At 43.2% G+C, this 57,671-nt stretch carries 34 protein-coding genes, 1 tRNA gene and 3 pseudogenes (1 of these 38 running past the window's edge); 11 read left to right on the forward strand and 27 right to left on the reverse strand.

Annotated features, from left to right (window positions below; genetic code table 11):
* Positions 1-353: 353 nt before the first annotated feature.
* Complete coding sequence (locus H524_RS0102825; protein ID WP_044121343.1) at positions 354-863, reverse strand: chemotaxis protein CheW; 510 nt, start codon at positions 861-863, stop codon at positions 354-356.
* Between the two features lie 823 nt (positions 864-1,686).
* On the opposite strand from H524_RS0102825, the gene H524_RS17560 reads away from it, so the two are divergent.
* From H524_RS17560 to H524_RS17565, 3 genes are all read left to right on the forward strand, one after another.
* Entirely contained in the window at positions 1,687-1,944 is a 258-nt protein-coding gene (locus tag H524_RS17560; protein WP_084281622.1) for a hypothetical protein, read from the forward strand.
* Between the two features lie 46 nt (positions 1,945-1,990).
* Positions 1,991-2,236 carry a hypothetical protein gene (locus H524_RS0102835; protein WP_052338875.1) on the forward strand — a complete coding sequence of 82 codons (246 nt, stop codon included), beginning with the start codon at positions 1,991-1,993 and terminating at the stop codon, positions 2,234-2,236.
* A 236-nt stretch (positions 2,237-2,472) separates the two neighbouring features.
* Positions 2,473-2,826 carry a hypothetical protein gene (locus tag H524_RS17565; protein WP_211232149.1) on the forward strand — a complete coding sequence of 118 codons (354 nt, stop codon included), beginning with the start codon at positions 2,473-2,475 and terminating at the stop codon, positions 2,824-2,826.
* Positions 2,827-3,061: 235 nt separating this feature from the next.
* On the opposite strand, the gene H524_RS16275 is transcribed toward H524_RS17565, so the two are convergent.
* The 5 genes and pseudogenes from H524_RS16275 to H524_RS0102860 all read right to left on the reverse strand — a co-directional run bounded on the left by H524_RS16275 (position 3,062) and on the right by H524_RS0102860 (position 9,872).
* The gene (locus H524_RS16275) at positions 3,062-5,656 is read right to left on the reverse strand and encodes a chemotaxis protein CheW (protein WP_052338870.1); all 2,595 of its coding nucleotides are present in this window, start codon (positions 5,654-5,656) and stop codon (positions 3,062-3,064) included.
* A gap of 466 nt (positions 5,657-6,122) precedes the next feature.
* Complete coding sequence (locus tag H524_RS13925; RefSeq protein ID WP_084281623.1) at positions 6,123-6,968, reverse strand: ParA family protein; 846 nt, start codon at positions 6,966-6,968, stop codon at positions 6,123-6,125.
* Positions 6,969-7,594: 626 nt separating this feature from the next.
* Entirely contained in the window at positions 7,595-8,740 is a 1,146-nt protein-coding gene (locus tag H524_RS16280) for an OmpA family protein (protein ID WP_425387372.1), read from the reverse strand.
* Positions 8,728-8,854 (reverse strand): annotated as a pseudogene (locus H524_RS17970) (flagellar motor protein MotB); the annotation flags it as partial. The gene H524_RS16280 and the pseudogene H524_RS17970, both read right to left, overlap by 13 nt.
* A gap of 271 nt (positions 8,855-9,125) precedes the next feature.
* Complete coding sequence (locus tag H524_RS0102860) at positions 9,126-9,872, reverse strand: flagellar motor protein (RefSeq protein ID WP_027939141.1); 747 nt, start codon at positions 9,870-9,872, stop codon at positions 9,126-9,128.
* A gap of 945 nt (positions 9,873-10,817) precedes the next feature.
* Here H524_RS0102860 and H524_RS0102865 point away from each other — a divergent pair.
* The gene (locus H524_RS0102865; protein ID WP_027939142.1) at positions 10,818-11,021 is read left to right on the forward strand and encodes a hypothetical protein; all 204 of its coding nucleotides are present in this window, start codon (positions 10,818-10,820) and stop codon (positions 11,019-11,021) included.
* A gap of 33 nt (positions 11,022-11,054) precedes the next feature.
* Here the strand turns inward: H524_RS0102865 and H524_RS0102870 are convergent, their stop codons facing one another.
* The 10 genes and pseudogenes from H524_RS0102870 to H524_RS0102920 all read right to left on the reverse strand — a co-directional run bounded on the left by H524_RS0102870 (position 11,055) and on the right by H524_RS0102920 (position 35,008).
* Positions 11,055-12,407, reverse strand: a complete 1,353-nt coding sequence (locus tag H524_RS0102870; protein ID WP_027939143.1) for a protein-glutamate methylesterase/protein-glutamine glutaminase — start codon at positions 12,405-12,407, stop codon at positions 11,055-11,057.
* Positions 12,408-14,191: 1,784 nt separating this feature from the next.
* Complete coding sequence (locus H524_RS0102875) at positions 14,192-16,198, reverse strand: chemotaxis protein CheA (protein WP_027939144.1); 2,007 nt, start codon at positions 16,196-16,198, stop codon at positions 14,192-14,194.
* Positions 16,199-16,207: 9 nt separating this feature from the next.
* Positions 16,208-16,978 carry a protein phosphatase CheZ gene (locus tag H524_RS0102880; protein WP_211232150.1) on the reverse strand — a complete coding sequence of 257 codons (771 nt, stop codon included), beginning with the start codon at positions 16,976-16,978 and terminating at the stop codon, positions 16,208-16,210.
* A 21-nt stretch (positions 16,979-16,999) separates the two neighbouring features.
* Entirely contained in the window at positions 17,000-17,395 is a 396-nt protein-coding gene (locus tag H524_RS0102885) for a chemotaxis response regulator CheY (RefSeq protein ID WP_027939146.1), read from the reverse strand.
* 1,761 nt (positions 17,396-19,156) lie between these two features.
* Entirely contained in the window at positions 19,157-21,820 is a 2,664-nt protein-coding gene (gene fliA, locus H524_RS16285; RefSeq protein WP_052338871.1) for an RNA polymerase sigma factor FliA, read from the reverse strand.
* Positions 21,821-22,758: 938 nt separating this feature from the next.
* Positions 22,759-23,580, reverse strand: a pseudogene (locus tag H524_RS13940) (MinD/ParA family ATP-binding protein); the annotation flags it as partial.
* A gap of 1,313 nt (positions 23,581-24,893) precedes the next feature.
* Positions 24,894-26,534, reverse strand: a complete 1,641-nt coding sequence (gene flhF / locus H524_RS13945) for a flagellar biosynthesis GTPase FlhF (protein ID WP_044121345.1) — start codon at positions 26,532-26,534, stop codon at positions 24,894-24,896.
* A 1,159-nt stretch (positions 26,535-27,693) separates the two neighbouring features.
* Positions 27,694-29,766 (reverse strand): flagellar biosynthesis protein FlhA, encoded by a 2,073-nt coding sequence (gene flhA / locus H524_RS0102910; RefSeq protein ID WP_245580435.1) that lies wholly within the window; start codon positions 29,764-29,766, stop codon positions 27,694-27,696.
* Between the two features lie 677 nt (positions 29,767-30,443).
* A complete protein-coding gene (locus H524_RS16290) occupies positions 30,444-32,792 on the reverse strand; it encodes a P-loop NTPase family protein (RefSeq protein ID WP_027939148.1) in 2,349 nt (782 codons plus the stop codon).
* A gap of 365 nt (positions 32,793-33,157) precedes the next feature.
* Complete coding sequence (locus H524_RS0102920) at positions 33,158-35,008, reverse strand: hypothetical protein (protein ID WP_156907521.1); 1,851 nt, start codon at positions 35,006-35,008, stop codon at positions 33,158-33,160.
* Positions 35,009-35,367: 359 nt separating this feature from the next.
* On the opposite strand from H524_RS0102920, the gene H524_RS0102925 reads away from it, so the two are divergent.
* A complete protein-coding gene (locus H524_RS0102925) occupies positions 35,368-36,000 on the forward strand; it encodes an RpiB/LacA/LacB family sugar-phosphate isomerase (protein WP_027939150.1) in 633 nt (210 codons plus the stop codon).
* 279 nt (positions 36,001-36,279) lie between these two features.
* Positions 36,280-36,357: transfer RNA gene (locus tag H524_RS0102930), tRNA-Val, on the forward strand.
* A gap of 383 nt (positions 36,358-36,740) precedes the next feature.
* On the opposite strand, the gene pyk is transcribed toward H524_RS0102930, so the two are convergent.
* Entirely contained in the window at positions 36,741-38,183 is a 1,443-nt protein-coding gene (pyk, locus tag H524_RS0102935; RefSeq protein ID WP_027939151.1) for a pyruvate kinase, read from the reverse strand.
* 503 nt (positions 38,184-38,686) lie between these two features.
* Positions 38,687-38,842: pseudogene (locus tag H524_RS17975) on the reverse strand (DapH/DapD/GlmU-related protein); the annotation flags it as partial.
* Positions 38,843-39,602: 760 nt separating this feature from the next.
* Here H524_RS17975 and H524_RS0102950 point away from each other — a divergent pair.
* The 4 genes from H524_RS0102950 to H524_RS0102965 all read left to right on the forward strand — a co-directional run bounded on the left by H524_RS0102950 (position 39,603) and on the right by H524_RS0102965 (position 45,675).
* On the forward strand, positions 39,603-40,883 hold the full coding sequence (locus H524_RS0102950; RefSeq protein ID WP_156907522.1) for an ATP-grasp domain-containing protein: 1,281 nt from the start codon (positions 39,603-39,605) through the stop codon (positions 40,881-40,883).
* Between the two features lie 557 nt (positions 40,884-41,440).
* Entirely contained in the window at positions 41,441-42,712 is a 1,272-nt protein-coding gene (locus H524_RS0102955) for an ATP-grasp domain-containing protein (protein WP_027939155.1), read from the forward strand.
* Between the two features lie 137 nt (positions 42,713-42,849).
* Positions 42,850-44,154: a methyltransferase domain-containing protein gene (locus H524_RS0102960; RefSeq protein ID WP_084281626.1), complete on the forward strand. Its 1,305-nt coding sequence runs from the start codon at positions 42,850-42,852 to the stop codon at positions 44,152-44,154.
* A 210-nt stretch (positions 44,155-44,364) separates the two neighbouring features.
* Positions 44,365-45,675, forward strand: a complete 1,311-nt coding sequence (locus H524_RS0102965; protein ID WP_027939157.1) for a methyltransferase domain-containing protein — start codon at positions 44,365-44,367, stop codon at positions 45,673-45,675.
* A 235-nt stretch (positions 45,676-45,910) separates the two neighbouring features.
* On the opposite strand, the gene purC is transcribed toward H524_RS0102965, so the two are convergent.
* The 4 genes from purC to glnS form a co-directional block, all read right to left on the reverse strand.
* On the reverse strand, positions 45,911-46,621 hold the full coding sequence (purC, locus tag H524_RS0102970; protein WP_027939158.1) for a phosphoribosylaminoimidazolesuccinocarboxamide synthase: 711 nt from the start codon (positions 46,619-46,621) through the stop codon (positions 45,911-45,913).
* 296 nt (positions 46,622-46,917) lie between these two features.
* The gene (gene bamC, locus H524_RS0102975) at positions 46,918-48,096 is read right to left on the reverse strand and encodes an NlpB/DapX family lipoprotein (protein WP_027939159.1); all 1,179 of its coding nucleotides are present in this window, start codon (positions 48,094-48,096) and stop codon (positions 46,918-46,920) included.
* A 651-nt stretch (positions 48,097-48,747) separates the two neighbouring features.
* The gene (locus tag H524_RS0102985; protein ID WP_027939161.1) at positions 48,748-49,209 is read right to left on the reverse strand and encodes a hypothetical protein; all 462 of its coding nucleotides are present in this window, start codon (positions 49,207-49,209) and stop codon (positions 48,748-48,750) included.
* A 16-nt stretch (positions 49,210-49,225) separates the two neighbouring features.
* The gene (gene glnS, locus H524_RS0102990; protein ID WP_027939162.1) at positions 49,226-50,896 is read right to left on the reverse strand and encodes a glutamine--tRNA ligase; all 1,671 of its coding nucleotides are present in this window, start codon (positions 50,894-50,896) and stop codon (positions 49,226-49,228) included.
* 1,107 nt (positions 50,897-52,003) lie between these two features.
* Here glnS and H524_RS0102995 point away from each other — a divergent pair.
* Positions 52,004-52,357: a MaoP family protein gene (locus H524_RS0102995; protein WP_027939163.1), complete on the forward strand. Its 354-nt coding sequence runs from the start codon at positions 52,004-52,006 to the stop codon at positions 52,355-52,357.
* Between the two features lie 531 nt (positions 52,358-52,888).
* Here H524_RS0102995 and fliR read toward each other — a convergent pair.
* The 5 genes from fliR to fliN all read right to left on the reverse strand — a co-directional run.
* Positions 52,889-53,689, reverse strand: coding sequence for a flagellar biosynthetic protein FliR (gene fliR, locus H524_RS0103005; protein ID WP_245580434.1), 801 nt, complete (start codon positions 53,687-53,689; stop codon positions 52,889-52,891).
* A gap of 114 nt (positions 53,690-53,803) precedes the next feature.
* Complete coding sequence (locus H524_RS0103010) at positions 53,804-54,073, reverse strand: flagellar biosynthetic protein FliQ (RefSeq protein WP_027939165.1); 270 nt, start codon at positions 54,071-54,073, stop codon at positions 53,804-53,806.
* Positions 54,074-54,318: 245 nt separating this feature from the next.
* The gene (gene fliP / locus H524_RS0103015) at positions 54,319-55,077 is read right to left on the reverse strand and encodes a flagellar type III secretion system pore protein FliP (RefSeq protein ID WP_044121357.1); all 759 of its coding nucleotides are present in this window, start codon (positions 55,075-55,077) and stop codon (positions 54,319-54,321) included.
* A gap of 168 nt (positions 55,078-55,245) precedes the next feature.
* Positions 55,246-57,186 carry a flagellar biosynthetic protein FliO gene (gene fliO, locus H524_RS16295; RefSeq protein WP_052338872.1) on the reverse strand — a complete coding sequence of 647 codons (1,941 nt, stop codon included), beginning with the start codon at positions 57,184-57,186 and terminating at the stop codon, positions 55,246-55,248.
* Between the two features lie 209 nt (positions 57,187-57,395).
* On the reverse strand, positions 57,396-57,671 hold the 3' portion of the coding sequence (gene fliN, locus H524_RS0103025; RefSeq protein WP_027939167.1) for a flagellar motor switch protein FliN. It continues 117 nt past the right edge of the window; only the last 276 of its 393 coding nucleotides appear in the window; its start codon lies off the right edge, out of view; its stop codon occupies positions 57,396-57,398.

Here is a 57,671-nt window from a genome sequence, read left to right on the forward strand (position 1 = left end):
TAAAAAAGTTGATAATTGCACGATAAGACGCAATTGTTATTACAAGCAAAGCAAAATGGCTATGGTCAAGCTACATATTACGGGCGCACATCACCATCTAACACCATAATGATGTCAGATCACTTTAGGCACGCCACTTCTAGTGAAATTCTGAGAGGCAAATTATATCACGTTATCTAAAAGGCACAGCTTTAAGGCTACATCTAACGTATGTTTAACTGTCACAATTTGCGCATTTGAACAAACAGATTATGACCTGTTGTAAGTTTGATTTTACTTGCCTTAGAAAAACAAAAGCCTCGCAATGCGAGGCCTCTGTAAACTCATGCAACGCAGCTTACGCTGCCTTAACATTAGTTTGAAATGTTGGCGATGTCCTGCCACTCTTCTTCAGTAAGAAGCTTGTACAGGTCGATGAGGATGAGCAGATCATCTTCACGATTGCAAACACCGCAAATGAACTTAGCGCTCTCTTCGGTACCTACGTTAGGGGTATCGTCGATCTCATTAGTGTTGAGGTCAACTACTTCAGCAACAGAGTCAACTAAAATACCAACAACCTGACGCTCAGACTCGATGATCATGATACGGGTGTTATCAGTAATCTCTGATGGTGGCAGACCGAAACGCATACGGGTATCAATAACAGATACTACGTTACCACGCAGGTTGATAATACCTAATACGTAAGCTGGTGCACCAGGAACTGGAGCGATGTCAGAGTAACGTAATACTTCACGAACCTGCATTACGTTAACACCGTACATTTCACGGTCGAGCTGGAAAGTTACCCAACGTAAAACCTCACCCTGGCTGCTATCTGGATCGTAAATTGAGGTTGAAGTTGTCTCTTCATTAGCCATTTGTATAAAGTCCTCTGAACTCAATCTCCAACTCTACAACATTATGTTGGAGAATCCCCGACAAGCTAAAGGTATTAAACCTAATGCATCCTTATGCTCTGATGATCAAAGCAGGAGTACTGCCTTATGACAGTAGCATAACAATGCTAGCAGCATGATAGCAAAACAAGCTGTTACACAAAAGTAACACTTAATGCTTAAGCTGCTCTGTCTATAAGTTCAGTATACCCTTATCGGTCTACGCTGATTGCACGAACGTGCTCAATTCATGCCTAAACTACACTAGATTGACCTTGATGTGACTAATAGACTTATCATCAAGTCTTAAGTCGCATTTTGAGCCACTATTTTAGTTTATAGGCGGTATATATAAGCTGCATGGCAATTAAAAACAATCACCTGCGCCTTATGTATTGCTCATAGCACCGTCAAAATAACTCACACTTTGTGTAAGTCATGTATAGTGCTATCCTCATGATTATAGCCTAGAAAATCGTTTGCTTACATGATCAAAGGCAAAATATTGAATACAAGTGCGCCTAAAGTGCCGATTGCAACAAGCTTTTTGACAAAAACCTAGTTCCAACATGCCCAACGAGTGATCATAAAGGCAAACTCGACTAATCAATAAGCGAACAAGCAATTTAGCTATGTGCTGCTTTTGTAAAACATTTCAGTACAACTGCACCAATAACATACCAAAAATATATCTACCATGGACAGTAAAGTACGCCAAATGACCTAAGACAGCAAGGGCCGCTAAATGGCCATGGACAGTAAAGTCCGCTAAGTGGACTAAGACGGCAATGGCCGCTAAAATGCCATGGACAGTAAAGACCGCGAGCGGATGATTACTGTTCAGCGTTATAAAGAATTTTACGTTGGTGCTCGATGTGAAATCGTGAGTGTGCATCATCCGGTGTTTGCTAAAAATATTGGCACTATTGTAAAAATCGTTACGATATACGATTCAGGATGTGTGGAGTTTCCTTGTACTGGCTACTCTCACTTACATTATGGCAACATGGAAACCCAAAGTGTCATAGATAGAATGAATGCGTTGGCATTTCTGATTGTATAATGTCAGTTAATTTCTAATTGTAAATTATAGAGGGTTGAATATGAGTATGGATCTATCTCATCTGGCCGAAATGACACCTTCTGATGAAGCACGATTTTTTACCGTTTTTGATAGACAACTTGGATATGATGCAGGTGAAGAAGCCCGTGCTAATCTTCTTAGTGGCGTACCTATTTATTACGCTGAACGAAATACACCAGAAGGGTGTGTTATAAAAGAATATCCAGATGGTCGTAAGGAACTGGTGAGTTTCATGACTGGTACAGAAAAAGTAGTTGAGGTTAAGCCCTGATGCGTCCTCAACTCTAGGTTATTGCAGGGCCTAATGGTGCAGGAAAATCTACCCTAGTTAAGCGACATATCCTTGGTAAAATAGAGGTTGTTAACCCTGATGATATTGCGCGGGAACAAGGTATAAGCAATCGAAAGGCAGGAGAGCAGGCACTTTTTCTGCGCACGGAAAATCTCAAAAATAGATGTACTTTCGCTGTATAAACGACACTCACAGGAATGGGGGAGATTAAGTTAATGCAGCTTGCTGCGACTGCAGGTTACAAAATTAATTTAATCTATATGGGGGTAAAAGATGTAGGAATGTCAGTAGCTCGCGTTAACCAGCGTGTAAGCCTTGGTGGTCATAATGTGCCTGTTGATGATCTTTTCAGACGATACGAGCGTTCTGTAACCAACCTACCTAAAGCTATGGCCGTGGCTGACCGGGTATGGGTATTTGATAACAGTTATAACAGACGGCGATTACTTTTCCGCACAGAACAAGATAAAACAAAGTTCATTTCTAATGATTTGCCTGATTGGTTTAAAAAAGTCGCTGGGACAGAGATTGAGCAGGCCAGAATGAAAAAGAAGAAATTAAGTCGTTAGTTAAATGTCTAAGGATAAACCGGCTATAAGCCGGTTTTTTTTGATAATCTCTTTTACACACACTTGTGTTTAGCTAAATATTTTATTTAACTAAACGGGGTTCCGTGGGAATTTCTGCGATAACACCCGCTAAGCGATTTCTCCCTGACGGAAATCACTTAAAGGACATAAGGCAGCAAGGGCCGCTAATGCGGCCCTTGGCAATCATATTCTTTTGTATCAGTGCCTATAAGAACTAGGCGTTCTTAGTGCCTTTAGTGCCATTGTCACCTTTTTCTTCGCTGATATTACGCACTAAGTCTTCGATATCTGCACCGGCCTCAAATAAAGCGATTAAAGCCTTAACATGCAGTAAGGCGCACTTCTCGGCAGTTACGATACCAGCAAGCCATGGACGGTTACCAGGAATCTCACGCCACTTGATCTGAGAGCTAGTTAAAGTACGGTTACCCTCTAAGACGTCACAACCAATAGACCATGGAGACATGCCTAAGGAGATTAAGTAAGGGTACTTCTCTGGGCTTTGCTTAATATCTGGCTTAACCCAACGTAAGGTATCAACGATATTAATCTTATCGCCACGAACATCAGTAATACCCATGAACCATGAAGGCTTACCAAAGAGGTTGGTAATCTTATCGCACTCGAAGATACCACCAAGGTCGATAAGAGGCACAGCAAAGCGTACGCCCTGAACTAAGAAGAACAGTACCTGGAATTGCTCGCCAAGATCAACGTTCTTCCAATCCTTGTTAATAGCGTGCAGCTTATCAGCCATACGCTGTTCAGCAGTCTGAGGAGGAGCCTTGGTAACCTGCTCAATCTTCTGAACTTGCTCAACCTTGACCTCAGGCTCTGCAACCTTAGTCTCAACCTTGACCTCAGGCTCAGAAACCTTAGTCTCAACCTTAACCTCAGGCTCTGCAACCTTGGTCTCAACCTTAACCTCAGGCTTTGCAACCTTGGTCTCAACCTTAACCTCAGGCTCTGCAACCTTAGTCTCAGTAGCAGTCTGAGGAACAATGGTATTAAGCAGACGCTGCAGGCTTTCGCTATCACCTGGATCGGCAAACTCAAGCTCTTTAGCAGTTTCAGTCTTAGTTGCGGTCTGCAGCTGTGGCTCATAGCTTACAGCTGAAGACACTGATGAAGAACTCTCTTCGTCAGCAGAACTTTGTGCAGCAGCGATCATGGCTGCATCGGCTGCGCTTTCAGCAGCGGCAGCATCAGCCTTGTCCTTATCAGACTGCTCAGCTGCGGCAATCATGGCAGCATCGGCAGCACTCTCGGCTGCAGCAGCATCTGCCTTGTCCTTATCAGCCTGCTCGGCTGCGGCGATCATGGCAGCATCGGCAGCGCTCTCGGCTGCAGCAGCATCGGCCTTGTCCTTATCAGACTGCTCAGCTGCAGCGATCATGGCTGCATCGGCTGCGCTTTCAGCAGCGGCAGCATCTGCCTTGTCCTTATCAGACTGCTCAGCTGCAGCGATCATGGCTGCATCGGCTGCGCTCTCGGCTGCTGCAGCATCTGCCTTGTCCTTATCAGACTGCTCAGCTGCAGCGATCATGGCAGCATCAGCAGCGCTCTCGGCTGCAGCAGCATCTGCCTTGTCCTTATCAGACTGCTCAGCTGCGGCGATCATGGCTGCATCGGCTGCGCTTTCAGCAGCGGCAGCATCTGCCTTGTCCTTTTCAGATTGCTCGGCTGCAGCGATCATGGCAGCATCAGCAGCGCTCTCGGCATCAACAGTATCTGCCTTGTCCTTTTCAGATTGCTCGGCTGCGGCGATCATGGCTGCATCAGCAGCGCTCTCAGCAGCGACAGCATCTGCCTTGTCCTTATCAGCCTGCTCGGCTGCAGAAATCATGGCTGCATCAGCTGCGCTCTCAGCATCAACAGGGATCTCATTGGCGCTTTCAGATGCGCTATCCTTGCCACTTTCAGATGCGCTTTGCTCAGCATCTTCCTGAGCGGAGCTTTGTGCTACGCTTGGCTGTGCAATGCTATCAGATGATGTAGTTGATGACTCTGAGCTCTGTGCTTCCTTATCATCAGCAACATGCTCTGCATCTTCAACACTAGTACCAGAGACCACCTTCTCGATAACGATCGCGTCATCGGTAGTATGGGTATGAATAACCTCAGTGCTATCAGGTGTGGTGGTAACAACTGTTTGAGTCTGAACATCTGCTGTTGAAGAAGAGGTCGTTACGCTGCTGGTAACAGCCTTTGGCTGAATGCCGATTTGCACAAACTCGCTAGTGCTTGGCTCTTCTTCATCAATAGAGATGAATGGCTCTTTAGAGATCGCATCATAGGCACGATCGACTGATGAACCTGTAGCAACTTCTTGCTCTTGAGCTTGGGTTGCAGATACAGTCTCATCAGCAGCTGAAGAAATAACGATACCCTCAGTTGAAGCCTTGGCACTTTCTAAGTTAGAAGGCTCTGTCTTAAGAGGTGCAGACTGCTCATTAAGCCCCTTAGAGACAACACTCTGAGTAACAACTGCAGCGTTAGTAGCGCTGACTGTTAATGAGTCGCTGTCTGCAATAGTCTTAGAGGATACTTCACCTTGAGCACTCACAATAGTGCTTGAAGCGCCAGTTGATGCTAAAGCTGCATGGTTAGCGTCAATAGCGGCATTGGCACTCGTAAGTACACTTTCATTGGCTTCTTTTGAGTAGGAGGATTCGTCGGCAGGTGCAGCCTGCATGTCCCCTTGTTCTTGGAGCTCACCGTCAAACTCCTCATCATCTACTTCAGCAAGCATTTGCTGGAAGTAGGCAATGAGAGTTTCCTCTTCACGGTCGTGATGACTTGGAGCCATTACAAATTCTCCTTGAGCAGCTTATTAGCGTGCCTACTAAAAGACCTGACCTTAATCTTGGCAATTTAAAGATCATCAGTCTTAATACAAACCTGCACTTTCACTAACTGCAGGTTTGCCAAATGTAATTGTCTTTAAGCTTGCTCTGCGTAGCCTCATGCACTGCATGAGCAAAACTCATAATTCTTTTAGTAAGAAAAAAGCATTTAATGATCAACTGTAATCTAACTACAACTCTGAGCTCTTAACTATCCACGCTACTGAGAGTGGCAAGTAACGTAAATTTAGGCATATTTAGCTGTCTATTTGTAGATTACTAGTGCTCTATTGACTTCATATGCGCTTGATGCGCAAGAGTAAAACTATGAAATCGTTTATATCTTTTGCTTTTCTTACTGATGCAAGCTGCACTATTAAGTTTGTTAACTTATGTGGCAGTCAAACACCTTAAAACTGTACCTTTAAGCTAGATCATCTCAAGCTTAATGGCGTCGCCTACATCCTTGAGATTTTCTGATACACGATCAGGATGACGCTCTAACTCGCTCTCGATGAGAGATTTGAGTAAGTTACGGTAGGCAACAGAACCCTGACGGGAATCATCCATAAGTGGCAGAGGTAATCTACGTGCAGATGACTCTCTAAAGGAGATATCAATCGGAATACTGCCACGCCAAATATGATCGCGATAGTGAGTCTTTAAATAGCTAAGGCTCTGTACTGAGGCCTTGGTGCGACGGTCATACATGGTTGGGATGATGATGTAATCAAAATGTACGCTCTTGTTAGCACGCTGCATCACAGTAAAGGTACGCACCATACCCTCAAGGCCCTTAAGAGCTAAGAACTCGGTTTGGGTTGGAACAATAATAGTAGTTGCGGCTACTAAAGCATTAACCATCAGAGCGCCTAAGACAGGAGGACAGTCGATGAGGACTACATCGTAGCAATCTTCGATGAGGCTTAAAGAGCGAGATAAAATACGACCTACACCCTGACGACCGGATAAATGACGGTCAATGGTAGCTAAGGTCATAGAGGCTGAGATCAGATCTAAGCCCTCATGAGCGGTCTTGGTAATACAGCGCAAGATACCCTCACGAGTTGGGGTCTTCATTGCGTATAAGTCGAACAGATTGTTTTGATCGATCCTTTCGTCATCTATACCTAAATATGAGGTAAGAGAAGCATGCGGATCTGTGTCGACCACCAATACGCGGAGGTTTTCTTTTTGTAACCAGCCAGCAATTGAGGCGACTGTTGTGGTCTTACCCACACCGCCTTTCTGGCTTGCAACGGCCCATACTAACACTGCCCACTCCCGATAAAATAAATGAAACCGGTAAAGCTTATATCCTAAAGCTGCATACAAAAGTGTCTATTGACGCTGCATAAGGTACTAATGTGCTTGATAGAACACACTGCACACAAGTAAAAGCTTAAATATGTATTTTAGCAAGATACATCATCGATGTGAGTATCTTATGACGTGATTCTCAACTCTAAAAGCAAAAAAGATAACTCTATCCAACTCAAGCTTTACAGCATCGCAAAACTTCATGTGCCCATATGCACTCATAACTATCACAAAATAGCTTTAAGAAAAGCACAAGCAAGTTATTTTTAATTGCTCCTTTTGTTTGCTTAAAGTGCCAGATGTGGCATTGAGATTGGCAGAAACGTCATAAAACCTGCCAAAGAAAAGTGCTCAAAGGAATACTGCTTTTTAATGCACACGTAGATTCTGCAGTGCTCGTTTGAGAACTCTTGTAAAAGAGTGTCAAAGCTATGGCCTATCTTGAGGAGATGAAAGCCCCAGCCAGAGTGCCATGAGGCTTTGTCTGTGTTTTTGCTTTGCAAATTTTTGCGGCCATAAAAACACAAACAGGCGCTGCCTTGCGACAGCGCCTTTAATCAAACTAATGATCAATGTGTATATTAGTTCTGAGAACCAAAGTTTGGCAGCTCTACTCTGCCGGCACCTGCATCGCCCTCAGCAGGAGGAGCTTCCTCCTCCATAACACCAACATCTTGATCGATTGGCTCAGCCTTGAAGCTTACAGAACCATCAGGGTTTGCTTCGAAGTTAAAGCCACCACTACCTGCTCTACGTGTAGGGATCATGTTCTCAGAGCTACCTGGAACAACCTGTAGATTCTGATTCTTCAGAGCCTCACGAGAGATAGCGATTACTACACGTCTATTCTGTGCACGACCAGCGCGGGTTGCATTTGAGTAGAACGGTGAGTACTGGCCATATGCCTCAGCTGCTAAACGCTGTGGATCAATACCGTTAGCCTCAAGCTCCTGCAGCACGTTAATAGCACGGCGAGAAGAAAGCTCCCAGTTATTGCCGTAAATAGCGCTTGGCACGAAAGAGTTATCAGTATAACCGCGTACACGGATATAGTTGTTAACGTTCTTGAGCGTATTGGCAATAGAAGCGATCACTGGACGTGAGCGTGTCAGGATTGATGAAGAGTTAGGAGCAAACAGCATGGTTGAAGAAATGTTGATGGTAATCCAGTTTGGATCGTGCTCAACAATCACTTCATTGCTTAAGCCTTGCTCTGAAATGGTCTCAGAGATGGAACGCATCAGAGTATCGAATGGCTGACCAGATGGGTTCTCACCTTCAAACTCGCTTTCAGCAGGACCAACACCGCCTTCTGAAACCTCATCAAGCTTACCGCCTTCGGTCATACCAGAAGACTTATCAGTCTGAGAGTCTGGGGTTACATTAGTTAAGGTACCCTGAGTTGGCTCAATAACCTCGGAGGCCTCTAAGTTACCCTGAGTTACAGCCTCAGCGTTCTCATCGGAGTTTGCAGTCTGCTCCATAGCACCTGCATCTTCTAAGCTCTGCTGAGTAACACCGAAGTCCATAACACCGCCGCCACCAGGGGCCTCAGTCTGAACTTCGCCCTTTTGAGCTGCAGCAGATGCTAAAGAAGCATCAGCCATCAGATTGGCAACTGGACCTGGCAGTGCAATAACACCTGGTACTGCTGACACCATGCCCATTTCGCTGAATGATGCCATCAGACCTTTAATCATGGACTGAGCATCAACAGACTTAGCCATAGCAAACGAATACAGCACCACAAACACCGCGAACATCAGTGTCATGAAGTCAGCATAAGAAACCAGCCAACGCTCTAGGTTCTCATGGCCTGCATGTTTTTTCTTTCTTGCCATTGTTAAATCCCTTACAGGTCTAGCTACTAGCTAAGAGCAACTAGACCGTCAAAAGCACGTGGCTCGCAGGAAAATCCTGTGCTCTTGCTAAACCGCCGCAACGTGCGACGATGCGGCCTGTGCTTTTGTTCAATGCACTGACTACTTTCATAGTCCTTGCATGATTAAGATGAGTCATTAACTCTTAAGAACATTAGGTCATGCACTAAGCTTAAAACTAAGATCTTTTTACAAGGCTCATCTAAATGTTTAATCAGGAGACGAGTAGAAACTAATCACCATTGAGGTTGCCAGTGTAAACACCGATACGACGCTTGAGCATAAGGGTGTTCTCAGAGCTGGCGATAGATACGAGACCTTCTAAGGTCATGTACTTATACAGGGCGATTTCAGCATTTAAGGTACGAATACGGTTAGCAGCTGGAATCAAGAATACGTTAGCACCTGCCACACCGTAAATGGTTGCAACGAATGCCACAGCAATGGAAGGACCTAACAGGTCAGGACGGTCTAACAGGGACATAGCGTGAATCAGACCCATAACCGCACCAATAATACCCATACATGGGAAGTAACCACCTAAGGACTCATAGAACTTAGCGTTTGGCTCAAGCTTCTGCTGCTCAAGCTCAATTGCGTTCTCAAGCAGAGCATAAAGAGCATCTTTATCTACACCGTCCACAATCATCTGAATGCCAGTGCGGGTAAAGTCGTCATTAGCGGAAGCTACGGAGTTTTCCAAAGCCAGAGGACCCTGCTGACGAGCAATGGTGGACATACCAGCAAGCAGTTCACCTTGGGACTGGAAGTTTAAGCGTGGAGGTGAAATGAGCCATAAGAAGTGCTTGAAAGCGGTGAGAATTTCTTTTGGAGAGAACTGCACGAAACCGGCACCAAGACCAGCACCGCACACGATCAGGAATGCTGGGGCATTCAACAGCGCTGAAGGGTGAGTACCTTCAATCAGCATGGTCGCAATCATACAGGCGATTGCGATAACAAGACCAAAAACGTTCATACTTATATACACAGAACCAAGTTATAGGCCTATAGCTATATAAGCTTTCTTAAAGAGAAGCATAAAAACATGCCACCTTGAAGAACTCTCAATAAGCTAAAGAGCACATCAGTTTCTTAAGTTTTACTTAAGCAACTTTGAACCTAGTTCCTGGTGTCTCCTTAGTCAACCTAACTAAATGACTTGAAAAAACTGGCCTAAGATCCTGCATACGATAGCAAGAGCGCTCCGTATACCGCCACTAAAGCCATGTCACTGCTGTGACTTTTGTGTCCTTAGACACGTATGCAGAGCATTCCCTCTGCAATTCTGCTCACGACAACCTTAGATCATACTTAGAGCAACTTAGGACTACTCTATAGAGTGGTTGTCATTACAAGGCATCATTTGATGCTTTGCAATTGTTTTTAACGAGACTCATAAGTTAAAGGCAATGCATGCTTAAACTTTTTCTAAGCATCGTTAAAAACAATCGCAACTACGCCTAATTATGCATGCTATTTAGTCGCATGCAAAAGTAAACAGTTCAAGTTTGAGTCTAAGACCACAAAGATCCTGACTACAATACTTTAGTACATAGACATAAAGTTCTCATGTACTATGAAACAAGGTTGTGATGAACACGAGATTATTGCACTGCAAATCAGCAAAGATCATGTGATTTGATGGCCTCAAGGCCCAAATACATTAGTGCTTGTGCATTTATGCTAGCTTTATGCCAATAGATGAGCCAAAAAACCGCCAGATCTCAGTACTGACGGGCTTTATAAAAAAAACTAGTTACAATCAAAGCTGTAAGTACCCTAATATTTTTCATCTTTATTGGCCACAATGCACCATATTAACTCGCAAAAAGCTCAAGGACCTACGTCTCTAGCATCCTAACTCTTGCCATAGTCAAAACTACAACTACTAAAAAAACAACCACGGTCCAAGCATTTAGCCGTGGCCTTGCTGCCGCAAATTAAAGGTGATGTGGGCGTTTACTTGCTGCTGCAAATTAAAGGTGATGTGGGCGTGACCTTGCTGCTGCAAAGCAAAGATTATGTGGGCGTGACCTTGCTGCTGCAAAGTAAAGATGATGTGGCCATTAAAAGCAAAAAAGCTCCGCATCTTAATTTAGATGTGGAGCTTTTTTTATCAAGTTAAGCTTTTGATATTAGCTTTACTTTTGATATTAGCTTACTTACGCATCTCTTGAATGATGCAGTCAGCAAACTTATCTAAAGGTAAGATCTGATCTGCTAAACCTGCATTAACAACAGCCTGTGGCATGCCGTAAACAACGCAAGTATCCTCATTCTGAGCCCAAACTACAGAGCCCTTAGAACGTAACATGCGGCAGCCTTCGCAACCATCTGAGCCCATGCCAGTTAAGATCATGGAAAGAACAGAACCGCCATAGATATTGGCAATAGAGGCAAAAGTTACGTCAACGCAAGGGTGGTAAACCACACGAGGATCAGCTGGAAGAACACGGGTACGAACACGACCTGCAGCCTTCTCAAGGAGCATCTGACGACCACCAGGAGCAATATAAACATGTCCTGGCTCTAATACCATGCCATCAGCTGCCTCTAATACTTCGTTCTGGCTTAAGCCATTTAAACGCTGCGCAAAGGTAGTGGTGAATGATGCTGGCATGTGCTGCACGATAACAACAGGTACGTTCATACGTGGCAGCTTAGGAATAATGTTCTGCAGAGCAATTGGTCCGCCAGTTGATGAGCCGATCGCAATAAGATCGTGAGACTTACCAGATACTTTAAATGCAGTTGAAACGCCCTTAGCGTTACCAAAAGTAAACTGCATAGCTGCAGCAGGACGACCTTGGTTTACACTACCTAATGAGTTGTAAATCTTATCGAAGTCCTGACGTATAGTACCAGTCATTGGTGCAGTAGCAGCACCTGCTGTAGCGGCTGTGCTCTCAGTCGGACGTACAGTGCTAGTAGTACGGCTTAAAGTAGAGCTAGTAGCAGTAGTACGGCCAAGTGGGCTAGTGCTTGAAGTTACAGTGGTTGTACGTGAAGTTGCTAAAGTAGAGGTACGAGCGCCAAGTGTAGAAGTAGCTGGAGTTGAAGTTGCAGCTGGGCGTGAGCTTAAAGCGCTTGGACGTGCAGGTGTTCTACGAATGTGTGAACGAGCAACAGCCTTAATTGAAGAACGTAACTCATTTAAGGCTTCCTCACGCTTGTGAGCAATATCCTCAAAGTTCTTTGGCATGAAGTCGACGGCACCGGCTTCAAGTGCCTTAAAGGTTGAGTTGGCACCTTCAAAAGTTAAGGAGGAGAACATTAAGATCGGAGTAGGACACTTGCTCATGATCTCCTGAACAGCAGTAATACCGTCCATGACAGGCATTTCCACGTCCATAGTAATCACGTCAGGCTTTAAAGACATAGTCTTTTCTACGCCTTCTTTACCATCCTTAGCCTCACCAACAACCTCTAGGCTAGGATCGCCGGAGATGATCTCAGTAAGTCTCTTTCTAAAGAAGGTAGAGTCGTCTACTATGAGTACCTTAGTTGCCATAAGAACCTCTTACGTTTGTTCTTCCGTACTCGTTTGTATGGCATTGTACGGAAGCCTCTCAATCTGTTCACTCAGTCGCGTAACCTATCTTGTTTCGGCTACTTGACAGTCTGACTCGTCTCAAACACTAACTTGGCAACTTGTCTTAAATATGACAAGTACTTGAATGCTTGCCTTTTCGTTACGTTGTTTGTGACTACAGCAAGATCATTACACTTGAAACAAAAGTCAAGCTAAGTATTGCTGTAAGCAATCTATTGGATAATCCTAAGTCACACCATTATTCATCTATGAGCTCTAGTGAAAATTACCAGCATAAGCTCTTAAGTTAATTATATTAATGCACCTTTTATCAAAGATCACTTGGAAAAGCAGGTACATTGAGCTTTTTACTTAAGTAGACAAAATCACTTAATGACTTTTAAAGCCTAGCTTCGATTTTATCTTATACATACTGGCAAAAGCTTGGCATGCACAATGGAGTCAATGACTTTTCATTTTACGACAACAGGAGGTAAAACCCTTATGTTTGCGCCGAAAATGCTGACAAATGCACACTTTACAACCAATTAATTTGAATCGCAATGCTAGTTGTAACTCAATAGCGCATCATAGCTTACAGAATAACTATGCTGTGTGCGCAAACCTCGATACCGCCATGTTACTAAAAACCTTAGTGCACTCAATGTAAGGCTTATAAGTACTGCTTTAATAAAGCTACTAACATAGCAACACGCTTAAAGCACTAAGAATAATTAAGCTCGCTTACAAGTCGCTTAAAGGCTTATTCTGGCGATCTTGTATCAGTGGAGCGGTATGTTTAGCTTGAGCCTATAAGTACAAAACGGTAGCACGATTAGGTATTTGAATCTTGCTTACTTATAAGCTTTTTCTTAGGCCTAATTAATGAGCATTTAGTCAGTGACTATAACTCTTTTATGATTGTGACTAACTAGGCAAGTAAACAATGTACCTTATTACACTTATTCGCTTACAAGGCGGCTAGATAGTGGCATTTGCATGTGTATCCTAGATACTACGAAAGCGTAGTTTATCCCCCAAAGTGTAAACAAAGCAATAGATAAGTTAACACTTATGTACTTGCCTTTTTAAAGTGCATGCCACTCTCAAGACAACAAGATTCCCACTGAGAACGCAATGTAAACTTAACCACTTGCGAGGCTCTTATTTAAAAGTCGATAAATAAGCTATATGTAAGCACAGAGTTGTTAAAAATTAGGAAACTACTCTCTAAGTTTTGTTCAATATAGCCAAAGTTATAAACATTAAAATTTGCAAAAGTTGCAACTTTCTATCAATTCTTGTGAAAACTCAAAACTAACATAACTTTCGTAAACTGCACCAATGCGAATATAGTCTTGTATTACAGTATCTTTAGCTGCTCTCATGACTAGCCCCATGAGTCATTAAGCTTAGTACTAAGATCATTCATCAATAATGGATCTAGAGCTTGCGATGTGCAAAGAGCTTGAGTTTTTTGGGAGAAGAAAGAGTCTAAGAGTTGGCGGGAATAAAAATTGAGGTATGAAAAAAACAAAAGAGAGGAAGTCTATGACCACCTCTCTTTTAGGCATGGCGTATTAGGCCATGCATTAATTGCAGTTAAGTCTGTTTTAAAGCACCTGTGACTAGCTGGTGATGTGCAAAGCTAGATCATAGCTTAGACAACTGAATCCATGGCCATGTACAAGTACTTTTTAGGCTCAGCGCAATAACTAATTAGCTACTCTATGCATTTGTACTGCGCTGCACTTGTTAATTGATTAGTAGCGATTGCCGCCCTTACGAGCGTAGGCACGGATTAATCCAGGAATATCGAGGATTAATGCGATACCACCATCAGAGGTGATGGTTGCACCGGACATACCTGGGGTATGACGGAGCAAGCTATCTAAAGGCTTAATCACAACTTCTTCCTGACCAACTAACTCATCAACTACAAAGCCAACGAGGTTAGATGCAGGAACTTGAACTAAGACGATGTGCGCCTTGCCCTTCAAGTATTCGTTGATAGAGCAGTTCTCGAACCACTGCTTTAAGAAGAACAGTGGAACTGCCTTATCACGAATAATGACAGTGTTCTGGCCATCAACATTACGCATAGTAGAGAGATCAATGTAGAAGATCTCAGATACTGAGGTAAGAGGCAGAGCAAAGGTACGACCTGAGATCTGAACCATCAGGGTAGGTAAAATTGCTAAGGTTAATGGAACCTTAATTTCAATAGTAGTACCTACGCCGACTTCAGATATAACGCGTACAGATCCGTTGAGCTTGGAGATGTTGGTCTTAACAACGTCCATGCCCACACCACGACCTGAAATATCGGTAATCTCAGTGTTAGTTGAGAAACCTGGAGCGAAAATCAGGTTGTAGGCTTCTTCATCAGAAATCCTAGCAGCAGCTTCCTCATCAAGCACGCCCTTGCGAACAGCAACTTGACGTAACTTGTTAGGATCCATACCTGCACCGTCGTCAATAATACGGAGCAGAATGTGATCACCTTGCTGAGCAGCTGACAGAGTAACAGTACCAGTTGCAGGCTTGCCAAAGGCAGTACGCTCTGATGGTAACTCAATACCGTGGTCACAGCAGTTACGAACCATGTGAATCATTGGATCAGCCAATGCATCAACGAGGTTCTTATCAAGCTCGGTGTCTTCACCAGCCATCTCGAGGTTAATCTGCTTATTGAGCTTACGTGCAAGGTCACGAACTAAGCGAGGGAAGCGACCAAATACCTTCTTGATTGGCTGCAGACGGGTCTTCATTACAGAGCCCTGTAAGTCTGCGGTTACCACATCAAGGTTAGCTATTACCTTGTTCATCTCCTGATCGGAACGATGTGCGGCAATAGAAACAAGACGGTTACGAACAAGTACGAGCTCACCTACCATGTTCATGATGTCATCGAGAACCTTGCTATCAACACGCATGGTGGTCTCAACATCAGGAGCGGCGGCAGCTTGAGTCTTTTGTACTGGTGGCTTAGCTGCAGCAATAGCAGCAGCGCCCTTAACTGGAGCCTTCTTTTGCTCAACTACCTTAGCAGCGGCTGGAGCTGGAGCTGGAGCAGGAGCTGCAGCAGGCTTTGCTACAGGAGCTGGGGCAGGAGCTGCCTTATCTGAGTCATGACCTGCATCGTGCAGCATCTTGTCAAACTCAGCATCAGTAGCATCAACTGACTTATTGTTTTGCTCATCGTTCTCTGCACCAGGAGCATGACCCTTACCATGAAGCTGATCAAGCAGAGCCTCGAACTCATCTTCAGTGATGTCATCAACACTGCGATTTTCATCAGCAGGTGCTGGCTCTGGCTCTGGCTCTGGCTCAGGTTCTGGCTCTGGCTCAGGTTCTGGAGCTGCCGCAGCAGCAGCATCACCACCTACGCTCTTACCATCAGCAATATCATGCAGACGGGTAATGAGCTCAGCAGGAACTGGATCTAAAGGCTCTCGATTCTGCACAGCAGTGAACAGACGAGTAATCTCGTCATAAGCCTGTAAAACCGCATCCATGGAGGCTGCATTTAAGGTGATCTTACCGTTACGCAGCATGTCGAATACGTTCTCAGCTGCGTGACAGATATCAACGAGTTCGTTTAATCCAAGGAAGCCTGCACCGCCTTTCACGGTATGGAAGCCGCGGAAGATGGAGTTCAGCAAATCCTTGTCGTCAGGGGCTTTCTCAATTTGGACCAGCTGTTCATCGAGTTGCTCGATAATTTCGCCAGCCTCAACCAAGAAGTCCTGCAAAATCTCCTCATCCATGTCGCACTCCTAAAAGCCGAGACTTGCAAGTAAGTCATCCACTTCGTCTTGTGAAGCGGCGGCTGTGTTGTCTTCGATTTGGCTATCTAGAGCAGGGCCCTGAGCCTCAATTGCTTTCTGCTTGATGCGTTCCTGATCGGCCTCAGGAGTGTACTGACCGAAGAAACGTAAGAACTCAACGAGCTTACCCTCAACCTCAGTAACAAGTCCAATAACACGTTGGATCATCTGACCTGTTAAGTCTTGGAAATCCTGAGCCATCAGAATTTCGTTTAACTGATTAGAAAGATCTGAGGCATCTTCAGCTGTCTTCTTGAGCAGATCGTCAATTCGATGACATAAGAAAACGAATTCAAAACGATCGATACGACCGTTCATAAGATGCTTCCAAATAGGCATCAAGTCATCAATAGAGGACTTTAATGCATATGAAATTGGAGTACATCTATCAACTGCATCAAGAGTACGTGTAGCAGCCTTATCAGTTACAGAAATAATGTAACGTAAACGTTCAGATGCATTTGGGATCTCCTCATCGGTGATCTCACGTAATCTTGGGTCGTAGGCAAACTTCTGAACTGCAGTATGCAGATCACGGGTTAAATAACCCACTTGCTGATAGAAGCTCTCCTCATGTTGCTGAGTAATAGCAATCAGCTTACGATCAGCTTCTTTTTGCATTCCTGCCTCGAGCAGCATGACAAGCTCACGAGCGTCCTCTAAGGTGAGGATTGGCTTATCATTGTCGATCACAGGTGCTACATTCTCTATTTCGGACATGAGCCGCTCCACCTATTGTTGTTATTCACCACCACCATCGATACGCTCGAAGATCTTGTCGAGCTTACCTTTGAGGATGTCAGCGGTAAAAGGCTTAACGACATAGCCGTTAACGCCAGCCTGTGCTGCTGTAACAATCTGCTCACGCTTAGCTTCAGCGGTAACCATAAGCACAGGAATTGACTTTAGCTTTGGATTGGAGCGAATAGCCTTGAGAAGGTCAATGCCCTGCATAATAGGCATATTCCAGTCGGTGATTACGAATTCAAAATCGCCGCTCTCGAGCATTGGAAGAGCTGTTGCACCATCATCGGCTTCAAAAGTGTTGTTGTAGCCAAGATCGCGCAGCAGATTCTTAATAATGCGTCGCATTGTAGAAAAGTCATCAACGATCAAAATCTTGATATTTTTATCCAAGATCTTCTCCTTAACTGCAAAAAGTCTCAGGCAATGAAAATATGAAAAGAAAAATAAAGCCTGATTTGACTAGGTGGAACATACCACCAGGCCACTTAGTGTGACACTTCATCTGCTTAGAATGTAGCCTAAGCCACATACTACAGATCGTATGTATTTTGACAACCATTGCAAAAGGAGTGCTAGCTATCTTTGTATGTAAGACTCATAGCAAAGCTAGATCTAATCATCACCCTTACATCTGATTGAAAGATTGCTGCATGTTCTTAAGAGTGCCTACATTGCAAGACGAAGTTGCCTTTGCTTGCACACTCATAAGAACTAGCTAATGTTTAACTAGCCTACATCAATCAAGTGGCGGATTATATACACCGCACTCAAAATACAGTGAACTACTAAGCCCAAAGTAGTGACTTAGCTTAGTCACAAAGCTAAACGCATTGTAACAGGAATATTCACCTTCCCTTTTACGTAACAAGCTAAAAGCTTATTACAAGAAATCTGTCTTACCTTTAAAGCTTAATTAAGCTTATACGTAAGTTAGTTTATCAAACAGCTTACTTGCATAGTAGCTTTTGATATTGGCACTAATCATTTTGCCTTAAGCTATAGCTCAGATTAAACGCTTTGATATCGGAGCATAGATTATAGCCTTTTTTGAATGCAAAAGGACTCATGCAAGCAATCGCCTGTGAGTCAAATATGCCTCAGTGATTATACGCGTGCCTGATAAGAACTATGTAGTTGCTCGTCACAAAGTACAAACAACTTCCATGCTTTCTAGCACATACAAACAATATTAACGCCAAATGGCATTGCCTGCAAATAACCAAGCAGCTGTTTTGCCCATAGATAGCACATTTTTGATAGTTTCTTTTACACAATCAAAAACTTAGATGCCATGGACAAACTTAAATTATTGAACATCGATTGGCAAATATATGTGATTGTACGCTGTAGCTAGTTCCATGCCCAAGTAAAACTTTACACTGCAAACTTAACAATGCGGTTGTATGACGAGCTATACGGATACTGAGCAAAAAACTTGATTATTGCACTGACATCGCGCACAGATGACAAGCATGTATTTTCTCATCCTGAACGTTACTTGCTGCTCTTTAATAAAGTCGTAAGAATGACGATCAGATTATTAATGCTAGCAAACGTTGTAATTTGAGTGTGTTATACCACAACCAATGAACAATAACTCATATCTATGCCACACAAAGCGCATAAGGTTAAAGCAAGATCAAAGCATTGTGTGCAATATCATAGTTATTTTATAGCTTATAACTACGCTATATTGCACTTAGTGCATATAACTTTATCCACAAAATTATCTTTTGCAGCATGTGCACAGATATGTAGAGATCATTTAAAAAGATCACGGCTTCAAAAATACTACACTAACTCCTTAAGATCACCACATGATAGATATTAGTTGTATCTACCATTTCTTAATATAAGCATGTTCATGCAAAGCTTACAAAGCGATTATAGTCAGCAATCAAGCCTAAATTAGAAGCACAAAGATCACTCCTTATTTAGCCTATCTGACATCAATATCATAGATCAAAGATCAAAGATCATAAGATCTTAGCTCGCCATAGACCTTGTTATTTGTATCTTGCAATACGCACTTACTATTGTTGTAGCAAAGCTGCTGCTTGTTAGAAGCTGTAGCCTCTACTGATTAAGCTGCAGTTGCTACTTAACTAGGCGTAGAGCAACTACAAATAATCAGATAAGTTTGGAGCTATCCTAGCTATCCTTGTTGCTACGCTCGCGCTCCATAGCAAGGAACTCCTCTAATGAGAGCACAATCGGCTGAGCACGAGGACGGCCACGTTTAGGTGATGTACCATCGTTTCTAGTATCACTTGATGCTTTTGCACTTACCTTGCTTGTAGATGATCTTCTAGTACGTGTGGTTCTATTTGTCTGTCGCTTCTTTAAGCCAACCAAATCAAGATCGCCATTTGTAGCATCTTCGCTCTCATAGCTTGGGCTGCTATACAAATCATCAGCGCTACTTGAATTTAAGGTCTGAGCGTACATAGCCTCATCAGCAATCTCGTTAAGATACTCTTGCGCTGGTCCTTGTTGATAGTTTGGAGCGCAAGCTGCATGAGAAGCTGAGTCAGGCTCTGTCAGATTTGAAACTGCAACAAATTTAGCCACTGCCTTCTTTTGCATGGCAATGAGCTGATTTTCTTTACGTTGCATTTCACTGGCGCGTTGATGCTTGCGAGCCTCAACTACTTCAATAGTCTTAAAGATAAGCTCAGCAAATTCCTTTTGCGCCATGAACTTCTGTCGCTTAGCCTTAGCTAGCTGCACAATCGTAGCAGTACGCATGATAATATCGTTGAACTCTGCCTGAGCCTGCTCTTTAGAGAGCGTTACATCACGCTTAGGAGCCTCAACTTGTGGTAGATCAGCAGAGAAGTCGCTAACAAAAGCTGGCTCAGTCTGATCGCACATAGCATCAATTTCTTCAAGTAAGTGTTCCGGTATGTCAGATGGAATACTACTAAAATTCGGCTTTTTAGCTACAGCAGCTTGATCCTTGCTATCTTGATCCTTGCTATCTTGATTATTGCTATCTTGATCATTTGCCTTGAAGGCTTTATTCGCGCTTTCATCTAGAAGGTTAAGATCAATTAACTCCTGAATATTCTCAGACTGCTGCTTTTCAAAAACCATCTGACCAAATGCAGCTTTAATCGGATCATACTGCGGTGAGGACGGATCAAGCTCAGGAGCAAGTAAGCGATTACGCTTATCAGCATTAGCTGCACTTGAATCGCCTGATGATTTTTTACCGTCAGCAGCCTTAGTTGTCTGCGCCTCAATATCCGCAGCATAATTTTCAGCAAAAGGATTTGGCATATCAGAAAGACCAACATCAGGCAGAGAAATGTCTGACATGCTGATCTTTACTTCGCGCTTAGACTTAACCTTAGAACGTGATGGTACTGTAATTGACGGAAGAGCAATGCCGTTAATTGATTCGCTATCACTCTTAGATGCACTGCTTGAATCTTTGTCCTCAGAGCTATTAGCCTCTACTGCACCAACGAGATCATCTTGAGAGATGTCAAACTCTTCATCAAGCTGCTCCTTTTGAGCTAACTTAGACTGCTTGAGAGCATGCCTCTTACTATCGGCAATCATAGTAGGAGTATCTTCAAGCTCAGGCTTATCATTGGCAAAAGGTCTATTAGCATCACGTTTCTTTAATCGCGCAGTTGGCGCAATAAGAGCTTCTTGACGCTTACGTTTTACCTGGGCAATAGTATAGGCAAGACGCTCTTGTTCTATGCGTCTTTCTTCTTCACGCTCAGCTACAATTCTTCTACCGTGCTCGGTCTTAACATCAATTTCGCCGTCCTCATCAAAGAGCAAGGAAGGCTTCTTTGCTGTCTTTTTAGGAATTGGACGAGCACCTTCAGACATAATGCGATCGATCTTACGCATCTTGTCAGAATCAGCTTCATCCTTAGCATCAACATTGAGTTGATTGTCTGAGCCATAGGCAAATGCAAAGTCATCTGCATAAAGATCTTCAATACTAGATCTACGGAATTTTTTAGGTTTTTCTTCGGCAACTTTGAAGCCGTCGATTACCATTACCTCATCGCTAGGAGCTTGTCCCTCACGGTTCTTGCCCCATAAGTAGAGATCTTTACGAATATGCTTAAAGCCATTAGCCATTAATTGACAGATACGAGAGCTAGACACGCCAAGGATCGCAGATATTTCCTTAACGTTCATATGCTTTTCGTAGTATAGGCCAATGACATAACGCTCTTTATCAGGAAGATTCTTAAGAGCCTTAACTAAATCCTGATTGAACTGTTCAGCAATGATGCCATCGTAGAGGGTGTCATCATGGAATGGAATGTTCTCACTTTGAGATAGTTCGTAAAGAAAGTCTTCAGTACAGCCTGTATCTTCCACAGCCATAACTTGAGACTGATTGGTGTCCACCATAATAAGATGCAGATCGTTAATATCTACGCCTACATCTTTAGCAATTTCATAATCAGATGGTTCACGACCAAGAATCTGACTTAAACGCTCACGAGCCTCGGTAATAATACGAGCATTAACATGAACAGTACGTGGGGCCCAATCACTACGTCGCAAGCCATCAATGATACTGCCACGAATACGCAATGCAGCATAGCTTTTAAATGACGCGCCTTTGCCGTCAACAAAGTTATTCACAGCATCGATTAGACCAAGCATGCCATTTTGAATAAGATCATTGAGATCTATATTCGCAGGCAGACGTCCTTTGATGAATAAGGCAATGCGCTTAACCAGAGGAGCGTACTCAAGCACCATTTGTTGGCGCTCGGACATACTCTTGTTGGAGTAAGCCTTAATTGCTGAATCATTTGGATCTCTTGGTGCCATGATATGCTCTGCTTCCCAATTCGTTCACTGTATCTGCTCTATAGCCACTACATCATCATAAATAAGAAATAAGACCATCCTAGATTGACCTTGCCTAAGCTTATAGCATTGGCATCATCCTTAAAGTGGTTCTGCCTATTCATAAATTAGTAGCGTGTTAGTAGCTTTGCAGATAGTTTAAGACTGTAGCAATAGACACACTAAGCCTTAACTTTGCCTAGAGTCAAGTATGTAATCTTGCTTAATCGATACAGTCTATTGCAGTCTAATGACAGCTTCAATTTTAAGTACTTAATTAGTGCAGCAACCATTGCTCTGTATGAGAACAACAAAAACTAATGGGCGTACACACTAAACACACACCTAAACAAAGACATTTGAGTCTGAAACTTATTAATAATGCCTACTCTTCATACAACAAACAAAGATTGCTGATGTGTGTAGTCAAGCTATCTTGTTCGATTCTATTAGAATTTACGCGCAACGTCCATGATATAAGCAAGTTTGCGAGAACTTAAACCAATATTTGACTTAACTTTCTCAGTTCTGTACCGAATAAAAAATCACCTAAACTCCTTAGATAAGCCAAATATCAGCACTAGACTACTTAGAAAGGATTTTATTTTGCTTTTGCATGATTTTGCAAATTAAACGAGCGATAGTGCCTTTGAGCGAAAATCACCTTCACTTCTGTAAGTAAATGTATTTCGCTAGGCATAAAAAAACCCGCATAAAGCGGGCTTTTTAGAGGATTACTAGAGTTTTTACAGACCTTGAGCTTTAGCCTCAGCTTTAGCTGCTTCTAAACGCTTTTCAAGATCAGCTGGTGATCCCTTACCATCAGGAGAACTCATTCCTAAAAGACTGCCAATTGGCATAGGAGGCTCATCATTACCAGCCTTGATACTAGCGCCAGTATTCTGGTTAGTGCCATCATCTGGACGCTTGATAAGGTTTTCTACGAAGAACTCTAAGTAACCACCTGGAATATCTGGAATTGGCCAGTTAAGCACGCGACGCGCTAAGCTCTTAAAAGCACGTGCAGCAGGTGCTTGCGGGAATGCATCAACTACGCAGGTACGCTGACGAATAGCTTTGCGCATGTTGATATCAATTGGAATACAGCCGCACAGTTCTAAAGCTACATCTAAGAACTTGTCAGTTAAGGTAACAAGCTTCTTGAACATGAACTTGCCTTCTTCAAGTGAGTGCACCTGATTGGCAATAATGCGGAACTTAGAAACGTCGTAATCGTTTGACAGTACCTTCATCTGGGCATAAGCGTCAGCAACAGAAGTAGACTCGTTGCAAACCACCATGATGACGTCTTGCGCAGCACGGCAAAATGACAGAACCATGTCAGAAATACCAGCTGCAGTATCAACGATTAAGAAATCTACTGGCTCTTCTAAAGAGGAGAAAGCACGGATCAGACCTGCATGCTGATCAACACTTAACTCTGCCATCTCCTTGAGACCTGATGAAGCTGGGACAATGCGTAATCCCTGAGGGCCATCTTGAATAATCTCTTGAAGTGAGCACTCGCCACGTAATACGTGAGCTAAGTTCTTGTGAACCTTTAAGCCCAGCATAACGTCGATATTAGCAAGACCCAAGTCAGCGTCAAATAGCATGACGTGCTTGCCCATTTGACACAGAGCTACTGCTAGATTTAAGGAGACTGATGATTTACCTACACCACCTTTACCACCAGTAACGGTGATGACTTTAACTCTTCTCCATTTGTATTTCTGTACCATACAAACGACACCCTAAATAGTAATCTCTTTGTCAAACAAACGAATCTTATACACTTGAACAACACACAGAGTGTAAAAGTTTCGTAAAACAAAACACTTTAGGTAACAGATAGCTTTTGAGCTACCTTAGATGCTAGCTAATGTAATTAGCTAGACACTACCACGATGTTACAACTAAGGAGCACATATTCAATAGTATGTGTACCATAGTGCTTTGCTAACGTATACCTACGAAACAAAGGCTTTATGCATCAAGCTTTCAACTAGAGATACAAACAAGAACTGAAACGCATTGTGCTCTTGTTATTAACTAAAAAGATCTCATTGAGACCAACTCTAGATGCAAGCTTACTTGCTCTAAGAAAATATGTATCTATATATTACATTAAATCGTGATGCGGACTAATTTATTAAGAGCAATGTTAGCAAAAGATGTTGTAACTAGAAAATATTCTTAATAATGATTATTGTCATGCAATCTAGATCACAATCAATTGATCTAATGTAACTAATATGACACTCATCTGACTTAGACAAGTTACTGCGCCTATGCAATGCAAAAATCAGCCCTACTTTGCAAAAACGCACTAAAAAGTTATTAAGCCGTACTTACAAATGGCTAGTGTATCGTATTTAGCTTGCAAATTATACTAAAGTTCATACACATCTCAACTTACATAATTGACTAAGTATATCAACAAAATATCTAATGCCTGCTCTAAGAGCAGTTCTTATGGGCTGCCATGTATAAAAGATTGACACTAGCATTCAGGTAAACACTATACTCGATCCCCATTAGCTGAACCTTAGCACCACCATTTTCTATCACATAATCTTGTTGGTTTTGGCAACATATATGGCATCAATAACAAGGCAGTATTGGCCTAAGCGGCATACATGTTCTCACTGCATTGCACAATCACAAACCAAAAGACCTCTTAGCAGTCTAAATGCATGGCTACAATTGCTCATTATCGATTAGCCAAAGCACTGAGTTTAAGTAGTCATTTAGCAATTAAGACAATAGTAAGCAGGCTCTTCAATGAAGTATAGATTGTCCTTAGATTAGAGTGGCTAGATTAGACAGATGTAGATCAGATCGGTTTTAGCGCGACTTAATAGTCACCCGGTACGGGATTAAATCGGTTTTAGCGCGAGTTATTAGGACTGGAGCAGATCGAATCTGTTTGGGCAGGATTAGAATGATTGTGCGGCCTTGAAATGACAACGCCTCAAAGAGCTATGAGATCGCAGCACTTAAGATGCATGGCGATGCTATTGAGCTTTTTGAGGCGCGATAAAAGTATTGTCTCTTAGACCTTGCTAAGCATGCTGCGAGCAGTATCATCCTCTACAGCAGACAGAGCACGTCTTGCTAAGGCATTTGGATTTGGAATATCTAAATCCTCAGGCACACGCTGACCATCAGTAATGTAGGAGATCGGCAGCTTCATCTCAATACATAAAGATAAAGCATCACCTACGTTCTGGCACTCGTCGATCTTAGTTAAGATGAGACCAACTAAACCGATAGAAGCAAAGTGATCATAAGCATGCTGTAAGACCTTACGCTGAGTGGTGCAAGGCAGCACTAAATAGTGCTTGAGCTGCAGGCTAGATTGCATCTTAAGCTGAGAGAGCTGAGCATTAAAACGCTCATCCTTAAAGCCTACACCAGCAGTATCCACTAAGATGAGGCTCTTATCTGACAGGGTGTATAAAAGCTGTGGTAACTCAGCAATGTTCTTCACTGCAAAGGTGGAGCATCCCATGATACGACCATAGGTCTTGATCTGCTCAACAGCACCAATACGATAGTGATCAGCTGTAACAATCGCCACACGCTGAGGTCCATAACGCATCACAAAGCGGGCAGCCAGCTTAGCTAGAGTAGTCGTCTTTCCGACACCGGCTGGGCCGATTAAGGTAACGATACCACCCTTAGATACGATCTCATCCTCACCAGTGATGATGGAACGCTCTAAAATACTTAAAAGTTCACGCCATGCGCCGTTGAAAGTAATCTCAGCTGGCAGCTGATTTACAAGGTGATCTGAAACCTTATCTGAGAAGCCTACGCTGCACAGAAGCTTAAAGATCATAGCCTTTACAGGCTCATTACGTGAACGGTTATCTTGCATCAGACCTGCAAGTTCAAATTGTAAAAGCTTACGGATGTTTTCAACCTCAGCACGCATCTTCTCTAAATCTTTACGTACTGCAGCATCAGTAACTGTAGACTGGCGGTAAGTATCGATACCAGCCTTGCTCTCATAAGCTTCTTTTTCTTGCTTGGTCTTAGATTTTACAAAGAAATTCTTAAACTCTCGCTGCTGCGCTAAAGGCAGAGGTGGAGTCTTAAAGAGATCAGCATCCTCGTCGAGTGACGGGTCAATGCGTGAAGGACCAGCCTTCTTGTTCTCAATAGCCATATCGTCGTCATCTCCAGGTACAGGGTTGATAATGCGGGAAACACCAGTTCCCTTTAAAGAGTCAGACTGAGGTCTGCGTGATTGGAGGTAGTCATAATCTCTCTCACGAGTTTGTCCACTCTTTGCTGCAATATCATTAAGCAGTTGATCACCCTGCTCTTTGGACATGGCCTTCTGGCGTTCTAAAATCTCGATCAGACTTTGAGCATAAGCCTGACTCTTGCCACCAATAAGACGGCGATCAGGCTGCGCTTTAGGCTCACGTGAGCTCAGCTGCACCTGATCTTCACCTAAGTCACGTCCAGCAGCCGCATTAATAGCACCACCTGCATTAGTTGGTGCAGGGCGCGGACTTGGAGGTGTACTTGGCTTGTTAACTGGCAGACTCTCTACGCCTGCCACAATTTCAACGCCAGCAGCCACGCGCTTATTGGACATGATGATTGCATCATCTCCGAGCTCATCCTTGACTAAGGTAAGAGCCTCTTTCATGTCCTTAGCTACAAAACGTTTTAGTTTCATCAAAACCACCTATGGTCGCTACAGCTTGCCGGATTCGAGACTTTGGCATGAACCATCTAGCTTGAATAAGACCTAACAAACAATGTTTAGGTTAAGCAACAAAAAAGCTTGCCACCAACACATAGCACTACTCATATCTTAATAACTCATGAACAGTCTAAGTTCATGTTTATATCATTGAGCTTAAAGCAGCCATGCTTGAAGGGGCTATACAAACTAGGTCGAAAAACCACATTAAAGTTGCAGACAGTTGCAGTGATGCGTCAAAAACTCATGCAATCATCAAGACAAAACATCTAGATAGCGGCACGGTGACAATAACTGATTGTATTACTCTGAGCATAGCCTGAACTTAGGCTTAGCTTCGTATGCATCCACACTAGATAGCTGTCTCTGCACTTTAAAGATTAAGTGCTTTTAACAGTCTTAGCGTTGTACGTAAATCAGAATTGCCTAGTTAAATGACGAATAATCACTGTTGAACAGGGGCAAAAGCAAGCAAAATTAATGCCCTTGGATGTTTGCCGCGCCTATTTAAAACAACAGGTGCGCAACCATTTAACTACTGAACAACATCTTGCGAAAACGACAAGTTTTCAGCTAAAGCAATAAGCTAATTTTAGCTATGCAATCAGCTGATAGTCTTTGGCTAATTTCTCATAGTTCGGATATTGTATGAAAAAACTACCCCCATTACCACGCATCTAACGCACATCTTCGCAATTTGGGGCGCACTTATGACTAATTCTACCCAGCATACTTAACATTATGGCAAAAAGTGAAAGCAAAATCGCAATTAAACCCTAGTTACAACACGGTTTGTGAGCATTTTAATGAATGGCTTATTCATCATCACTGAACCGCCGCATAAGCTAATTAGCATACAACCTTTTAATTTTTGACAAACAAATATAGATATTTCGTAGGGCATTCAATTAATTTTACTCAAAACCTAGCGTTAAAGCTGTATGACATCTTTGAGCAAAGCTAACGAATATGTATGTTTGATTGAGTGGTTGATTGATTGATTGATTGATTGATTGATTGATTGATTGATTGATTGATTTAGCAACTCTTTCAAATTCAGTTTTTGCTAAGACACATAACAAAAAACCCCGCTAGTGCGAGGTCTTTTGCTTTTAGATATTTATACCTTTAGTTATCCGCGTAACTGAGGCTGTGCGTTGTTGTTACCAACTACTGACACAATCTTAATCTGCTTATCATCAGGAATCTCTTGGTAAGAGAGTACACGCAGACCAGGAATAGTGTTCTTAACAAAGCGTGACAGAGTTGAACGCAAGATACCTGAAGTAAGCAGAATTGCAGGTTCGCCAGCCATTTCTTGGTTGGCAGTTGCTTCGTACAGAGACTTCTGCATTCTGTCTGCAAGACCAGGCTCAATACCAACGCCTTCGGCACCACCAGTCTCAAGAGACTTATGTAATACCTTCTCAAGATCAGGAGATAAGGTAATTACAGGGATGATGAGATCGCCACCAACAATATCCTGAATAATCAGACGGCGCAGACCGATACGGCATGCAGCGGTAAGAACTTCTGGATCCTGACTCTTTGGAGCGTATTCGACTAAAGTCTCTAAGATGGTACGCATATCGCGAACAGGAACACCCTCATGCAGCAAGTTCTGCAGGAGCTTGGTAAGCAGACCAAGGTTGACGATGTTTGGTACCAGACCACCAACGAGCTTTGGCTGAGTCTTGGAAACAATATCCAGAATGTTCTGAACCTCTTCCTGACCGATTAAGGAAGCGCAGTTATTAGCTAAGATCTGTGATAAGTGAGTTGCAACTACGGTAGAGCAGTCAACCACAGTATAGCCAAGACCTAAAGCACGATCGTTATCCTGCTTGGTAATCCATACAGCCTCGAGACCGAAAGCTGGATCCTTAGTAGCAATACCAGGAACACGACCGAATACCTGACCTGGGTTAATCGCCATATCACGATCAGGCTGAATCTCAGCCTCACCGAAGGTAACACCCATGAGAGTAATACGGTAGCTGTTTGGACCTAAGTCGAGGTTATCACGAATATGTACAGGAGGGATAAGGAAGCCCAAGTCCTGAGATAACTTCTTACGTACACCCTTAACACGGTTGAGAAGCTCACCACCTTGAGCCTTATCCACCATAGGAATAAGACGATAGCCCACTTCAAGACCGATGATATCAACTTCAGATACATCGTCCCAAGAAAGTTCACGCTGATCTGGAGCTGGCTCATCAGGCACTGGAGGTGGAGCCATAGCAGCTTCCATATCCAGACGCTGCTTACGCTTGATAAGGAAGCCAATAAGCATGGAGATAAAGGCTAAGCTTAAGAAAGCGATATGTGGCATGCCAGGAACAATACCCATAACAAAGAGTACGCCGGCAACGATGAACATGGTCTTAGACTGGCTAAAGAGTTCTGATACCACCTGCTGACCCATTTCACTTTCTGAACCAGTCTGACGAGTAACAATAATCGCAGCAGCTACAGAGAGTAACAGGGAAGGAATCTGAGCAACCAGACCGTCACCGATGGACAGTAAGGTATAAATACGGGCTGACTCACCAAAGCTTAAGTCGTGGAAAACGGTACCAATGATAATACCGCCAATAACGTTGATGAACAGGATCAAAATACCTGCAATCGCGTCACCTTTAACGAACTTGGACGCACCGTCCATGGAACCATAGAAGTCAGCTTCACGAGCAATTTCACTACGACGCTCACGGGCCTGCTCTTGATTGATGAGGCCAGCGTTAAGGTCGGCGTCAATAGCCATCTGCTTACCAGGCATAGCATCCAAGGTGAAACGTGCAGACACTTCAGAAATACGTCCAGCACCCTTGGTAACTACAACGAAGTTAATGATAACTAAGATGGCGAATACGATTAAACCAACAGTGTACGAACCACCCATTACCACGTGACCGAAGGCCTCAATCACTTTACCGGCAGCGGCGGTACCATCCTGACCATTAATCAGAATTACACGGGTAGATGCAACGTTCAATGCCAAACGTAAGATCGTAGTCAGCAGCAGAACAGACGGGAATGAGCCGAAATCTAGAGGACGCTTGGAGTAGATTGCAACTAAGAGCACCACCATTGACAGGGCAATGTTGAATGAGAACAACATATCCAGAAGCAATGGAGGAATTGGCAAGGTGACCATTGCTAAACATGCAAGCACGAGCAATGGAGTACCAAGCTTAATCACGCGCAGCTTATTAACGGCAGCGCCACCATAAGCGAGACCGGCTGCAACCTTAGGGTTAGCCTGGGCCTTACTTAGAGCACCGTTAATAGGGGTGCTTATCTTAGTACCGAGGTTAGATAAGAAACTCACTGTCAAAAGTCCGTCTGTAATCAAAAAACCATGATTTAATGGCTCTATGCAAGGATTTTGCCACGCATACGGTGCCTCATATAGCTGATAAATATCGCATTGAAAATGCAGCTAGAGATATGTGGCTCTATCCAAGATAGAAAAGAAAAAAGCATCTTGAGCAGGTCAAAACAATATCCTTATCAAGAGAGCTTTTCTAGGTATGGTCATACGCTCAAACAGTGCTAAGACAATAACTTAAAGCACTTTTGAGCATGCAGCAAACAATTTACGGCGGTCATTATAACCGCATAACCTGACTAAACAAAGAAACTAAGCGACATTGCATTACTTGGGTGAAACTATGTGAATAGCGCCACACCAAAACTGCATTGCCCACATAATTTAGCACTTTTTTACTTACATGCGTGAAACAAAAGCATGTACAAAAGGCACTATCCAAACTCAAGCTACACCCATCAAGCAGCAAACAGGCAACAGCAATACGCCATTACCGCCATCCTACGTTCATTGCAGATATTATGGAAAGAGGCTGCGCTAATACCAACCTATGGCAGATATGAGCCATTAAAGCGGATATATGGACGGCGGCTGCGACCAAATAAGCAAGTAGCGGTTACTGAAAAGCTCTTAATGCCCTCATAGCATAAATCACCAATGGCCTTGTGAATGGACTGCAAATTAACTGCAGTGGTTATAACCATTGGCAATCCTTGTGAGCTACGACGACGTAATAACTCGTTAAAGATCTTCTGAGCAAAAGGATCTAAGGCACTGTTGTCAGAGCACAGACCATCTAGAATCAATAAGTCCGTATTGCAAAAAGCATTGAAGCGGCGATTTCGCTCATTTTTGTCTTCAAAGCTTTCATTATTTGAATAAAACCAAGTTTTCTTGATGTCATCAAAGGTGGTGAGCATGCTCAAAGGCACATCAGGATGGCGGCCAATTTCTGTCTTGCTATGGGTACGCAGCTGCATAAACTTGTTACCAATAGCATGACAAAGACAGGTCTTACCTGTACCCATATCACCAAAGACTAAGAGCATTTGTGGGGTAACCTGAGGATAAATATTGCTAATAAAGCGCAGTGATAAGGTAAAGGCATCATTGTTGAACTTATCACGATTTAAAGTCGCAAAGTTATACTTAGAATCGACATTACCAGAGCGCTTCATATCCTTAACGAAACGACGGTAGTAGTCTTCTTTGCGCTTTCTTACCTCAGCTGCTACCTCAATGGTTTCACGACGACGCATAAGCTCAGCATCACCAGGTCTAACTTCAATATCATCGATATTGATACCAGTGTGCTGTTCAATCTTGCGCAGCAGCATCTCAATTGGAGAGCGTGGACGGGATGAGCTATGAGTTGTAGCATCCTCATCTTGGGTAACTGTCTGTCTTAAATCCTGCACAAAGCCACTATCTTGTGCCGGCACTGCACTTTCACTAGTGTCCTTGCTAGTAGCTTCTGAAGTGCCAAAGTCATCATACTCATCATCTGGGTAATCAGGAGTATCAGGATCAGCAAGCAACATCTGGAAGCGAATCTTAAGCTCCATCTCCAAATGCTCAAAGCGTGCACGCTGTGCTTGCAGCCTTTCAATCAGTGCAGCCTGTTGAGGACTCATACCAGGACGAACGGATGGGATTCGATAGAGCTTAGGAACGAGATCATCATAAGGCGTAGTGGTTTGCTCCACAGCAAGACGTGCACCTTCATAGGTTCTTGAAAACGCCATAGCCTTGGCTGCAGGATCATTAACATTTGCCATCTGCTGCGTATTGCCATTAAACACTATCTTGGAGCTCTCTCTTTCAAGCGGGACACTCTTAGTGTTTTGGCCATTTGACTGCATGGCAATGGTACGTAACTCATCAGAATAACCTGCAGCATTCGCATCAGCTTTAGCAGTTGCTGCAGCATATGCCATTGTCTGAGTATAAGACTGACTCATGGCCTCATCCGAAGCTACATTAGCTGCTCTAGCAGATCCTGCACTAGAGCTTGCATTAGAGCCACCAGCCACAACACTGCCCATATCCGGACCACCCGTATTCTTAGATGCCTGTTCAAAGCCGCCAGCATAAGCAGCCACAGGTGTCATAGGAATATTGGCTCTAGCTTCATAAGACTCTGGAGCTAACTTAAGCTTCTCTTGCGGAGTACCGATTGGCTCATCAATGTTTGAGCCTTTGTTATCAGCGCCCGCCCAACCATTAGCACCACCAGCGCCAGTTACCTGGCCTTGACCAAACTGACCGCCCTGTCCTTGACCAAATTGTCCTGGCTGCATCTGGCCTGGACCAAACTGACCGCCCTGTCCTTGGCCAAATTGACCAGGCTGCATCTGGCCTTGACCAAACTGACCAGGCTGCATCTGTCCTTGGCCAAATTGTCCTGGCTGCATCTGACCTTGACCAAACTGACCGCCCTGTCCTTGACCAGGCTGCAACTGTCCTTGAGCAAATTGTCCTGGCTGCATCTGACCTTGACCTTGGCCATACTGATTTTGCTGAGGCTGAGTGAACTGCCCTGGTGATCTTTGAGCAAACTGACCTTGCTGACCGTACTGATTACCTTTGGCTTGCTGATACTGTGCTTGCTGCATCGCTGCATTGGCATTGGCATTTAGATTTGCAGCGGTACTGGCGTTTGGAGACATTGCACCTTGTGCATAAGAAAAATCATCCTGTACGCCTGGAGCCATGATTAAGGATGGGCCAAGCGGGCCAGTAGATATTGGAGCGGCATTAGGCATTGCAGATGGTATTGCTTGCTGATGCGGCGCTTGGCCTACATTGGCATTATCGATCTGACTAGTGCGCTCAACAATCTGTGGGGTAGCATTGGTGTCAACAAAAGATCCTGATGGTTTGTTGTTATAAGACATTCTCTACCCCCACTTCAGCTCGTATAGCCTCTAGAGTTATAACAGTTGCCAAGCACTAGGCCTATTCATTAGACCAATACTATTAATGCACTCTTAGATCATATCATTTGGCATCAAGCAGACCAAACTAAGCGCTACGATGCTACTTATCTAGAGCCGCTTTGATTAACCTAGACTCTACGATGCTGCTCATCTAGAGGCGCTTTGATTAATCTAGATTCTAAGATCGCTTGCTTTATTGATGAGCAGTAAAGACAGCAAGGGCGTCAGCCTTGATGAAGGATGACGCCCGTGTCTAGTATTGCATGGCGTCAGCCTTTAATAAGAGTGACGCCCATGATCAATGAATATTAGTTGCTTTAGTACTAATGCATCAGCGCATTAATATAAACAGCTGCTGCAGCCAGAATGATTAAGGCCACGCCAGCTACTAAGGTCTTGAAACTTACTGGAGGAGGTAGACGGTCTACCTGACGCAATGTAATCTCAACTAAGGTCTGAGTGCTTGGAGATGTATTGTAGTACTTAAAGCTGTTAAGGATTTCCTTAAAGCGATTGCGCTGACGTGCTAGCTTACGCTTGAAGAAAGAGCTACGACGCTTTTGCACTGCAATAATCTTGCGGCGCTCTTCAGCTTGGCGCTTCTTCTCTTCACGTGAAAGCTTTACCTTGGCACTCTTTTGTACACCATCAGCTTGCATCTGTACTTGAGGAGGATTCTGATTGGTCTGTTCAGGAGCAGGGGCCGTATCTTCAACCTTACCAAAGCTCTGACCAAAGGAGCCAAACTTGCTCTCATCAATCTTAAACTCTTGCTCAACTGCTGGCTTAACCTTGATACGGTATGGATGACGTAGAGCTATGTTTACTAATACGAGCATAAAGCTAACGTTGTAACGAACTGCCATATCCTGTAAATGCAAGGAGCAGTCAACATACGCGCCCTTTAAGCCTAAGGTACGATTAAAGGCATCTATGACCTTGTACACTGAGCGATTAAAGGCATAGAAGTTATCTATAAGCTGCTTATCATCAGACAGAAGATAGTACTTCTCAAAGTTTTGCGCAATCTGATAGTAGTAAGGCAGTGCATCTTCAATACGACGCAGTGAGTTAATGAAGTAGTCAATATCATCACTCTTCATTCTAAAATACAGACGCTCAATCTTAGCAATAATGCTTCTGAGCTTTTGTACTAACTCACTTGAGTACATGCGACCAAACTCAGTTGCATATAAATGGAATGCATAGTGAGTGATGGAAGCAAGGTTATAGACATAGTCTAAATATAAAGCACGCTCACGAGCCTCATAACAACGCTGACGGAAAGCCTCCATTAAAGAGTTGTTTACGGCTAAAAAGCGTGAGATCTCATCAATGATGTAGTTAGCTGCAGGATTTGGATTAAGCTCTACCTCAGTAAAGTCATCATCCATACCATACTCACGGTTAATTGCAGCAATGCGGTCGATAAGATCATTGAGCGCCTCATTTAAGTGGCGATCAAAGCTACCTGCTTGCTTCTTTAAGCTCAGATTATTGATGATGGTACTACGGGTTAGTCCTGTGTCAGTGTTTTGTAACTTAGTACGACTTTGCTGAGCTTCCTTGTTTAAAACACCGTGACCAGCGCCTACAAAAGCTCTTGAGTCAAGATTGTCCTCGTTTTCGAGCTTCTCTTTTTCTTGGTTAAGGACGTCAAGCACTTTAGCAAGTAAGAACGCGCCTTTAACCTTAAACTTGTCACCAATGACTACTTGCACAAAGGCCTGTGTCATTTCCTCATCTTGCAGGCAACGACTGTATAAAGTTGCTGCATCATCAAAACGATCTTCCATCAAGGCAAGAACAGCTAAATTGATGTATGAAGAGAAGTTCTGACGGCTTTGCAGAATCTTGACCGCCTTTTCACGTTCTTTGCGTGATAAATAGTACAGAGCAGCCTTATCGGCTTTGTCAGTAACTACAAACCAGAACATGGCATGGTACATACGACCACGAGCAGACATGAGCTTACTCTTAGCTTGCTCAAGACGGCGTGGTGTTCTTAGCGGAGCCTTCAAGTAAGAAGTGATATCTTGCTCCAGCACCACCTCATTGCCTTTTAAAGACTCTTCCATCATCCGCTTGTAGTTTGCAGACAGGGCTTTGGCCTGAGCCTGTACGCCTAGTCCTAAAACTCGGTACGGATTATCGAGTACCAATGACAACGCCATACTTACAATCCTGTTGTATTACTAACTTAACCTTGCATTAGACAAGCAAGAACCATCACTATACAAGTATAGATTAGACCGTTCTTTGACTATATCTAAAGCAAAACGCCATATATTTAAGCACAAGGCAGGATGTCAAAACAACTAAACTTATTTCCTCACTGATTTTGTAAAGCACGCAAGCTAAGGCTAGACACCATGAACATGCACCTTTTCTTGGCAATTACATTGTTGAGAATCTAAAGGTCATGCTATGAGTCGAAGTTGCTCTTTTGTCATTTGCTACAATGAAGAAGCAAAAGTCACAGAACACTTTTCTAACAGGCAAATCAACGTGCTGTATGCATCAAGGAGTACTTATGAAGATCGGTCTTATCATGGAAAACTCTCAGGCAGCTAAGAATGCTCTGGTATACGAAGAGCTATCAAACGTTGCCAAGGCTAATGGTCATGAGGTTATCAATTTTGGCATGTACTCAAGCGAGGACAAACGTTGCTTAACCTACGTTATGAACGGTCTTTTAAGTGCCTTAGTTTTAAATTGCAAGGTTGTAGACTTTGTAGTAACTGGATGTGGTACGGGTGAAGGTGCCTGCCTTGCTTGCAATGCATTCCCTGGCGTGCAATGCGGTCATGTGACTAATCCAGTTGATGCCTATCTGTTCACCCAAGTTAACGGCGGTAATGCTATTGCCCTACCTTATGCACAAAACTTCGGTTGGGGTGGTGAGCTTAACTTACGCTATACCTTTGAAAAGCTCTTTGTGTCTCCATTTGGTGGCGGCTACCCTGTAGAGCGTCGCGAACCTGAGCAAAGAAATGCTCGCATCCTTACCGAGGTCAAGGCCATTACTCATCGCCCGCTCATTGATATTCTCAAAGATCTCGATCGTGATTTCGTCAAAACCACCATCGACGATCCAAAGTTTGCTGAGCTCTTCTATCCAAATTGTGCTGATGATGAGATCGCCGCGTTCTTAAAGAGCCTATAGCCACAAAACAAGGCACCACCTCTTGCAACTGATCTTCACTCCATGCAAAGAAAACTTAGTACCAATGACTTGGGGTGCTAATAAGACACTAATGCCATCACAATGCACCTAGTGATTGTATTGACGCCATTAGCAAACCATGCGTGCGCACGATCAAGATCGCCTTGTTTATAAGGTTTATGCAAATCTACCTAGTCTATATGACACAAAATTTAAAAAATCTTTAACCAAAAGCTTGCCATAGTACGCTCTCGTGCATATAATGAGCGCACTCACTGAGGATGCTTAGCTCAGTCTGGTTAGAGCATCTGCCTTACAAGCAGAGGGTCATAGGTTCGAGTCCTATAGCATCCACCATTACCAAGCCCGCTTTAGCGGGTTTTGTTGTTTCTGGGCCATGCAAAAAAAAAATTGCTACCCCATTTTGGCCATCAAATCGGCCCATGATAGAACAACACCTCATCTCTTTGCCTAAAGCAAGCGCATTATCTCTATAATGATTGTGAAAAATGGCCATCCCTCTCTCTTAGCTAAGAGTTTCCAAAGCCAATCGCCCAACCTCCTTTCCTAATTGATTTAAGCCTAGCGTTCTTGCTAGTTTAATGTTCTCTGTTAAGGCTAAATTTACTTGGTGTTTTTTTCTATTGGCACATACAAAAACACCCCACAACCATAATAGCTGCAGGGTGTTTTGTGTTTAGCGTAGTACTCGCCTTGAGCCCTTGTTGTGGCTTTTTAGCTTATTCTACGGTGATAACACGCATGGAGTCAGTGTGACCTGATGAGCCCATGGATACACCAAAGGCAATTACCATCTTATCACCTGACTTAACCTGACCCTTGTTGATCAGGAACTTCACAACTTCCTTAAGTAACTCGTCACGATCATTGTAGGCAAGGTTGTCAAAGAAGTATGGGGTTACACCACGGTACATACACATTCTGCGTACAGATGGCTCGTTACGGGAGAATGCATAAATTGGCAGACCAGAACGGTAACGGGACATTAACAGAGGTAAGTGACCACTATCGGTAAAGGCAATCAGACCATGAATGCCCTCTAAGTGGTTAGCTGCAAACATGGAAGATACAGCGATGGTCTCTTCTGCGTTAGAGAACATTCTGTCAGCACGGTAGCCAGACTTCTGAACCTGAGACTCAGCACCTTTACATACCTCAGACATGGCACGTACGGTCTCAATTGGATAATCACCCGCTGCAGTCTCAGCTGAGAGCATTACAGCATCGGTACCATCTAACACAGCGTTAGATACGTCCATAACCTCAGCACGAGTAGGCATTGGGCTCTTAATCATGCTTTCCATCATCTGAGTTGCAGTGATAACAGCACGGTCTAAACCACGAGCAAAGTTGATGAGGCGCTTTTGTACAGACATCAGGTTAGCATCGCCGATTTCAACACCAAGATCACCACGAGCAACCATAACTACATCAGATGCCATTACTACATCACGCATAGCCTCTTCAGAAGCTACAGCCTCAGCACGCTCAACCTTAGCAACGATAGCTGCATTAGAGCCTGCCTCACGTAACAGACGACGGGCTTCTTCTAAGTCCTTACCGCAACGTGGGAAAGATACAGCAATGTAATCAACTTCTAACTGAGCTGCATACTTGATGTCCTGCTTGTCCTTAGCAGTAAGAGCTGGAGCAGATAAACCACCGCCCTTCTTGTTGATGCCCTTGTTGTTAGATAAAGGACCAGCCACAATTACAGTAGTAACAATGCGAGTCTCTTCTACCTTGGTAACAGCCAGCTGAATACGACCATCATCGAGTAATAACAGATCGCCAGGTTTAACGTCATTAGGAAGATCGCGATAAGTTAAACCTACGCTCTCCTGAGTACCCTCATCAAGATCTAAAGCAGCATCAAGAACAAAAGTATCGCTTGGCTTTAAGAGGATTGGTCCATTCTTAAACTTACCGATACGGATCTTAGGACCCTGTAAGTCACCCATGATAGCTACTGGCATACCGAGGTCAGCAGAGGCCTTACGGATCATCTCAACGCGCTTTTGGTGATCCTCAAAAGTGCCGTGAGAGAAGTTCAGACGAACTACGTTAGCACCGGCGCGAATAAGCTCCTCAATAACACCAGGACGATCGGTTGCAGGACCTAAGGTAGTTACAATCTTAGTTCTGCGTTTTACTGCTGACATATGAAGATCCTCTTAAATATCGGGTTGATGCCCTGCTTAAGCAACAAACAAATCAAATCTGCTAGCATGCATCGAAAAAGCCGACTATAGCTAGGTAAGGTAGCACCTTACCTTATCTGTAGTAGCAGGAAGTGTGTATCATCCAGTAATGAGTCTCAGCGTTGATAGAAAAAGTCTGCCCTTTATGGACTTACTTAGATACTTTTAGGCTCTAGTACGCTGCGACCCGATAACTTTTCCATTTTAAGAGCGTTGCTAAACTATAGCAAGCACAAGCCTAACAAGCCTGACAGTCTTAGCAATGTCTAAAGGCTAATGGTTATGAATTAACTTGTTGATAGCAACAAGCATCTGTCGCAAAAGCACTCAAAGAAAATGAAAGGCAATGACGTATAGTCTGTCAAGCGTATAAAGGCAACTATAGTCGTATACCACAGTCTAAAGCTGGTAGTACTTGTTTTGGCAAACGGCCTTTGCAACTAGCTTTGTGCATCGTCCACATATTTTAGAAACTTAGCAGGAACACCGCCTACGACTGTATTAGCTGCAACATCTTTTGTGACTACGGCACCTGCAGCAATGATCGCATTGTCACCAATAGTTACACCAGGCAAAATGGTTACATGTGAACCTACCCAAACCTTTTTGCCAATATGGATTGCAGATGGATGATTATCTGCTCGACAATCTGGATTAAGATCATGGTTAATGGTGGCCATCACCACGTTAGAGCCGATTAAACAGCCATCGCCAATATAGACGCCGCCATGATCTTGGAAATGACAGCCGCAATTGATAAAGACGTTTTCGCCTACAAAAATGTTCTTGCCGCACTCAGAATAAAAAGGTGGAAACAGTGTAAAGCTATCAGGTACTTTCTTACCAATTAGCTCAGAAAAGAGCGAGCGCACAGTAGCCTCATCATGATAGCCATTATTTATCTTAGCTGTGATCTTCATGGCCTCTTGAGCTAGCTTATGCATACACTGATGTAATGGCGAACCTGCTTTTGCAACTTCACCATTTCTCAAACTTTCTAAAGCCTCTTGTAAACCCATACACATCTCCTTAGTTCAAGTAGATCCAACATATTACAGATCTTAGTTATATATTGCAGTGCACAGTCTTTTAGATCGCTGCTGTGCTATTATGGTTGTTTTTCAAACATATGTGAGTAAGCTTTACATTGCTATTACATAGTGCTGTCCTCAAAGACACTTGTTGTAGCGCACATAAGCTCATTCAGTTTATAAAATGATTACTGATTACGCTGCACCCTTGCGTCTATCGATCAACGATCCATATAACTACTCAAGCTACAGCTATTCAAACTGAAGACTTTTCAAAGAGCAAGCTCGTTCACTAGTAAGGAACTTAGCCACATTTATCACTTGTCTAGTTAAGTTGTTGTTTTGTTTTATGAAGACTATGTCACCACATTTAATCAATAAAGCCGCAACAGGAAAGAGAATTCTTATTCTTGGGGCCTCACTTGAGAATGCTCCATATATACAATACATGCTAGAACAAGGCTTTAATGTTGTTTGTGCTGACCGCTGCCCTGCTGACTTTAAAGGGCAATTTGATGCATATGGCTCTGCCTTTACGCTCTATGCGGTGGACTTCTCCAATGACGAGCTCATCGATGAGATCATTACTAAAGAGCATATTACTCATACCCTAGCTCTTCCCATTGGTCGTGCCTTAATTTGTCTTGGTCGTATCAATGACAAATTTGGCTTTATTGGCCCTTCATACAAAGCGATAGATACTTTAACTAACAAACTATCCTTTCATCGCTTTTGTGAGCTTAATGAGCTTAGCCATGCTCAATACCTAATCGTACAAGATAACTCAGAGCATGGTTTGCTTGAAGATGCTCATCTGATAGAAGCGCAAGCGCAATACCCCTTTATTATTAAGCCAGCGTTCGGCTCAGGCTCAAGTGGTGTTTGTATCATCAACAACCGTCAAGAGCTGCTTTCTTACAAAGTGCCTGAACGCTTTGTAAATAGCCCTTTATTAGTTGAGCAAATCATTCAAGGAAGTGAGTACTCTTGTAATGTTTTTGTGGATAGCTATAGCAAGCCACACTGTATTGGCATGTTTAAAAAAGGACTCTCTAAACCTCCTTACAGACAAGAGGCATGCTACTTTAGCGATGATTACACTGATGCTTTTGATACTGTGTATGAAAGCATGGCCAAAATTTGTAAGAGCCTAGACTTAAGACAATGCTTTATCAATGCAGATGTCATTATCGACCATAACGCACAGCCATATATTGTAGATATTTCTCCACGCATTGGAGGCAACAGCCTACTTAGACTTCTAAGTTTCAATGGCAATCACCCTCTTAGATTTTTTACTGACTGCGTCCTTGGTGATAAGGATGTATTAGTGCAGGAACAAAAGTGCTCGGTAATGCGCTTTTTTGACTTCCAGAATTCTTTTACTTATGAGGGCGTAACCTCTCTCAAGACAGGTAAAAAATCGGCTCTAGACGGCTCAATTGACTGCTGTTTTAGCCCAGCTGACAAAGCTGACATCATCAGCCTGGTTAATAACCTGCATATTGGCGATCTGCTTGGCCCCATGACGAATGGAAGAGACGTTGCTAGAGGCCATATCTTTGTTCAAAAAGAAGACACAGCTTCAGCCTTTGCTATGACTTCTCAATACCTTGAGGCTTTGACTTAGCGCCCCATTGCCTCAATAGCCATCTGCTCTTTTAGATAAGCCTGCTTAGCGCAAAACCATCTAAGCTGTGGTTTTAGATAAGCCTGCTTAGCGCAACACCATCTAAGCTGTGGTTTTAGATAAGCTTGCTAAGCGCAACACCATCTAAGCTATGGTGCATCCGTTACGCTATGACTGCTGTTGCAAAAACAATAAATCGTGTAATGATCTTTGTTGGATGTGCCGTACATAAAAAGGACTTAAGGCGAGCCTTGTGCTATTATTATAAGAATCACAAATATCAAACATAAGACGTATGCACTAACGAGCTAGTTTTAGATAACAGCTAAAGACTATGCATTTTTTTGCGAGCAACATAGACTCTAGCAACGACTCTAGCGACTAAGGACTTAGTACTTTTACTGAATAGTAATGAGTAGCTAAGTTCATCTGCATTAAAAGATTAAACTTCGGTGTTTATCCAATGGCACAGCAAGGTTAGATGCATTGAGCATCTGTAAAACTCTTGGCTTTAACTATTGTCACGATTAGGCTGTCACTTGCCAATTTAGCTTATTATGATTTCCTCTACTCAAATACATACCACGGCTAAAAAGAAGGTACTCATCTTAGGAGCTTCTCTTGAGAATGAGCCTTTTATCAGATATCTGCTTGAGTCTGGATTTGAGCTAGTATGTGTAGATAAAAATCCAGCTCCTTTGGATAAGACTTTGGCGCAATTTCATGATGCCTTAAAGATCTATGCCCAAGACTTTTCCGACGATGACACGCTCGATGCAATCATTGCCAAAGAAAAGGTTGACTATACCCTAGCCCTGCCAATTGGTCGCGCATTAGTATGCCTTGGCCGCATCAATGACAAGTTTGCATATGCTGGCCCATCTTTTTACGCCATTGACACTCTTACCGATAAGCAAAAGTTTCATCTCTTTTGTGAAGAACATGGCCTCAATCACTGCCATCATATGCAGCTTGCCATAGACAGTGACACCTCTCTTACTCAAGAGTTAGAGCATATTGAAGAAAGCTTTAACTATCCATTTATTATCAAGCCAACCTTTGGCTCAGGATCTAGTGGCGTTGAGATCATTTCTAGTAGAAAAGATCTGCTTGAGTATCAAATGCCAGCTCGTTTTGACAGCGGCTTAGTACTAATCGAAGAGTTAATTAAAGGCACTGAATACTCATGCAGTTTCGTGGTTGATAATGAAGGCATGCCTCATTGCATGGGCATATTTTCAAAGTACATCTCAAAACCGCCATACAGACAGGAGTCTGTATACTTTAGTGACGACTTTTCTGATGAGCTGTCATTGATAGTCCCATCTATAACTACCATCTGTAATGAACTTAAACTAAAGTCTTGCTTTATCAGCTCTGATGTAATCGTTACTAAAGACAAAGAGTCGTTCATTATTGATATTTCACCAAGATTAGGTGGTAATAGTATCTCTACACTGCTCTCTAACAATAACAATCATCCCCTGCGTTTTTTCCAAGAATGCATTATTTATGGCCACAAACCTGTCATCAACAAGCAAAGATGCGCTGTACTAGCCTTTTTTGACTTTGACAAAGAGTCTAGTTATAAGGGGGTAACAGACGTTCTGACAGGTAAGAAAAACACAGATGATTATGGCATTGCCTCATGCTTTAACAAAGACGAGAAAGCTCATATTATTGAGCTTATTAACGACTTGCATATAGGCGATGAAATCGGTCCAATGAAAAACGGTGCGGATGTTTACCGTGGCCACATAGTCATTGAGCATGACTCAATAGACCATGCATATCAGCTTGCTGATAAGTATCTTGCAGCTTTGCAATAGACCATGCATCAATGCATAGCTATGTACTGATGACTAGCCTTAGGCATTGCAATAGCCCTTGGGCTAGCCTCATATACATGAGCTGAAAACTAACTTATATTGTTAATTATTTACTAAAGATTATTGTGAGCTTACATATGTCTAACATTATTAGCTACGAACAGTTCGACTGTTGCCCTGTATGCGGATCAAAGCATTACACCATAGGCTCTGAACACAAAGAAATGCTACAAATGTTGCCAATGAAAGCTCAAGACATTGCGCAACAAGATATCGTAAAGTTTACCCCTGCCTTATGTGAGAACTGCGGTCTGTCATTTAATCTTGAAGGCCTTAGCAATCATTCTCGTGGCATTATCTATAAGAACTATCAGTTCTTGAAACCTAGTACTGGTGTCGGCGCTGCAAATTACGTAACTTTCATCAATGAGGTTCGTAAACACCTTAAATCTAAAGATGATGCTGTAATTGAAATTGGTGGCTATGATGGCTATCTCTTAAGAGAGCTGAGTAAAGATGGTTACCACGATCTAACCTTAATTGATCCTTCTGTACAAACAGATGATGACGATACAGCTTTACAAAAGATTGTCTCTATTAATGGCTTTTTCCCATCTGATGATCCTGTCTATAAGTCACGTCATGCTAATAAAGAGGTGCAAGGATCATGTATAGAGCACAATGCTCTGCGTCGCTACAAAGTAGTTGCTGCTAAAGACGTGCTGCAAATGATTGATGATCCTTTAGGCTTCATCAAGGGCATGAATGACATTATGGAGCTTGGCGGTATTGCCGTTCTAACTTCTGTACCACTGCATACCATGCACTCGTTGCAATGCGTGCACTTAGGCATTAACGCTTACACCTATATTGCACAGCAATGCGGCTTTACCCTTATAGATACTTATAAGCGCCCTGAAAATGGCTATGTAGTTTATGTATTGCGCAAGGATGTTGATCTCATTGAGGATGCAGACAAGGCTAAAGAGTTTGCCAAGATTCCTCAACGCTCTGCTGATGATTTTCAAAAAGAACAACAACTACAGCGCGAGCTTATCAAGACCAACGGCCAATTTGGACAGAAGGCTGCAGCATACCTTAAGTCGGTGGTCAAACCATATGTTGAACAAGGTCAAGAGATTGTTATTTACGGTACAGGCTTCTACTCGTTTTGTATTCTAGATACGCTCAATTTAGATATGAGCAAAACTAAGCTTACCTTAGTAAACTCATCACAAGAGCAGGACGGATTCCTATTCATGTTGCCAAGCAGAGAGACTATTGCAGTCCATTATGCAAAACGTGAACTATCTAACCGCCATATACCTCTGCTTATCTTAGGCATTATGTCACCACTGTTCAAAGCCGAGATTGAAAGCTTCTTAAAAGAGATTAACTGCAGCTGTGACCAAATCATTTATCTGCCAGACCATGATGCCTAAAGGAAATATTAGGCACTTAACATAGCAATATGTATAAGTAATGCCTCATGCGCTTAGTCGCTACGCAAGCGTCACAATAGCTTTGTGATTTATCAAGGCTTACAGACCACTTCGGCTGTAGCCACAATACATCAATATTTATACAGCCACACAAGAGTATTCAGTGCTGAATGCCTATATGCTTAGTGGCTGATAGTTGGCCATATAACAATGCGCTCTGCTTTTTCATCTGCTGAAAGTCCATCGATTATTCAATACGAGCATCTCAACAGCTGCCCTCTGTGCGGTTCACATAACTATACAAAAGGATCCCTACATCGTGAGATCCTGCAACCAGCAGCATTGCCTGCTAATTTAATGCATTTACAAGGCAATGTCTCTTTCGTATCTGCCTTATGTGAAGATTGCGGTGCCTCTTTTAATCTTGAGGGGCTTAGTGATGAAACTAGAATTACTCTAAGCAAGCACTCTTATGCCTTTTTAAAGCCAAGCCAAGGTGTAGGCGTATCTAACTATAATGATTATCTAGATATAATCATGCAGTACCTCCCGCATAAAAACCAGCGTTTTGCCGAGATTGGTGGTTATGACGGCTATACTCCAGCTATTTTATCTAAGCATGGCTATACAGATTTAAGCTTGATTGAGCCATCTCCTCAAATCGACAAGAGCTTAGTTGAACAAGGCAAGGTAAAGCTCTATAAAGGATTTTTCCCTGAGGCAGATCCAGTGTGGTCATACCATGAGCTTGAATACTCTGAGCGTAAGGAGCATCTTTATGATGTTATAGCCGCACGTGATGTCTTTCAGATGCTCGGCGATCCTTTGCAGATGCTTAAATGGATTAATATTTGCCTTAAAACCAATGGCTTTGCTATTTGCTCATCAGGCGATATTGACGTAATGCATCCGCAACAAAAGCTACACTTAGGTCTTAATGCATATCGTACCATGGCTCGCGCTGCAGGTTTTACTATTGTAAAGACAATAAAACCACACAGATACTCCACCGTATTTTATGTAATGCGTAAAGAAGTAGACTTAGTATCTGATGGTCAAGCTGCAAAAGACTTTTGCGCTGCTGCTCCATGCTCAAAAGAAGATTTTGAAAAAGAGCAATTAAAACAGCGTGAGATTGTTCAACGTACTAGACAAACTGATGCAGAGGCCTTAAAGAGATTAAATGATGCGGTAACTAAGCACCATAATCTTGGCCATGAAATTATTTTATACGGCACTGGCTATACCTGCTCAGAGCTGATGGGCAACTTGCAAATTCCACTATCTGAACTAAATTTGACTATAGTCAATTCAGATAAGAATGAAGATGGCTACCTATACTTACGACCAGATGATCAGACAAATATAGTCCACTATGCTGGAAGCTATCTAAAAGACAAAAATATCCCGCTTATTATTCTTGCCGTGCGTAGTAAGCCCTTTAAACAAGAGATTGAGCAACTGCTTAAAAGCATTAACTGTCAATGTGACGAACTGTTATTTATCTACGATAACGACTAAAGGCTGCACATCAGCAAAAGTAGCGCTGCTACTGTTAAACAAAGTAGCGCAGCTACTGTTAAGCAAAGTAGCACAGCTACTATTAATTGTCTTGTTCATGACCTGACAGTTAACAAACAAAAAACCCACTAAAGTGATTACTCTCTTTAGTGGGTTTTTAGTGCACTGCATAAATTGCTATGAGCACTAGCTCATGATGCACAGTGCTTTGAAGCACTGCTAGCAGCTTTATAGATTAGAGTGGGCAGCCGATACGACGTGCAACTTCCTCGTAACCTTCGATAACGTCACCTAAGCCCTGACGGAAACGATCCTTGTCAAGCTTCTTACGGGTTTCCTTATCCCATAAACGGCAGCCGTCTGGAGAGAACTCATCACCTAAGATGATCTTGCCTTCGTACAGACCGAACTCTAACTTGTAATCAACTAAGATTAAGCCAGCCTTGTCAAAGAGATCCTTTAAGGTCTCGTTGATCTTGAAGGATAAACGCTTCATCTCATCGATCTGCTCCTGGGTACCCCAGCCAAAGGAAATGATGTGAGACTCATTTACCATTGGATCGTGCAGCTCGTCGTTCTTGTAGAAGAACTCGAAGGTAGGTGGGTTGAGGTCACGACCCTCTTCGATGCCAAGGCGCTTGCAAACAGAACCAGCAGCTACGTTACGAACAACGCACTCAACTGGGAGCATCTGCAGCTTCTTAACTAAGCACTCGGTGTCGGAGAGTAACTCCTCAACGTGTACAGGAATACCTGCCTCTTCAAGCTTCTTCATGATGAAGAAATTAAAGCGGTTGTTAGTACGGCCCTTGCGGTCTAACTGCTTAATAATCTTGCCATCAAAAGCGGAGGTATCATCGCGGAACAGCATGATGTAGTGATTTGGATCTTCAGTCTCGTATACAGACTTTGCCTTGCCGCGATAGAGTTCCTGTTTCTTTTCCATTTTGAGTAATCCCAAAAAAGTAGTATGTTATCCACTAAACCTATGGTCTAGCGGCTTTAGGAAGCTAATGCTCCCTCTCTGTTCCTACTGCAAAAAGCCGCTTATCATATTAAAGATTTGCAAAATTTGCAGAGGCCTTACTTTCCCACATGCTGCGGGTAGGGTTATCAATTTCACCATGTACTGATAACCAAGGTAGTTTCCCACCTATTGCCATGAGAAATAACAAGAAGTTTTGTTAGCTCATCAAGGCTCAAACAACGTGCCCGATCAGATATCTATCAGGCTTGTTGATTTTAATCCTCGTCAGCGAATTTGGCAAGATAATTAGCACCTTCGCTCTTGTATGCAGCAAACTCTTTGACTATGGCTGCAGAGAAGCCATTGTATAAGGTTGCAACCTGAACACCGCTTAAAGGCTTATCATCCTCATCGTAGAAGGTCAGCACAGAGTGGTTGCCTGCAACTGCAATTCGTACGATGTATTTGTTGGACTCAAGGCCAAATGGACGAATACCTTGTGAGGTATAGAAATCAGCATCTTCCTCTTCTAAAGTGAATGTGATGGAAGAACGAGATACTGAGTACTCATTAATCTCCATGCCATACTGTGAGAGTACGCCACGCATTACATTCCAAACTGCCTCGTATGGGGCATTAACAATGATAGCGTCCTGATTGTTGTTATCACGGCCTAAAACAGGCTCAATATAGTCAGGAATAGCCTGGAAAGTACGCTGCTGCAGAGCTAAGGCACTGATAAGCTCGTTAGCAAAACCAGTGGTAAAGCTGCGCTTCTGACGTGAATTTAAAATGGCGCTGCTGCCTTTAGCATCAGAAACAGAGTTAACTAAGGTAATTAACAGACCAACTGTACCTTGGTTTGATGAAACCACGCGTACGGTGTAGATCTGGTTAAACTTAGCATTGTCATCATCAATGCTCTCGTTGTATACCTGACCATAATCGTTGTAGGTCTTGCTAGCAGTAGCAAGCAACATCTGATCTGCACGTACTTCAGCTACTGGAATCTTTAAGTAATCTAAAGCTGCACCTAAGTACTGCCATGCGTCGTTAGTTGTTCTTACATTCATGTTGCCATAAGGTAAGAACCAAACTAAGGCGGCATTATCCTGATTACGGATATCAACACCTAACTCATTTACGCGGGATACTACAGGTGGACGAACATCCATGACCTCGCCAACCATATAGCGGCTCTCTGGAGTTGCAGCAACATTGGCAATATCTAATGACTTGTCGGTATATGGAGTAGATAAGGCAGCAGGAACCTTCATAGGATCCTCAGCCTCTACAGCATGGGCATGCTCATAGTAACCTGTAGGAGTTCTCAGCGAGTTATCGGTTGAGACATACTCCCAAGTTTCGTCAATGGCTCCGCAAGCAGACAGTAAAGTGGCAGTGCCGCCAACAGTAAATGCCATGGCGATGGTCTTAATCTTGGTACCGAACAATCTTAATTCTCCAAAACCTAAACTAGGTCAACGGGGATGGATTTAACTTATTCTCAGCTAGTGCCGAGATAGCTAGACATTGTCTACTAGAAGTATAGTTTCTAGCTAAAACATCCTAATACTTTAGCTCACTAAATGAGCCCTGTCTTAGTAAATAGGATGAAGTGTAAGCTATAGCAATCACGTATTTTAATGCATTCTTAACTAATGCGCTATCAACGACCAAAAATTTATCTAACGAAAGAGCTTTAGCTACCTACATTTACACCTCTCAAACAAAACTATCCAAGCCTAGCCCACAAAATATCCCACTGCATAGCATCAAAAGGCCCATCTAAGGGGAGTGTCCAGCTCCATTCTTTCATTATTAGACTCTTGTGCGTCTTGGACTAACTGGCACTTTAACAATGGCCCTTTAAGTAATTGGCTCTTTGCGTAAATAGCGCGAGTGTAAATGGCCTTTTGGGCAAAGTGCATCTTTACAAATGCACCCACTTTGCAAAAGCAAGTGTTCACATTATCGCTTTTAAATCTTATTGGCATGTACCAATGCAAAAGGGCTGCTAAACGCCTTGAAAGGTATTTAGCAGCCCTTTTAATGTACTTAAGCTTTGGCAGCAATAGTAATGCTGCTAGCTTTAGTAGATCTTATTAGTCACCTAAACCTGGACGGAGCAGTGGCTTCTTTAAGTAGTTGAAGAGGTTCTCAGCTACCATGTTCAGTACTTCCTTAATGGAGCTTAACTCTGGATCGTACTGATTGATGAAGACCGGCTCGCAATCTGGCTCGTAGTAACAAACTGATGAGAATACTGCATCTACGTCAGTCTCAGATAAGGTCAGAGAGCAACGGAAGTCTACAAAGCGCTCAACACCAGCCTGAGCTAAGAGTGGATCACGCATGATCTTGTGGAAGTTGATTACTGAAATGTTGCGATCGTCTAAGAAAATGTGGTTTGGACGAACGCCCATCTTGACCCAGTGCTCAGCCTTATCAAAAGCGCGCTCTAATGGTGAGTCAGAGTGGAAGATAAATGGAACTTCGTAATCTGAACCAGGAGGTGGAGCGAGAGGATCGGTATTCTTCTCAAATGCATCAGTATTATCTGACATGATTATCTCCTACTAACTATGCCTGAACCTTCTTGGTCTCACGTAAGGCAACGGTTAAATTGAATACAGGCTGATTCTCGGCAGAATGCTTAGAATCAACGCAGAAATAGCCCTCACGCTCAAACTGGAAGCTATCTCCAACTTTAGCACTCTTTAAAGAAGCTTCTAAAGCAGCATGCTCAATTACTTCAACAGAGTGTGAATCTACAACTGAGGTGATGTCATCCTCTGCACCTGGGTTAGGTACAGTGAACAGACGCTGGTACATCATTACCTTGCCGTCATAGTAATTGTTGGCATCAACAAAGTGAATAACACCCTTTGCCTTAACGCCTTCAACATCACAACCCACTGAGTTTGGAATTGCTTGTGCGTGTACACAAACTACATTGCCATTAACGTCCTTTTCACAGGAGGTGGCCTTGATGATGTAGCCATGACGCAGACGTACAGTACCACCAAGCTTTAAGCGCTTGTACTGCTTGTTGGCCTCTTCACGGAAATCAGCCTCATCGATGAATAACTCACGAGAGAAGCTTACTTCACGAGAACCAAGCTCTGGCTTGTCTGGGTGGTTTGGAACAGTAAATGATGTAGCAGTTACACCCTCTTCACCATAGTTATCAATGATGAGCTTAATTGGGTGTAATACAGCCATAGCACGAGGTGCATTGGCATTTAAGTCTTCACGAATGCATGACTCTAAAGCAGACATCTCAACGATATTGTCTTGCTTAGTAACACCAATACGACGGCAGAACTCTCTTAATGATGCAGGGGTAAAGCCACGACGACGTAAACCAGAAATAGTGGTTAAACGTGGATCATCCCAACCATCAACAAAGCCCTCAGTAACTAAGAGGTTGAGCTTACGCTTAGAGGTAATGGAGTACTCTAAGTTTAAACGGCTCATCTCATACTGATGAGGCATGCAGTCAATAGTGATGTTCTCTAAAACCCAGTCATACAGACGACGGTTGTCTTGGAACTCTAAAGTACAAATAGAGTGAGTGATGCCCTCGATGGCGTCTGAGATACAGTGAGTGAAGTCGTACATTGGGTAAATGCACCACTTGTCACCGGTCATAGCATGAGCGGCATAACGAATACGATAGATCACTGGATCACGCATACACATAAATGGTGATGCCATGTCGATCTTGGCACGTAAGCAGGCCTTACCCTCTTCAAAACCACCATCACGCATCTTTTCAAAGAGCTTGAGGTTTTCTTCAGGGCTGCGATCACGATATGGGCTGTGCTTACCAGGCTCTTTTAAAGTGCCACGGTACTGTCTAATCTCATCTGGTGAGAGTTCATCAACATAAGCAAGGCCCTTGTGAATGAGCTCAACAGCATAGCCATACAGACGATCAAAGTAGTCAGAAGAATGGCGTACTTCACCATTCCACTTAAAGCCTAACCACTGTACGTCTTCTTTAATTGAGTTGATGTACTCCATATCCTCTTTAACAGGATTGGTGTCATCAAAACGTAAGTTACAGGTGCCGTTGTAATCACGTGCTAAACCGAAGTTTAAGCAAATGCTCTTGCAGTGACCGATGTGCAGATAACCGTTTGGCTCTGGAGGAAAACGGGTAGCTACATGATCATGACGACCTTCTTTAAGGTCAGCATCAATGATTTCAGTGATAAAGTTGCGTGGAATTTTCTCTACAGAATCCATCGCCATCTCCAGTATAAACAGCAGCGACCATGCAATCAGTTAAACTCAGAGTCTCTTTAAATAATCTTGAGCACGAAAGCTGTCGAAGAACAGCTTAGCAGTACCACCACTCTTCGCAAAGAATGGCCATACATGCTCAAAGACGCAGTTTCTTTGGAGACTTGGTGTATTTCACCACATCTGAAAGTGCATGCAGAGCAATCTAAGCGCAACTGATTGCTAAGGTTAGCTGCTGTAGAAAAGCTAATGATCCTGATATATTACAGACTTTAATAGTGCAAGTGCAAATTATTAAGTTCAAAAGACCAAATTTCGTCTCTTATAGACTCTCATCAAGCCTGATTTAACACTCATCTACGTAAGTCTATAACCATCAGCATAAGCTTCTAACATAATGCTAGAGGCTTACTAAAAGACCATGTACAAGCGTTTAAAAGCCAATTTAAAGGCCAAAAACTAACCTAAGGTATCTTAGAAAAATTAAGTTACCTATCTTGCTCAAGCGATTGTAGCAAAGGCCGCAAAAACCCTCAAACTCTATCTAACAAAAGGTCACCATCATCGCACTTTAAGTTTGTAAAAAACCATCAAGCGCCACATACGACCAATGCCATCAATACAGCACAGAATACAGTTGCGCTGATCTTAATTCAAAAGGGGTTACACACACGGCGCTGCATGTGCTTTTATCAATCTTTATTGGCTCTAAAAGGTGATCTTTGACGAAAATCAGGATATGAGCGCAGATTACATAAGAAAAATCGTGCATCATAGACACATACAAGGATTCAAGAACCATTGAAAGATGCTTCTATTGTGACTAGTTTTGCTTGCACTTAGGCTCTTTGATGCTTCTTGAGCTCAACTAAAAGCGCTCAAATGTCAGATTTCTTTCAAATTTTTACGCTTTGTATTAGAATAGAGCGCTATTTTCACAGCCGACTACGCTGCGGCCGGGACACAGTCCAAGCTCTAGAGCTTTGTCGATGCAGATAGAGTGTTTCAAATTGGTGATCCTTGTTACGTGAGCTTAAGCTCTGCGGTAGTTCACCTGTTGCCAATGCCAGCTGTAGAACACAAAATACGGTTACTTTTAAGGACTCGATTATGAGCTTTGAATCTGATAAGCAGTTTAACGATTTCCAACACTTTGCCCGTGGCATCCGCCGTTCAGGTGAGTTCTCCATCCGTGAAAGCGCTATCTTAGAGCAGTGCGGTGTCGCCATGATGGAGCTACATCAGGGCATCCGTAAGCCTGCCGATGAGACTGAGCAGACTTTCGTAGATCAACTGCACTCTGAGGAAGTTATCACTGATCCTAATGCCAAGATCTTCAAGAAGTACCTGCAGGTTATCCAGCCTCGTCGTCTGCACCGTCTGTGCTCTGTTGGCGCTGATGATGAGATGGGCGCAAACGATTTTGGCGGCGGCTCAGGCGGCGACGACAGCTCAATCGACTAAGATTAGCTTTAGCATCATGCCCTTGCATGATGCTCTTCTGGCCTAATTATTCTTCTTAGGCCCTACCGCCTCAGCGGCTCTTCGATTAGGCGGGGTTAACAGCCCCACCTATCATCAAACCTCTCTACAAAATCCCCCTGCCTTTTTCATTGCTTCACAGCCTACTCTTCTTCTCCAAGGCAAGCAGCACTATTGCCCAAAGCTCCTATTAGCTAATGTTGACACAGCTAGCTTAAGGCCAAACAGTCGAGCACTTATTGATGCTTCTTAGATAGTGCTGTCCTTACTGAGCATCATGATGCTTGCAAGCTTTAGATGCTGGTATTGGACTGCTCTCTTAAGCTGCAGGGCACTGATACGGCAAAAGAGAGCTTGCAATGCGTTGATAGCAGCTCTTTTATATACGATAGCCTTGATAGGCATGACGAGCATGTGCGTTGCTGTGGTTATTGGCGGCACAACAAGGAAATTGATGTAGTGCCGCAATCAGTAATGGGGTGTTGTTTGCAGCTCTTTTGATGCGCTTATGTGCTAGAAAATACCTTCACAGTCTGTACCAATCAGAGTACAGCTTGAGGACATGATAGAGTTGATCGCGATAGTGAAGTTAGCCATGAAAGCGTTCAAACTTACTAAGAGTACAGAAATACCTACGATCATGGAGATAGCAAAACCTAAGGAGAACACGTTTAACTGAGGAGCAGCACGGGTCATAACACCGAAGGTAAAGTTAACTACTAACAGCGCACAAATAGCAGCAATCGAAGTTGAAAGTGCGCATTGGAACATGGTTGCGCCAAAGAATATGATGGCCTCTAAACTTGGTGGAGTAAAGATACCAGGGGCAATTGGCAGCGTTTCAAAACTTAATAACAGCAATCTGATGAACACTAAATGACCATCAACTGCAAAGAACACTAAGGTTGCTAAAACGGTAAAGAACTGACCTACAACTGGAGCATTGGTACCAGATACAGGGTCAACTAAAGAGGCAAAACCAAGACCGGTCTGCATGGCAATGGCCTGACCTGCAAGCACGAATGTAGCAGCTAGATATTGCGTGATAAAGCCAATACCAGCACCGATAATTACCTGAGAGATGGTGGTAATGATGCCAAGAGTAGAGAAAGACTGGATCTCAGTGTCAATAGGCGGAATGTTTGGCAAGAAGCACACTGTCATAGCCAAAGCTAGCAGTGCTCTTACCATACGAGGTACAGTAGAGGCTGAGAAGGTCATAAATGCCATCAAGAAACCACCAATACGGCACAATGGCCATACGATGGAATCAATCGAGTTGAGCATAAATGGCTCAAGAAAGTTTATTCCCATGTCAGCACCGCTGCAATTAAAACCTAATGCCCTTGTTACTTAAGCTTAAGTATTGGACTCAAATCATCCGCTATCCAGGCTATTAACAGACCAAGGATGGCGCTTTAAGCTTTATTAACCCACTACCATCGGGATGGAGTGTACAAGTCCAAAGAAGAACTCCATAAGCTTAGTTAAAGCCCAGTGTGCGCCCCACATCAGACCAAGCACAGTAACTAACAGACGAGGTAAGAATGATAAGGTTTGTTCGTTAATGGAAGTTGCAGCTTGGAAAACTGACACCATCAGACCAACTACTAGAGAAGGCAAAATGGAGGCAGTCACTAGTACTGCAACCAATCCTAACGCCTGACGGACAACGTCAACAAATACCTCTGGTTCCATGGCTGGCACCTCTTGTTAAGGGCTGGCTTATTAAAAATAAGCTTAACTCTATCTTATGTGGAGTTAGCCCATATTAATTATCTTTCATTGCTCAAAGAATGATAAGACTTTGAGTCAATGCAAATGTAACTTAGGAAGCTGAGCTTAAGTTAGATAAAGACATGCGCTGTAAGTAAAACCCGAGAAAAGCGCAAAAGTCGTGAATCTTATTAAGCATTTGCCTTTAAACTTCTAAACGGCTTTGTTTACGCGGGAACACCAATACCGTAAGAGGCGAGCAGCGATCCCATAATTAAAGTCCAGCCGTCAACTAACACAAAGAGCATCAGTTTGAACGGCAACGACACAATCATTGGCGAGAGCATCATCATACCCATAGCCATCAGAATGGACGCTACAACTAAGTCAATAATCAAGAAAGGCAAGAAGAGCATGAAGCCAATTTGGAAGGCTGTCTTGAGCTCTGAAACGATGAATGCTGGAATCAGTACATGTAAAGGTACTTCCTCTGGAGTCTGTACTTGTACATCAGCGTACTCCATAAAAGCATTAAGATCAGACATACGAGTCTGCTCACGCATGAAAGCATGCAGTGGCTTTTGGGCGACTACAAACGCATCTCGAGCCTGCATCTGATCATTTAGATATGGCACGATGGCGGTATTGTAGATGGAGTTTAAAACTGGGGTCATGATGTAGATAGTCATGAAGAATGCTAAACCCACCAGAATCTGGTTGGATGGGGAAGTTTGCAGACCCATGGCTTGACGCAAAATCGCTAGCACGATGATGATACGTACAAACGAAGTTGTCATGATAATAATCGATGGTAGGAAGCTCAATAAAGTCATGAGCATCACTACTTGCAAGGATAAAGAGTAGTCCTGTGTACCATCTGGATTAGTCTTTACAGTAAAAGCTGTCATATCCAGATCTGCTGCCTGTGTTACAGAGCAAAAATACAAGATCAGACCTGAAATAACACTCCACGTTAGGCCAATCATAAAAAGACGCTTTAGTCCCTGCAGCTGAGCATACGGATCAGCTTTGAGACTACTTGTGTTCTGGTTAACCATACAAACTACTCTCGGGTTTTAGTGTAAAGGCCAAGCATACTCTTAGCCGTGCACTAGGAAAGTCTACAAGATTATCCTATCCTAGAGATCTTCTTTCTATTTAGAATCTTTCTTATCAGAAGCATCATCAGATACATCTGAATCGGCAGCCATGATATCACGGCCGGCCTCAGTTTCACTCAGCTCATCGAAACGTTCTTTGCCCTCAGCATAAGCCTTAGCAAAAATCTTCGCAAACTCTTCGCCTTTAGGATCGGCTTTAGACGTTCTAGAGTCAGCATCAGCCATAGATGAGTGTGCATCACCATGAGCATGATCATTACTCTTTTGCTCATCCTCTGCATCATCATTGTGCCCATGATCGACCCAGGTTACGCCAGTAGAACCATCAGCTACAGGAACAGTTTCATCTTTGGCTGCGATCTTATCTTTAACGAGAGCCGACACTGAATCGCTAGAGGTAACAGTATTGCCCTCATTAGATGCACTGTCTGCTGCAGGCTGCTCATCACAATCGAGCTTATCATCCTGTACAGCATCGGCTTGCGTGCCATCATCGCCAGCTTTAGCAGCATCGGCTTGCGCTGTATCGGCTTGCTCAGCTTGTGCTTGCCTAAGCTCGCTCACGTCAGCTTGCTCGGATGCATCGCCAACAGCGGCAGTAATTGCATCGGATAGCTTTTCAGCATCTGAGTGAGTGTTGGCTTTTGCATCAGTCATACATGAGTCACTGTGTGCTGAGCTGCCATTAATCTCGCCATCGGCTGTAGAGCTTTGAGCACTAATAGCATTGTTATCTACTGCACTATTGGTGCTTGCATCGGATGCAGCGGCCTTTTCTGAAAAAACTACTGATGTCTTTTCGACACTAGGTAGTTCTCCACTGCCCTGCTCGTCCATACCAATATGACGCATTGCATGCTTTAGACGTGAAGCTCTTTCATGTAAAACATCATCATCAGGCATCATGGTTAGATTGGAGGTGGCACGGGCTGCTACTTTACGAGCTGCCTGAGCTTTAATTTTTGCCTCGGTGATATCCTTGGATGCTAATTTTGTCTCGCTGCTCTTAAAAGTCTTTGTATAGAGCTCCTCATCTAAATAATCAGAGTCATCATCTTCATATGACTCGCTTATTTCCTTAGATGCTGCGGCTTTGGCTGCTTTAGCCTCTTTTTGTGAGTCATTATCTAGCTCTAAAATTAGATTGATGTTACTTGGAGTTACACCGAGTAACAGATGACGGTCACCAACGCGTACTTGCACAATACGCTCTTTTGGACCAAGTGCCATCTGAGTCTCAAGACGAATGGAGCTACCAGATCTTTGTACAAAGCGTGACTTCTTAATTAAGAAAGCTAGGATAAAGATAATGCCTAAAACAGCGATGGTAGAAAGTAACCACTGAATAATACCTGAGGTGGTATTTAAGCCACCTTCAGCTAATGAGCCAGATCTTTTTGGACGGTCGGCAGCAAAAGCATTGAACTTTTCAACAGCAGAAGCTTTATCCTGTGCCGATGGTTGTAATTCGTTACTTTGAGCTTCATCTGCAAGAGCTGCAGTGGCATGTTCAGCCATGATGGCATCATCAGCGGCAGCAGTTTCGTTAAACTCAAGGTCAACCACCTGCGGCTTTTGATCATTCTTAGTTTGGTCAACAGCTACTTTAACAGTATTTTGCTCAGCGCTATCAGCTACAGCTTTGTCATTGTCTGATGCTGCTTGTGCATTAGCTGTTGCAGCTGCCTCTGCTCTCTTAGCTGCAGCTGTTGCATGCTGTGCAGTTTGTGGTACCGTTTGCTGTGGTGCGGCTTGCTTTGCTGCAGCATTATCATTAGCGGCAACTTCAGTTGCAGCACTAGTGCCTTGTGCTAAGACTTGCGATGAGCTAAAGAGGGCAAAAGATGAGCAAGTAAGTGCAAAGAAAAAACAAGATGCCTTGGTAACTTGCTTGAAAGAAATGGGTTTTAAGATATACAGATCCTGATTTAAAAAGCCTCTGACGGCAGATGTATACGAATGTGCTGTACGCATGGGCACCACCTTTCAGGATCAAATAGATTAAAAGCAATTGAAGTAAGACAATGCTTAGAGATGTTTAGCATTGCAAGCACTATATACCTAATGACAATAGCCTTTAAGTACTAGCGGGCACAAAAGTGCAATAGTTGGAGGCCTATCAAGCAAAAAGCCCAATGGCAGTAGATCTGCGCAATGGGCTTTGCACTGAAACAAACCAGCGATTACTGGAGTTTCTTGATACGCTCAACCTGGCTGATAACATCGGTGAGACGGATACCGAACTTATCGTTAACTACCACAACTTCACCGTGGGCAATTAAGGTACCGTTCACGAGAACATCTAAAGGTTCGCCTGCCAGACGCTCAAGCTCAATAACAGAGCCTTGGTTTAACTGTAACAGGTTACGAATGGAAATCTTGGCGTGGCCTACTTCCATAGTAATGGTTACAGGAATATCTAAAATCGCGTCTAACTTCTTTCGCTCTTCACGAGATAG

It is taken from the genome of Anaerobiospirillum succiniciproducens DSM 6400 (genome assembly GCF_000482845.1).
In the GTDB taxonomy this organism is placed as follows: domain Bacteria; phylum Pseudomonadota; class Gammaproteobacteria; order Enterobacterales; family Succinivibrionaceae; genus Anaerobiospirillum; species Anaerobiospirillum succiniciproducens.

Excerpts from the sequence above, each read along its gene's own strand:
- H524_RS0102920 (WP_156907521.1), bottom strand. The coding sequence starts at position 35,008 with ATGGCGTTGTCATTGGTACTCGATAATCCGTACCGAGTTTTAGGACTA.
- pyk (WP_027939151.1), bottom strand. The coding sequence starts at position 38,183 with ATGTCAGCAGTAAAACGCAGAACTAAGATTGTAACTACCTTAGGTCCT.
- H524_RS0102965 (WP_027939157.1), top strand. The coding sequence starts at position 44,365 with ATGCGCTCTGCTTTTTCATCTGCTGAAAGTCCATCGATTATTCAATAC.
- H524_RS17565 (WP_211232149.1), top strand. The coding sequence starts at position 2,473 with ATGCAGCTTGCTGCGACTGCAGGTTACAAAATTAATTTAATCTATATG.
- purC (WP_027939158.1), bottom strand. The coding sequence starts at position 46,621 with ATGGAAAAGAAACAGGAACTCTATCGCGGCAAGGCAAAGTCTGTATAC.
- H524_RS0102955 (WP_027939155.1), top strand. The coding sequence starts at position 41,441 with ATGATTTCCTCTACTCAAATACATACCACGGCTAAAAAGAAGGTACTC.
- H524_RS0102870 (WP_027939143.1), bottom strand. The coding sequence starts at position 12,407 with ATGGCAACTAAGGTACTCATAGTAGACGACTCTACCTTCTTTAGAAAG.
- glnS (WP_027939162.1), bottom strand. The coding sequence starts at position 50,896 with ATGGATTCTGTAGAGAAAATTCCACGCAACTTTATCACTGAAATCATT.
- H524_RS16275 (WP_052338870.1), bottom strand. The coding sequence starts at position 5,656 with ATGGCTCCAAGTCATCACGACCGTGAAGAGGAAACTCTCATTGCCTAC.
- H524_RS0102875 (WP_027939144.1), bottom strand. The coding sequence starts at position 16,198 with ATGGATGAGGAGATTTTGCAGGACTTCTTGGTTGAGGCTGGCGAAATT.
- H524_RS16290 (WP_027939148.1), bottom strand. The coding sequence starts at position 32,792 with ATGTCTTATAACAACAAACCATCAGGATCTTTTGTTGACACCAATGCT.
- H524_RS0102995 (WP_027939163.1), top strand. The coding sequence starts at position 52,004 with ATGAGCTTTGAATCTGATAAGCAGTTTAACGATTTCCAACACTTTGCC.
- H524_RS0102860 (WP_027939141.1), bottom strand. The coding sequence starts at position 9,872 with ATGAACGTTTTTGGTCTTGTTATCGCAATCGCCTGTATGATTGCGACC.
- H524_RS0102925 (WP_027939150.1), top strand. The coding sequence starts at position 35,368 with ATGAAGATCGGTCTTATCATGGAAAACTCTCAGGCAGCTAAGAATGCT.
- H524_RS0102950 (WP_156907522.1), top strand. The coding sequence starts at position 39,603 with ATGAAGACTATGTCACCACATTTAATCAATAAAGCCGCAACAGGAAAG.
- fliR (WP_245580434.1), bottom strand. The coding sequence starts at position 53,689 with ATGGGAATAAACTTTCTTGAGCCATTTATGCTCAACTCGATTGATTCC.
- H524_RS0102825 (WP_044121343.1), bottom strand. The coding sequence starts at position 863 with ATGGCTAATGAAGAGACAACTTCAACCTCAATTTACGATCCAGATAGC.
- fliO (WP_052338872.1), bottom strand. The coding sequence starts at position 57,186 with ATGCGTACAGCACATTCGTATACATCTGCCGTCAGAGGCTTTTTAAAT.
- H524_RS16280 (WP_425387372.1), bottom strand. The coding sequence starts at position 8,740 with ATGGCTAAGTCTGTTGATGCTCAGTCCATGATTAAAGGTCTGATGGCA.
- fliA (WP_052338871.1), bottom strand. The coding sequence starts at position 21,820 with ATGGCACCAAGAGATCCAAATGATTCAGCAATTAAGGCTTACTCCAAC.
- flhF (WP_044121345.1), bottom strand. The coding sequence starts at position 26,534 with ATGAAACTAAAACGTTTTGTAGCTAAGGACATGAAAGAGGCTCTTACC.
- H524_RS0103010 (WP_027939165.1), bottom strand. The coding sequence starts at position 54,073 with ATGGAACCAGAGGTATTTGTTGACGTTGTCCGTCAGGCGTTAGGATTG.
- fliP (WP_044121357.1), bottom strand. The coding sequence starts at position 55,077 with ATGATTGGCCTAACGTGGAGTGTTATTTCAGGTCTGATCTTGTATTTT.
- H524_RS0102985 (WP_027939161.1), bottom strand. The coding sequence starts at position 49,209 with ATGTCAGATAATACTGATGCATTTGAGAAGAATACCGATCCTCTCGCT.
- H524_RS17560 (WP_084281622.1), top strand. The coding sequence starts at position 1,687 with ATGGACAGTAAAGACCGCGAGCGGATGATTACTGTTCAGCGTTATAAA.
- H524_RS0102960 (WP_084281626.1), top strand. The coding sequence starts at position 42,850 with ATGTCTAACATTATTAGCTACGAACAGTTCGACTGTTGCCCTGTATGC.
- H524_RS0102880 (WP_211232150.1), bottom strand. The coding sequence starts at position 16,978 with ATGTCCGAAATAGAGAATGTAGCACCTGTGATCGACAATGATAAGCCA.
- H524_RS0102835 (WP_052338875.1), top strand. The coding sequence starts at position 1,991 with ATGGATCTATCTCATCTGGCCGAAATGACACCTTCTGATGAAGCACGA.